The organism is Sporosarcina luteola (assembly GCF_023715585.1).
GTDB classification, from domain to species: Bacteria; Bacillota; Bacilli; order Bacillales_A; family Planococcaceae; genus Sporosarcina; species Sporosarcina luteola_D.
The window spans coordinates 173,014-219,925 of record NZ_JAMBOK010000004.1 but is presented as its reverse complement, the minus strand read 5'-3'; the positions used below and the strand labels follow the sequence as shown (position 1 = coordinate 219,925).

At 44.8% G+C, this 46,912-nt stretch carries 49 protein-coding genes and 1 riboswitch (1 of these 50 cut by a window edge); of the genes, 19 read left to right on the top strand and 30 right to left on the bottom strand.

The window, feature by feature from the left end; translation table 11 throughout:
* Positions 1 to 334 precede the first annotated feature (334 nt).
* Positions 335 to 1,237 carry a DMT family transporter gene (locus M3193_RS15280; RefSeq protein WP_251629429.1) on the bottom strand — a complete coding sequence of 301 codons (903 nt, stop codon included), beginning with the start codon at positions 1,235 to 1,237 and terminating at the stop codon, positions 335 to 337.
* Between the two features lie 117 nt (positions 1,238 to 1,354).
* On the opposite strand from M3193_RS15280, the gene M3193_RS15275 reads away from it, so the two are divergent.
* Both M3193_RS15275 and M3193_RS15270 read left to right on the top strand, forming a co-directional pair.
* A complete protein-coding gene (locus tag M3193_RS15275; protein ID WP_251629426.1) occupies positions 1,355 to 2,077 on the top strand; it encodes an MgtC/SapB family protein in 723 nt (240 codons plus the stop codon).
* Positions 2,078 to 2,093: 16 nt separating this feature from the next.
* A complete protein-coding gene (locus tag M3193_RS15270) occupies positions 2,094 to 3,104 on the top strand; it encodes a cation diffusion facilitator family transporter (protein ID WP_251629424.1) in 1,011 nt (336 codons plus the stop codon).
* Positions 3,105 to 3,141: 37 nt separating this feature from the next.
* Here M3193_RS15270 and M3193_RS15265 read toward each other — a convergent pair whose 3' ends face one another.
* Positions 3,142 to 4,308, bottom strand: a complete 1,167-nt coding sequence (locus tag M3193_RS15265; RefSeq protein ID WP_251629422.1) for an iron-containing alcohol dehydrogenase — start codon at positions 4,306 to 4,308, stop codon at positions 3,142 to 3,144.
* A gap of 103 nt (positions 4,309 to 4,411) precedes the next feature.
* On the opposite strand from M3193_RS15265, the gene M3193_RS15260 reads away from it, so the two are divergent.
* The gene (locus M3193_RS15260; RefSeq protein WP_251629419.1) at positions 4,412 to 4,648 is read left to right on the top strand and encodes a DUF378 domain-containing protein; all 237 of its coding nucleotides are present in this window, start codon (positions 4,412 to 4,414) and stop codon (positions 4,646 to 4,648) included.
* Positions 4,649 to 4,698: 50 nt separating this feature from the next.
* Here the strand turns inward: M3193_RS15260 and M3193_RS15255 are convergent, their stop codons facing one another.
* From M3193_RS15255 to pruA, 3 genes are all read right to left on the bottom strand, one after another.
* Positions 4,699 to 5,943, bottom strand: coding sequence for a Glu/Leu/Phe/Val family dehydrogenase (locus M3193_RS15255; protein ID WP_251629418.1), 1,245 nt, complete (start codon positions 5,941 to 5,943; stop codon positions 4,699 to 4,701).
* Positions 5,944 to 6,030: 87 nt separating this feature from the next.
* Positions 6,031 to 7,224: an ornithine--oxo-acid transaminase gene (locus M3193_RS15250; RefSeq protein ID WP_251629416.1), complete on the bottom strand. Its 1,194-nt coding sequence runs from the start codon at positions 7,222 to 7,224 to the stop codon at positions 6,031 to 6,033.
* A gap of 253 nt (positions 7,225 to 7,477) precedes the next feature.
* The gene (pruA, locus tag M3193_RS15245; protein WP_251629414.1) at positions 7,478 to 9,022 is read right to left on the bottom strand and encodes an L-glutamate gamma-semialdehyde dehydrogenase; all 1,545 of its coding nucleotides are present in this window, start codon (positions 9,020 to 9,022) and stop codon (positions 7,478 to 7,480) included.
* Between the two features lie 142 nt (positions 9,023 to 9,164).
* On the opposite strand from pruA, the gene M3193_RS15240 reads away from it, so the two are divergent.
* Entirely contained in the window at positions 9,165 to 10,478 is a 1,314-nt protein-coding gene (locus M3193_RS15240; protein WP_251629412.1) for a sigma 54-interacting transcriptional regulator, read from the top strand.
* 219 nt (positions 10,479 to 10,697) lie between these two features.
* On the opposite strand, the gene yugI is transcribed toward M3193_RS15240, so the two are convergent.
* The 5 genes from yugI to M3193_RS15215 all read right to left on the bottom strand — a co-directional run bounded on the left by yugI (position 10,698) and on the right by M3193_RS15215 (position 16,126).
* A complete protein-coding gene (gene yugI / locus M3193_RS15235) occupies positions 10,698 to 11,072 on the bottom strand; it encodes a S1 domain-containing post-transcriptional regulator GSP13 (protein WP_251629410.1) in 375 nt (124 codons plus the stop codon).
* A 111-nt stretch (positions 11,073 to 11,183) separates the two neighbouring features.
* On the bottom strand, positions 11,184 to 12,677 hold the full coding sequence (locus M3193_RS15230; RefSeq protein ID WP_251629408.1) for a sigma factor-like helix-turn-helix DNA-binding protein: 1,494 nt from the start codon (positions 12,675 to 12,677) through the stop codon (positions 11,184 to 11,186).
* A gap of 349 nt (positions 12,678 to 13,026) precedes the next feature.
* On the bottom strand, positions 13,027 to 15,216 hold the full coding sequence (locus M3193_RS15225; RefSeq protein ID WP_251629406.1) for a hypothetical protein: 2,190 nt from the start codon (positions 15,214 to 15,216) through the stop codon (positions 13,027 to 13,029).
* Positions 15,206 to 15,760 (bottom strand): RNA polymerase sigma factor, encoded by a 555-nt coding sequence (locus tag M3193_RS15220; RefSeq protein WP_251629404.1) that lies wholly within the window; start codon positions 15,758 to 15,760, stop codon positions 15,206 to 15,208. Before M3193_RS15220 ends, M3193_RS15225 begins: the two co-directional genes overlap by 11 nt.
* A gap of 105 nt (positions 15,761 to 15,865) precedes the next feature.
* Positions 15,866 to 16,126, bottom strand: a complete 261-nt coding sequence (locus tag M3193_RS15215) for a DUF1871 family protein (protein WP_251629402.1) — start codon at positions 16,124 to 16,126, stop codon at positions 15,866 to 15,868.
* Positions 16,127 to 16,209: 83 nt separating this feature from the next.
* On the opposite strand from M3193_RS15215, the gene M3193_RS15210 reads away from it, so the two are divergent.
* The gene (locus tag M3193_RS15210; RefSeq protein ID WP_251629400.1) at positions 16,210 to 17,382 is read left to right on the top strand and encodes a MalY/PatB family protein; all 1,173 of its coding nucleotides are present in this window, start codon (positions 16,210 to 16,212) and stop codon (positions 17,380 to 17,382) included.
* Positions 17,383 to 17,601: 219 nt separating this feature from the next.
* Here the strand turns inward: M3193_RS15210 and M3193_RS15205 are convergent, their stop codons facing one another.
* Positions 17,602 to 17,814, bottom strand: coding sequence for a hypothetical protein (locus tag M3193_RS15205; protein WP_251629398.1), 213 nt, complete (start codon positions 17,812 to 17,814; stop codon positions 17,602 to 17,604).
* A 23-nt stretch (positions 17,815 to 17,837) separates the two neighbouring features.
* Complete coding sequence (locus tag M3193_RS15200; RefSeq protein ID WP_251629396.1) at positions 17,838 to 18,629, bottom strand: peptidylprolyl isomerase; 792 nt, start codon at positions 18,627 to 18,629, stop codon at positions 17,838 to 17,840.
* A 266-nt stretch (positions 18,630 to 18,895) separates the two neighbouring features.
* On the opposite strand from M3193_RS15200, the gene M3193_RS15195 reads away from it, so the two are divergent.
* Both M3193_RS15195 and M3193_RS15190 read left to right on the top strand, forming a co-directional pair.
* Positions 18,896 to 20,128, top strand: a complete 1,233-nt coding sequence (locus tag M3193_RS15195; RefSeq protein WP_251629394.1) for an MFS transporter — start codon at positions 18,896 to 18,898, stop codon at positions 20,126 to 20,128.
* A gap of 60 nt (positions 20,129 to 20,188) precedes the next feature.
* Positions 20,189 to 22,048: a transglycosylase domain-containing protein gene (locus M3193_RS15190; protein WP_251629392.1), complete on the top strand. Its 1,860-nt coding sequence runs from the start codon at positions 20,189 to 20,191 to the stop codon at positions 22,046 to 22,048.
* 63 nt (positions 22,049 to 22,111) lie between these two features.
* On the opposite strand, the gene M3193_RS15185 is transcribed toward M3193_RS15190, so the two are convergent.
* Entirely contained in the window at positions 22,112 to 22,672 is a 561-nt protein-coding gene (locus tag M3193_RS15185) for a DUF5366 family protein (RefSeq protein ID WP_251629390.1), read from the bottom strand.
* 164 nt (positions 22,673 to 22,836) lie between these two features.
* Between M3193_RS15185 and M3193_RS15180 the strand changes: the two genes are divergently transcribed.
* The 7 genes from M3193_RS15180 to mnhG all read left to right on the top strand — a co-directional run bounded on the left by M3193_RS15180 (position 22,837) and on the right by mnhG (position 28,704).
* Positions 22,837 to 25,245, top strand: coding sequence for a Na+/H+ antiporter subunit A (locus tag M3193_RS15180; RefSeq protein WP_285852020.1), 2,409 nt, complete (start codon positions 22,837 to 22,839; stop codon positions 25,243 to 25,245).
* Positions 25,232 to 25,654 carry a Na(+)/H(+) antiporter subunit B gene (locus M3193_RS15175; RefSeq protein WP_251629388.1) on the top strand — a complete coding sequence of 141 codons (423 nt, stop codon included), beginning with the start codon at positions 25,232 to 25,234 and terminating at the stop codon, positions 25,652 to 25,654. The genes M3193_RS15180 and M3193_RS15175 overlap by 14 nt, the downstream gene beginning before the upstream one ends.
* Positions 25,654 to 25,995: a Na(+)/H(+) antiporter subunit C gene (locus tag M3193_RS15170; protein ID WP_251629380.1), complete on the top strand. Its 342-nt coding sequence runs from the start codon at positions 25,654 to 25,656 to the stop codon at positions 25,993 to 25,995. Before M3193_RS15175 ends, M3193_RS15170 begins: the two co-directional genes overlap by 1 nt.
* Entirely contained in the window at positions 25,988 to 27,466 is a 1,479-nt protein-coding gene (locus M3193_RS15165) for a Na+/H+ antiporter subunit D (protein WP_251629378.1), read from the top strand. Before M3193_RS15170 ends, M3193_RS15165 begins: the two co-directional genes overlap by 8 nt.
* A gap of 119 nt (positions 27,467 to 27,585) precedes the next feature.
* Positions 27,586 to 28,065, top strand: a complete 480-nt coding sequence (locus M3193_RS15160) for a Na+/H+ antiporter subunit E (RefSeq protein WP_251629376.1) — start codon at positions 27,586 to 27,588, stop codon at positions 28,063 to 28,065.
* Positions 28,062 to 28,343 carry a Na(+)/H(+) antiporter subunit F1 gene (locus M3193_RS15155; RefSeq protein ID WP_251629373.1) on the top strand — a complete coding sequence of 94 codons (282 nt, stop codon included), beginning with the start codon at positions 28,062 to 28,064 and terminating at the stop codon, positions 28,341 to 28,343. The genes M3193_RS15160 and M3193_RS15155 overlap by 4 nt, the downstream gene beginning before the upstream one ends.
* Positions 28,327 to 28,704 carry a monovalent cation/H(+) antiporter subunit G gene (gene mnhG / locus M3193_RS15150; RefSeq protein WP_251629453.1) on the top strand — a complete coding sequence of 126 codons (378 nt, stop codon included), beginning with the start codon at positions 28,327 to 28,329 and terminating at the stop codon, positions 28,702 to 28,704. Before M3193_RS15155 ends, mnhG begins: the two co-directional genes overlap by 17 nt.
* Before the next feature lie 43 nt (positions 28,705 to 28,747).
* Here mnhG and M3193_RS15145 read toward each other — a convergent pair whose 3' ends face one another.
* Both M3193_RS15145 and M3193_RS15140 read right to left on the bottom strand, forming a co-directional pair.
* Positions 28,748 to 28,984 (bottom strand): hypothetical protein, encoded by a 237-nt coding sequence (locus tag M3193_RS15145; protein WP_251629371.1) that lies wholly within the window; start codon positions 28,982 to 28,984, stop codon positions 28,748 to 28,750.
* A gap of 116 nt (positions 28,985 to 29,100) precedes the next feature.
* The gene (locus M3193_RS15140; RefSeq protein WP_251629369.1) at positions 29,101 to 30,612 is read right to left on the bottom strand and encodes a leucyl aminopeptidase; all 1,512 of its coding nucleotides are present in this window, start codon (positions 30,610 to 30,612) and stop codon (positions 29,101 to 29,103) included.
* A gap of 152 nt (positions 30,613 to 30,764) precedes the next feature.
* Between M3193_RS15140 and M3193_RS15135 the strand changes: the two genes are divergently transcribed.
* On the top strand, positions 30,765 to 31,244 hold the full coding sequence (locus M3193_RS15135) for a divergent PAP2 family protein (RefSeq protein WP_251629367.1): 480 nt from the start codon (positions 30,765 to 30,767) through the stop codon (positions 31,242 to 31,244).
* A 214-nt stretch (positions 31,245 to 31,458) separates the two neighbouring features.
* Here M3193_RS15135 and M3193_RS15130 read toward each other — a convergent pair whose 3' ends face one another.
* From M3193_RS15130 to M3193_RS15115, 4 genes are all read right to left on the bottom strand, one after another.
* Positions 31,459 to 31,785 carry a YuiB family protein gene (locus M3193_RS15130; RefSeq protein WP_285852018.1) on the bottom strand — a complete coding sequence of 109 codons (327 nt, stop codon included), beginning with the start codon at positions 31,783 to 31,785 and terminating at the stop codon, positions 31,459 to 31,461.
* A gap of 106 nt (positions 31,786 to 31,891) precedes the next feature.
* Positions 31,892 to 32,389 carry an NUDIX domain-containing protein gene (locus tag M3193_RS15125; RefSeq protein ID WP_251629365.1) on the bottom strand — a complete coding sequence of 166 codons (498 nt, stop codon included), beginning with the start codon at positions 32,387 to 32,389 and terminating at the stop codon, positions 31,892 to 31,894.
* Between the two features lie 68 nt (positions 32,390 to 32,457).
* On the bottom strand, positions 32,458 to 33,675 hold the full coding sequence (locus M3193_RS15120) for an NAD(P)/FAD-dependent oxidoreductase (RefSeq protein WP_251629449.1): 1,218 nt from the start codon (positions 33,673 to 33,675) through the stop codon (positions 32,458 to 32,460).
* A 269-nt stretch (positions 33,676 to 33,944) separates the two neighbouring features.
* On the bottom strand, positions 33,945 to 34,310 hold the full coding sequence (locus M3193_RS15115) for a HesB/IscA family protein (RefSeq protein WP_251629364.1): 366 nt from the start codon (positions 34,308 to 34,310) through the stop codon (positions 33,945 to 33,947).
* A 124-nt stretch (positions 34,311 to 34,434) separates the two neighbouring features.
* On the opposite strand from M3193_RS15115, the gene M3193_RS15110 reads away from it, so the two are divergent.
* Both M3193_RS15110 and M3193_RS15105 read left to right on the top strand, forming a co-directional pair.
* Positions 34,435 to 35,127 carry a DUF2225 domain-containing protein gene (locus tag M3193_RS15110; protein WP_251629362.1) on the top strand — a complete coding sequence of 231 codons (693 nt, stop codon included), beginning with the start codon at positions 34,435 to 34,437 and terminating at the stop codon, positions 35,125 to 35,127.
* An 18-nt stretch (positions 35,128 to 35,145) separates the two neighbouring features.
* Positions 35,146 to 35,733 carry a hypothetical protein gene (locus M3193_RS15105; protein ID WP_251629360.1) on the top strand — a complete coding sequence of 196 codons (588 nt, stop codon included), beginning with the start codon at positions 35,146 to 35,148 and terminating at the stop codon, positions 35,731 to 35,733.
* Between the two features lie 55 nt (positions 35,734 to 35,788).
* On the opposite strand, the gene M3193_RS15100 is transcribed toward M3193_RS15105, so the two are convergent.
* Positions 35,789 to 36,025, bottom strand: a complete 237-nt coding sequence (locus M3193_RS15100) for a NifU family protein (RefSeq protein ID WP_060210554.1) — start codon at positions 36,023 to 36,025, stop codon at positions 35,789 to 35,791.
* A gap of 84 nt (positions 36,026 to 36,109) precedes the next feature.
* Between M3193_RS15100 and M3193_RS15095 the strand changes: the two genes are divergently transcribed.
* A complete protein-coding gene (locus M3193_RS15095; RefSeq protein ID WP_251629358.1) occupies positions 36,110 to 36,436 on the top strand; it encodes a YuzD family protein in 327 nt (108 codons plus the stop codon).
* A gap of 76 nt (positions 36,437 to 36,512) precedes the next feature.
* On the opposite strand, the gene M3193_RS15090 is transcribed toward M3193_RS15095, so the two are convergent.
* Positions 36,513 to 37,577, bottom strand: a complete 1,065-nt coding sequence (locus M3193_RS15090; RefSeq protein ID WP_251629355.1) for an NAD(P)/FAD-dependent oxidoreductase — start codon at positions 37,575 to 37,577, stop codon at positions 36,513 to 36,515.
* 139 nt (positions 37,578 to 37,716) lie between these two features.
* Here M3193_RS15090 and M3193_RS15085 point away from each other — a divergent pair, with 139 nt between their 5' ends.
* A complete protein-coding gene (locus M3193_RS15085) occupies positions 37,717 to 37,953 on the top strand; it encodes a YuzB family protein (protein ID WP_251629353.1) in 237 nt (78 codons plus the stop codon).
* Between the two features lie 284 nt (positions 37,954 to 38,237).
* Here the strand turns inward: M3193_RS15085 and M3193_RS15080 are convergent, their stop codons facing one another.
* From M3193_RS15080 to M3193_RS15040, 9 genes are all read right to left on the bottom strand, one after another.
* Entirely contained in the window at positions 38,238 to 38,687 is a 450-nt protein-coding gene (locus M3193_RS15080) for a DUF86 domain-containing protein (RefSeq protein ID WP_251629351.1), read from the bottom strand.
* 107 nt (positions 38,688 to 38,794) lie between these two features.
* On the bottom strand, positions 38,795 to 39,115 hold the full coding sequence (locus M3193_RS15075; RefSeq protein WP_251629349.1) for a YutD family protein: 321 nt from the start codon (positions 39,113 to 39,115) through the stop codon (positions 38,795 to 38,797).
* Positions 39,116 to 39,132: 17 nt separating this feature from the next.
* Positions 39,133 to 40,092, bottom strand: coding sequence for a lipoyl synthase (gene lipA / locus M3193_RS15070; protein ID WP_251629347.1), 960 nt, complete (start codon positions 40,090 to 40,092; stop codon positions 39,133 to 39,135).
* Positions 40,093 to 40,247: 155 nt separating this feature from the next.
* Entirely contained in the window at positions 40,248 to 40,355 is a 108-nt protein-coding gene (locus M3193_RS15065) for a methionine/alanine import family NSS transporter small subunit (RefSeq protein WP_251629345.1), read from the bottom strand.
* Between the two features lie 12 nt (positions 40,356 to 40,367).
* On the bottom strand, positions 40,368 to 41,897 hold the full coding sequence (locus tag M3193_RS15060) for a sodium-dependent transporter (protein WP_251629343.1): 1,530 nt from the start codon (positions 41,895 to 41,897) through the stop codon (positions 40,368 to 40,370).
* 272 nt (positions 41,898 to 42,169) lie between these two features.
* Entirely contained in the window at positions 42,170 to 43,747 is a 1,578-nt protein-coding gene (locus tag M3193_RS15055; RefSeq protein WP_251629341.1) for a Na+/H+ antiporter NhaC family protein, read from the bottom strand.
* A 331-nt stretch (positions 43,748 to 44,078) separates the two neighbouring features.
* Positions 44,079 to 44,255: riboswitch (Lysine riboswitch) on the bottom strand.
* A gap of 57 nt (positions 44,256 to 44,312) precedes the next feature.
* Positions 44,313 to 45,122 carry a sporulation protein YunB gene (yunB, locus tag M3193_RS15050; protein ID WP_251629339.1) on the bottom strand — a complete coding sequence of 270 codons (810 nt, stop codon included), beginning with the start codon at positions 45,120 to 45,122 and terminating at the stop codon, positions 44,313 to 44,315.
* Between the two features lie 41 nt (positions 45,123 to 45,163).
* A complete protein-coding gene (locus M3193_RS15045) occupies positions 45,164 to 46,579 on the bottom strand; it encodes a bifunctional metallophosphatase/5'-nucleotidase (protein ID WP_251629337.1) in 1,416 nt (471 codons plus the stop codon).
* 3 nt (positions 46,580 to 46,582) lie between these two features.
* Positions 46,583 to 46,912 carry the 3' end of a sulfite exporter TauE/SafE family protein gene (locus tag M3193_RS15040; RefSeq protein WP_251629335.1) on the bottom strand. 495 nt of this gene lie beyond the right edge of the window, so 330 of the gene's 825 nt are visible here — the last part of the coding sequence; its start codon lies beyond the right edge, outside the window — the gene reads right to left on this strand; the stop codon is at positions 46,583 to 46,585.

Genomic DNA, 46,912 nt, shown 5'->3' with positions numbered 1-46,912 from the left:
GCCAGCGTTCGTCCTGAGCCAGGATCAAACTCTCCATAATAGAGAAATTCGAGTAGCTCGAGTTTCTTGCTGGCATCAATTAAGATGTCAATTTGAATCCGAAGATTCGTTTGTTCTTTTCACCGACGAGGTCGGCTCCAGAACTTTATTTGTTGACGTTTTGCTGTTCAGTTTTCAAGGTTCATTGATTCGCCGTCTTTCACAGCGACTTCTCTATCATAACACGTTGTCACCCTCGAGTCAACAACTTTTTCAAATCTTTTTTTCGAAGATGTTGTTGTCGTTGTTGTCTCTTAAGGACAAGTAATACTATACCTCATAACTTAATATAAAATCAAGCCTTTTTTAAAAAGAATTTATCGCGGATTTTTTTCACATCGATAATAAACAATAGAATGCCAGCTATGACAACGATTCCGCCGGTTATCTGCGCTGCAGAAAGCTTTTCATGCAGTATATAGAAAGCAAGAATCGACGCGCCTACTGGTTCAAAAAGGATAGCGATTGAGATGACGTTTGTGCTCACCCATTTAACCGCCCAATTGAATAACGAGTGCCCAAGCAGATTTGGGATGAGTGCGAGCATGAAGAACCAGAACCAATTTGACGTTGAATACGGACCGAATGACTCCCCCTTTATGAGGACATAAAAAAAGAGTGTTACTGTACTGATTGAGTATAGAAGAAACGTATACGTAATGAGAGACAGCCGTTGACGCACTTCTTGTCCGAAGAGCAAGTATGCGGTGATCAGCGCACAAGCGGCTAAGGCAAGCATATCACCGAAAAAAGCGGTTCCACTCAATTGGAAGTCACTCCAACTGATGATGACACTGCCGGCGATTGCAATTACTGCAGACAAGATCGTTTTAAATGAAAGCTTCTCCTTAAAGAAGAAATATGTGCCGACAAAAGCAAAAATCGGTTGCAATGTGACGAGTACGGTTGAGCTTGCTACAGATGTGTAATTCAACGATTCGAACCATAGAATGAAATGAAAGGCTAGAAAAACTCCTGCGACCGCCGAGAAGATCCAGTCTTTTTTCGTGAGAAGAAAAACTTCCTTCCTATATTTAGCGAGGAATAGCGGAAGCATGAGAACAACCGTGAACAACATACGATAGAATGCAATGACGCCTGCATCAGCTGTTGAGAGTTTAACGAAGATTGCTGAGAGCGCCACGGATATGACGCCTATGATGATAGGAATATACGGATGAATTGTAGGTTTTTCCAAGATGCACACTTCTCTTTCAAAGGGAGTACAGGTTAGTTTGTAACCTTTTTAGGCTAAAGACAATATAAAGAGTATAGCATATCTGTGTCGAGATGATGATAGTGGGGGGAAAAGTCTATGGAATGGATCATAAATAATTCAATGTATCCGGAAGTATTAATTAAAATCGCAATTGCTTTAGGGTTAAGTTTAATTATCGGAGTAGAGAGGGAAATAAAGAAGAAGCCAATCGGTTTAAAAACAAGTGCAGTCATATCTACCTTTAGTTGCCTTTTGACAATCGTCTCAATAGAAGCAGCTTATCTAGTCCCTTCCAGGAATGATATTAATGTAACGATGGATCCCTTGCGACTAGCTGCACAAATCGTCAGTGGAATTGGTTTCCTCGGTGCAGGTGCTATTTTAAGAAGAGATAACGATAACATTACAGGTCTAACAACAGCTGCCATGATCTGGGGAGCTGCCAGCATCGGAATTGCAGTCGGCGCCGGTTTTTACATCGAAGCCGCGTTTGCTGTATTGAGCATCCTCTTTGTCATTGAGGTCATTGCACCCCTTCTCGGGAAATTCGGACCGAAAAGAATCCGTTCGAAGGAGTCAGCGTGCATTGTCATCGTGTCGGATAAAAGTAAAATTGATGATCTCATCAGGATTTTGAATGACGAAAATATGAAAGTGGAAAACTTACGCATTCGCCAATTGCATTTTGACGATAAGCCTTCAGAGCATGAAGTCGATTTTCGTCTTAGCGCGCTCCCCAAAAAGGGAACTACACAATTATATACCGAGCTGACGGAACTCCCTTATATTAAATCAGTCGAATTAGAAATCTTCCCTTAAATGGAGGCTTATGTATATGAGAGATATTTTACGTCTATTGAAGGACGGCAATAAGCCGTCACTGTTGGCAGGCATAGTCAATGCCGGTATTGCCATTCTCAAAGCAATTGCCTATATGCTAACCGGTAACGTTGCGATGTTTGCGGAAATGCTCCACTCTTTGGGAGACGCGGCAAACCAATTCTTTGTATATATTGGTTCCGCCTTGTCCAAGAAGGCGCCAACCCCGAAATTTCCAAATGGTTTCGGAAGGGTTGTCAATCTAGTCTGTTTAGGCGCCGTCATTATCGTGGGCATCATGTCATATGAAGCCGTGAAGGAAGGTTGGCATCATATATTGAATCCAACCGAAACAAAAGGACTTGTTATTAATTTAAGTGTCCTTGGCTTGGCAACCTTACTGGAGTTCTACGTCCTACTGAAGGCATCAAAGGAGATCGCGCATGAGACCGGTAATGATCTATCCGGAATGAAAGCATTCTTCTTCAGCTTAACACATTTGAATAAAGCCAAGCCTGCTACTAAATTGGTCTTCATGGAAGACATGGTGGCAACTGTAGGTGGCTTATTGGCATTCGTCGCGGTATTGGTTGCCCATTTTGCTGGATTCCTTCAAGCGGAAGGGATTGCATCCGTGATGATCGGAATTATGATGTTCTACGTCGTCGGCAGGGTGTTCCTAGAGAATGCCAGAGGAGCGATCGGCGAAACAGATGAAGAAATGTTGAACCATATTGCGAAAATCATCGCTAGGGATCCAGACATCAAGGACATTCAAAAAGTAGAAGTAATTAAAGAAGGTGAATACCTTCATGTCGAAGTGGTTGCGGAGGTGGACCCGACACAGACCGTTGCGTATATCGATGATGTCAGGGACAGGCTAATGGCTATGGTATTAAAGCAAAAAGGGGTTCGCGAAGCCCTAATTTCATTTGATGAAGATGATGGAATTAAAACTTGGCAGGGAGTGAATGAAACGACAATGTCTGAAGAGACACGAAAAAAACTGCCGAAAAATAAAAAGTAGAGGGCGGGATACGCAATCCCCCCTCTACTTTTCTTTGTTATAACGAAGCCACCAATATGGATTTAACCTCTTCCTCGCTCAATTGTGCGTATCTGCCTAGAGGCCCATTAATCGCAGCTTTATTCGCCATGATATCGATTTTCGAGTCATCGATGCCGTAATCTGCTAATCTTTCCGGTGCACCAATAGCCGTCCAATACGCCCGCAATTTATCAATCCCCTCATTTGCTATAACCTCATCCGTTTTACCTTCCGGATCTACTCCAAAGACTTTAACGGCCAATCTTGCATAACGAGCTGGATTAAGCTTTACTGTGTGTCTCATCCAATGCGGGAATAGAATAGCCAACCCTCCTGCATGAGGAATGTCATAAACAGCTGAAACGGCATGTTCAATATCATGCGTCCCCCAGTCCCCTCCATTATTCCCCATGCCTAAAAAGCCATTCAATCCCCAAGTGCCCCCTAAAAGGATTGTTTCCCGCAACTTATAATTCTGCAGATCATCAACGAGTTCTTTCCCCGCTTCCATGATTGCCCGCAAAGCCCCTTCACATAACTCGTCCTGAAGCGGTGTGTTCGCCGCACTATGGAAATACTGCTCAAAGATGTGTGACATCATGTCAACAATGCCGTAAACGGTTTGGTCTTTCGGCAAGGAAAGCGTATAAGTCGGATCGAGTATAGAGAATTTAGGGAAATTGAATGGTCCTCCCCACCCGTACTTCTCTTCTGTTTCTTCATTTGTAATTACGGAGCCTGCATTCATTTCAGAACCAGTTGCCGCCAATGTCAAAATCGTCCCAAATGGAATTGCATCAGTTGGTGAATCTTTCTTAATGACAAAATCCCAAGGGTCGCCATCATATTTTGCAGCTGTCGCAATTAATTTCGTACAATCAATGACAGATCCGCCCCCGACAGCCAATATGAAATCAATATTATGCTCTTTGCAAAGTGCAGCCCCTTTCCTTGCGGTGCTGACACGTGGATTCGGCTCCACGCCTGCAAGTTCAAACACTTCCTTTTGCTCTTCTTTCAGGATTCCCATTACCTCATCATAAAGGCCATTCTTTTTAATGCTCCCTCCACCGTATACAACCAGGATTCTATCGCCATAAGACGATAGTTCCTTTGCGAGCTTTTCAATGGAGTTTTTGCCAAAAATCAATTTAACAGGGTTTCGAAAAACAAATTCCTTCATTTAGATGACCTCCTATTTCTACTGTATATTATCCAAGAATGAATTGAGTGATGCAAGTATGGAACGGGTTGGATTGGGAAACCTATCCTGAGGAGGTGAAATTATGGTTCAAAAACTAGCGTTGGCCATTACAATTATAGGTGCATTGAATTGGGGGGTTGTCGGGCTGTTCAGTTATGATGTAGTCGCCCAATTTGCCGATGGTCATGCTCAACCGTTTGCACGTTTCTTCTATATTATTGTAGGGATTTCCGGACTCATTTCGTTAGGATTGCTTTTTGATACGATTCAAGAGACCAAGATGGAACACGTCAATGTAACGGAGCCGGAAGAAGTGTAAAAAAGCATCTCCCGTTTTACCAGGAGATGCTTTCTCATATCTAGCTTTTGTTATGCCCAGCCACGGAATCTGGATGCTTCCGCAGTTTTGCGGATTCCGATCATATATGCAGCTAGACGCATGTCTATATTTCTAGTTGATGCAACATTATAAACGTTTTCAAACGCATCAACCATTTTCTTCGTCATTTTTTCGCGAACTTCTTCTTCTGTCCAGTAATAACCCATATTGTTCTGAACCCATTCGAAGTAGGAAACTGTTACGCCGCCAGCACTCGCTAGTACGTCAGGCACAAGGAGGATTCCCCGCTCCGTAAGAATTTTCGTAGCTTCAGAAGTTGTCGGACCATTTGCCGCTTCCACAACGATTTTCGCTTTAATGTCATGAGCGTTCTTTTCGGTAATTTGATTTTCAATAGCTGCTGGAACAAGGATATCACAATCCAATTCCAATAGTTCACTATTCGTAATCGTGTTATCGAAAAGTGTTGTAACCGTTCCGAAGCTGTCCCGACGATCCAATAGATAGTCGATGTCCAATCCGTCCGGATCATGAAGTGCGCCGTAAGCATCGGAAATTCCAATAACTTTCGCTCCTGCATCATGAAGGAATTTGGAAAGGAAGCTTCCTGCATTTCCGAATCCTTGGATGACAATCCGTGCACCTTTCATATCGATTCCACGTTTTTTCGCCGCTTCGTTAATAATGATCGTTACCCCTTCAGCTGTTGCACGGTCACGTCCTTGAGAACCGCCAAGAACAATCGGCTTGCCTGTAATGAAACCAGGAGAGTTGAATTCATCAATTCTACTATATTCATCCATCATCCAAGCCATGATTTGAGCATTCGTGAAAACGTCCGGTGCTGGAATATCCTTCGTCGGCCCCATTACCTGGCTCAACGCACGTACATAACCACGGCTCAAACGCTCTAGTTCACCCATGGACATTTCTCTCGGGTCGCAGATGATTCCGCCTTTACCGCCGCCATATGGCAAATCGACAATTCCCGCTTTCAATGTCATCCACATTGACAACGCTCGTACTTCATCAGCAGTAACCGCCGGATGGAAACGGACGCCGCCTTTCGTTGGACCTACCGCATCGTTATGTTGACCGCGGAAACCAGTGAATACTTTCACTTTCCCGTCATCCATGCGGACAGGGATTCTAACTTCCACCATACGGATTGGTTCTTTCAGAAGATCGTACATTCCTTCATCATAGCCTAGTTTATCAAGTGCTTCCTTAATGACAACTTGTGTAGACGTAAACAGATTCAGGTTTTCAGTCATGTAAAAGTTCGCCTCTTTGATTTCATAATGTATTTTTCTACCGCACATATTGTACCATACGCCGGGAGAATTTTGGGTAAAACTTATTTAACTCGCAAAAACTTTATTTATTTTTTCCAATGCCCAATCAAGTTCTTCTTTTGAAATGATTAAAGGCGGTGCGAAACGGATGACAGTATCATGCGTCTCTTTGCACAGCAAACCGAGTTCCTTCAGCTCTTCGCAATATGGACGTGCCGCTTCCGTAAGTTCCACGCCGATGAACAGACCGCGTCCACGCACTTCTTTGATTGATGGATGGTTGATTTCCTTCAATTGTTCAATGAAGTAATTCCCTAGTTCAAGTGATTTATCTGCTAGATTCTCATCCTGCAAAACTTCCAAAGAAGCGATAGAGACAGCACACGCCATTGGATTACCACCGAATGTGGACCCGTGGGAACCCGGATTGAACACGCCAAGAATATCTTTATTGGCTACGACGCAAGAAATCGGGAACACTCCGCCGCCTAATGCTTTCCCTAGAATGTACATATCAGGCTCGAAGCCTTCCCATTCACAAGCGAACATTTTACCTGTACGGCAAAGACCTGCCTGGATTTCATCGGCTATGAATAGGACGTTATGTTTTTTACAAAGTTCGTACGCTGCTTTCATATAGCCTGCAGGCGGAATGAGAATCCCTGCTTCCCCTTGGATCGGCTCAATGATGAATGCTGCAGTATTCGGAGTGATCGCTTCTTCCAATGCTTTCAGATCACCGAAATCCACCAACTTGATGCCTGGAAGCATCGGACCGAAACCGCGCTTATATTCCGCTTCGGAGGAAAGTGAGACCGCCGTCATTGTGCGACCGTGGAAATTCCCGTTGCAACCGATGATCTCTGCTTTGTTCTCCTCAACGCCTTTAACGTCATATGCCCAGCGACGAGCTGCTTTAATAGCTGTTTCAACAGCCTCTGCCCCTGTATTCATCGGCAATGTCATATCTTTCCCGGATAGTTTACATATCAATTCATACCACGGGCCAAGTTGGTCGTTGTGGAATGCGCGTGAAGTCAACGTTACCTTATCCGCCTGATCCTTCAAAGCCTGGATGATTCTCGGGTGGCGGTGTCCTTGGTTCACTGCTGAATACGCGGAAAGCATATCCATGTATTTATTCCCCTCTGGATCCTTGACCCAAACACCTTCCGCTTCAGAAATAACGATTGGCAGTGGATGGTAGTTGTTCGCCCCAAATTTGTTCGTCTGTGAAATGATCTTTTCAGAAACCGACATGTATTTCCCTCCCATTGTATGTAGCTGGAAGCAGCCCGTTTCGGTGGAACTGCTTCCTTCAATTAATTAAAGTGTTATCCAGCTTCAGGCGCCAGATGCTCGGGGTCATAAGGCAAAGCTGCTATGTGGCAAAAAACGCCACTTCATATCTTTGCCTTATGCCTGAGGCCGGCAGGAAGCCGGTCATGCAGTCGTTGCCACAGGAAGTGGCGACCTTAGACTGCGAACCTCTGCTAGGCAGGCGCCCTACGCTTTAAAGAGTTTCAGAAGTTGTTTTACCTTGCATGTGTAATTGCAAGTAGTCTGGTCCGCCCGCTTTGGAATCGGTACCGGACATATTGAATCCGCCGAATGGCTGGTAGCCGACGATAGCGCCTGTGCAGCCGCGGTTGAAGTACAAGTTCCCTACGTGGAAATCTTGACGCGCCTGTTCGATATGCTCACGGTTATTCGTGATGACTGCGCCAGTCAAGCCATAATCTGTATTGTTTGCAATTTCAATTGCCTCATCAAAGCTTTTCGCTTTTGTAATTGCAACAACAGGTCCGAAGATTTCTTCCTGCATGATGCGCGCTTTCGGATCAACATCTGCAAATACAGTCGGCGCGACGAAGAAGCCTTTTGAGCTGTCCCCTTCTCCACCTGCAACAAGACGTCCTTCTTCTTTTCCGATTTCAATGTAGCTCATGATTTTATCAAATGAGCCTTGGTCGATAACCGGCCCAGCAAAATTGGATTGGTCCGTAGGATCTCCGTACGTCAATTCCTTTGTCAATTCCTCAACGCGTGCAACGACTTGATCATACACATCTTCATGGATAACCGCGCGTGAACAAGCAGAACATTTCTGTCCGCTGAAACCGAATGCTGACTTGACGATTGATTGAGCCGCCAATTCAAGATCTGCATTGTTGTCTACAACGATTGTATCTTTACCGCCCATTTCAGCGATGACACGCTTCAACCAGATTTGGCCTTCATTCACTTTTGCAGCACGCTCGTAAATACGCGTTCCGATTTCACGTGAACCTGTGAAGGAAACAAAACGTGTTCTTGGGTGGTCAACGAGGTAGTCGCCGACTTCAGCACCTGAACCTGGGATGTAGTTGACAACTCCAGCAGGCATTCCCGCTTCTTCGAGCACTTCCATGAATTTATATGCAACGACAGTCGTTGTGGATGCAGGCTTCAATAAAACTGTGTTCCCTGTAACCAATGCAGCTACTGTTGTACCTGCCATAATTGCCAATGCAAAATTCCAAGGGGAAATGACGACACCGACTCCTAGTGGGATGTAATCGAATCGGTTGAATTCACCAGGACGGCTTTCAACCGGCATGCCGTTTTTCAATGTAAGCATTTGACGTGCGTAGTATTCCAGGAAGTCGATCGCTTCCGCTGTATCTGCGTCCGCTTCGTTCCATGGCTTACCCGCTTCCTTAGTCAAAAGCGCTGAAAACTCATGTTTACGGCGACGAATAATCGCTGCAGCTTTGAACAATACATCTGCACGGAATTCCGGCTTCACTTTGCTCCACGTTTTGAATGTTTCGTCAGCAACGTTCATCGCTTTCTCAGCAAGATCACGGCTCGCCTTTGAAACGCGTCCGATCACTTCTTCTTTATTTGCAGGGTTCGTCGAAACGAGTTTGTCTTCTGTCATAATACGTTCGCCGCCGATGATCAACGGATAGTCTTGACCAAGATAGCCTTCGACGGTTTTCAAAGCTTCCTCATATGCTTTTTTGTTTTCAGCTTGTGTAAAGTCTGTGAATGGTTCGTGTTTGTATGGGATCATGTTACTCCTCCTCAGATAGTTAGCCGCAAAATATATTTGCATTTAATCGATAGTTCCATATATAATAATGCAAGAGATTGTTGCATAATTCAAGTGTTTTTGTTTATTTTGCAAAAAAAAAGTAAACGGACGGTGTTGATTCGTGAATAAAACTGAAAAGAACCTTTTTCCCTTATATGAATTCGCAGTGAATCGAGCCGGTGTCGGGATCCATGCAGTGGATCATTCCGGCAGAACCGTTATCTATAACGATAAGATGAAAGCGATAGAAGGATTGGAACTCGAAGAAGTCGGCGACCGCTCCATCCTGGAGTTATTCAACTTCGATCAGGAAGAGAGCACTTTATTGAAAGTGCTGCAAAGCGGCATGGAGCAGCTGAATGTGAAGCAGACGTATTGGAATCGGAAAGGGCATGAAATTACGACAATCAATGATACCTATCCTGTATTCCATGAAGGTGAGCTCGTCGGAGCGGTGGAGATTGCTAGGGATGTCACTGCACTTGAAAGGTTCATCCTGCACCCATTGCGGAAAAACAGCGATCCGGTAACATTCAACAAGATTGTCGCTGCTTCGGATGAAATGAAGACAGTCATATCGACAGCCCGCAAAGCATCTAGTGCAAAATTGCCTGTCCTCCTTATCGGCGAGTCAGGTACAGGAAAAGATTTATTGGCTGAGAGCATTCATTATGAAACGTCACCTGCAAACGGCCGCTTTCTTACGCTACATTGTCACCAATCGGATGCAGAACTTATCGATCGGCTTGACGATGACTTGAAGATTTCGGAACCGTTCACGTTATTCTGTGAACGTATCGATTTATTATCCATTTCCCTTCAGCAGAAACTCTTTACTTACTTAAAAAGATCCACTACTGCCGACCGCCAATTCATTGCAAGCATCGGTGAGGACCCTGTCGAATTGATTGCCAAAGGAATTCTTTTGAAGGATCTCTATTATTTCTTCGCTTCTTTCACAATACGGATATCCCCGTTAAGGAAACGAAAAGAAGATATTGTACCGTTTGTAACGACCTATTTTGCCAGACGGCAGGAAAGGTTCGGAACTTCCCTCTCCGGAATCACAAAGGAAGTGGAAGACTTATTCCTTCGCTATAATTGGCCAGGGAATATGCGGGAGCTTGAATTTCTTCTTGATGAAATCTCTTCCCTCGCCACTACCGAGACGGAAATCACGTATGAAATGCTGCCTCTTCATTTCCGGTTGAAATGCGACGGAATGGGCGATACACCTACACAGGCAGTCGATTTCATCGTGAATCCCGAAAAGGGGCTTCTTCCGCTCGATCGCTATTTAAAGGAAGCGGAAGAGTATTATTTACAGAAGGCGATGAAGCTTCACGACGACAATATAACGAAAACGGCAAATGCACTTGGCATGAGCAGGCAGAACCTTCAATATCGATTGAAGAAATTAAAAAACGGGAGATAGGCTCAAAATGCCTTCTCCCGTTTTTTTGTGTTTTTCACGTCTAGCTCCGAGTGGCAGACTCTCGGGTCATAAGCCAAAGCCGCTGTGTGGCAAAAACCGCCACTTCGCATCTTCGTCTTATGCCTGAGGCCGGCATGATGCCGGTCATGGAGTCGTTGCCGCAGGACGCGGCGAACTTAGACTCCGAACTTCTACTAACCGCCACTCTCCGCTTTTCTTTTAGTACCCCGATCGATCGATCCAGTCTTTCAATTTGTCTTTTAATGAATTGAAGCCTTCCGCATCCTGCTCTTTTACTTTATCTTGCAGCGATTTACGGGGACGGCCTGGTTTTTGGTGGTTGTTTGGCGCTTCTTGAAGTGAACGGATGGAAAGGCTGATCTTTCCTGCATTACGATCGACCTCCAACACTTTCACTTTTACTTCATCGCCTACAGCTAGATAGTCATTGATATCTCTGACAAACCCATATGTGATTTCTGAAATATGGACGAGACCTTGCGTTTCTTCATCAAGTGCGACAAATGCTCCATATGGCTGGATGCCTGTCACCTTGCCAGTCAACTCTTCCCCCACTTCGTATTTTTTACCCATGTGAAACAGCTCCCAATCTTTTTGGTATCGAATCTGCCTATACGGCCATCCGCAATTATACCATAGTGAGCCCTTTCCAATCAAAAGATTTGACGGATAAATTGTAAAGATTCACTCATTTCTATTTCTTGCTTCCTTTAGCTTGCTACCAACTCGATTAGGAAATTCTGAATAAATTTCATTTTCGTGCGAAGATTTCCAATTGGAAGCTTCCATTTCACCTATAATTTCTTGCATGACGTTTGCAGCAGGAGATTTCTCCCCTATAGAAGCAATCTGTCTCCATTTCTCTCTTATTTCTTTCTTGACTACATAATCGCTTTCATAAATTCCATTTGCATCAGCGAGACCCGCCATGAAATAAAGTAACCAAATGTAGCGATCGTCAAAGTCATTTACAATTGGATCGCTTTCCAGCATCTTAGGCAATTGTTTTTCAAGTTCAAGAAGCTTTTCCAATTGTTCAGCATACGAATCAAAATAAATAATTGAGCTATCCATTAACAAGGATATATAAACTTCCATATCAGGATGAAGGTTTTCTTTCAATGTCTCTCTCACTTGCGGATCTTCATATTTCAAGGTAAGAGGCTCAAAATCTTTAATGGCTGTTAACGAAAAAAACTGCGTTTCCATTCCATCAATTGCTTTTTGCAGTTCAATTGGAAATTCGGGTTTTTTCGCAATAAATTCTTCGATATCCACCATACCCCCGCTGAACAATTCAGATCCCCAAATAAGTTCAGCATGATCTATAAAAACTCTCATATAGGCACCCCTAAAGTAATTATGTTTATCGTAAAATTCTTTTATAAATTCCATGCTTTCTTTACGATCATCCGCCAATGAATCTTTTTTTAGCTGCTCCAACATCTCAGACGGCAATCTCAATTCACGAATCAAACTATTGTAGCGTTTGCTCGCTTCCTTTTTATCAATCTTTCCTTTCACTTTCACCTGATCCTCCAAATCACGAATAAGGCTGTAGAACTCCCACTTTGCATTTTTGCTGTATATTTCCTGTTTCATCTGAGTTCCATTGCTATAATGAACATAATTTTCTGCTTCGTACTCATCTGGCTCTGGCAACCCGATCAAATCAAAACGTTCGTCCAGTTCTTGCTGGAATGAAATCCTCTTTTTTTCAATAAATTTTTCCGCAGAGGATTGCTGATATGCATCACTTCTGAGTACAGTGACTGATAAAAGGAGCACAAGCATAGCAACTCCAACGAACCAGAGTAGAAAAGGCTTTCTTTGCCGGCTGACTATTTTGACCGGTTCATTGATGTTCAAATCTTCTTTAGGTGTAGAATAATATATATTCCTTTCATTATAAGAAGGCCGCAGACGATGGAATGAGCTATTAAGAAACTCCAACCTTTTTTCGATATCAGTTCTGTCCATCTTTGCTCGTGAGCTGCTGAGCAATACTTGCACATTTTCCAGATGCGTTTCCATGATCCAAGCAATATCCTCATTGGATTTTCCATGGAAGCTGGATAGAATAAAGGCGATTCTCTCTTCAATCGGCAAATCGATTAGATGTGCATGCAATTCATTGTCTTCTTCGAATGGAAACAATCCCGTTTCAGAAGTTTGCACTTTAAGTTCCTTCATGCTTTGTATGGAAGTTCTGAATAGCGCCTTCTCTTCAAGTTGCTCTTCAGTAAGTTGACCAAGTTCATTATATAAATTCCCGAATATCGATTCCGCCAATTTCCCAGCGTCCTGCGGCCTCATTCCATATTGCACTGCTAGCCGTTCGATAGCTCGTATGTGCAATTCCATCCATTCTTTAAATGCTTCTCGATCCCCTTGAAGGATACTTTTCTCTAGATATTCCAACCTCATCCCCCACTTTCCGTTGCAAAACTGAATCTACTTCAACTATACCAAATAGACAGAAAAAAGACTGCCGAATTTCGGCAGTCTTTCCTCTTTTAAACTTTCCTTATTGCTCGAACGGATTAAATTTCACCCTCCAACCGTCTTCCGTCCAATACATGTGGAATTTCCTTTCGGACGGTAGGTCTGGATATAAATCCGTGTCGACTGTAAGTGTTGCCATGCCAGGCCAGTTTCCGTCTTTGTCTTGCTCTTGGCCTTGAAAGGAGGCTTTCTTATACATTTTGTCATCATAGGGTAAAAAGTATTTTTCGGGCTTTTTTAAATAGGTTTCCTTATCGACAGCTTCCGATCCTTCGCCTTGATAGAATAACTCATATTGTATTTCATAGAAATCTTTGCTGCCTGCATAGAAGTACAAGCCCAGCACCTCCAAAGGCTGACTATATCTCAAGTAGCTGTCAACACGGTCTTGGCCAATTAATCCTTCGTAGTGAAAAGCACTCATACTCATTAGTTCATCTTGGAAATCCATTTCGGGGCTCATATGGTACTTAGGCAATCTATCCATCCACAGCGTCCCCAATTCCCAAATTCCTTTTTCACTATAAACCATTGGCACAGCACGTTCGACCCCTGTAAATTCAAGAGTTGTGTAGAACGACAATTCATGGCGATAAGCCTTCTCTTTGTAGAATTCAACCTTCGTTGCATTGCGGAGGAACGGGAGTCCTTTACGCCAATTATCAACGTAATAATCTACCGTATAATCAATTCCGGATTCGTTGTGCTTCAATGTATTTTCATTGAACAAATAATACATTGTTCGAGGATCATCCATTTCGTTGGCGTAATCGAATACTCCGAGAACGTGAACAGGCGAGACGCCTTTCAAAATGGACTTGGAGTATGTCTTTTTGAAATCGGTATATAATGCTTGAACTTCCTTTTCGAATGAATCATTCGGCAGTTGAATGGTAACATCCTGAAAATCCGGTCGTTCTCCATACATATATTCCTCAAGTACTCCTTCCCGGTACAGGACAAGCGCTTCCTCTAAATCATAATAGCTTAGCGCCTCCCAACTCGCCGATTTTTGCCAGCCGGAAGCCTCCATCTCTTTGATAATCGGATTCAGAATGTACCGCAATGGAGTTGCCTCTCCCCCTCCCGCCATATTCCTCCATGCCTCTTGGTATTCGGGGAGTAGTACACCGTCCGCATCAAATATTTTCGTGTATTCGCTGCCTTTCATAATTTCATTGAACAATGTAATGTAATAAGATTTTAACACCGGATATAAACTTGAATTCTGTTCCCCTTCCAGGAGAGTATATTCCATACCGGTAACGGCCGAGCTCGACTGGAGCACAGGGTATTCAAGAATGGGTCCGTACATGTAGGGTTCTTGTATAATCATCGTGGTATAAGCATTCGTATTTGGGTGCAACTGTGAATCTAAGTCTTTATAAATAAAGTGGTTAAAATATCTTGTCTTTATTTCCCCTGAATATTTCTCGGTATACAGTCGGATTGACTGTTCACGCATTGTACCGATAATATTCTGTAGCGGCTCCGGAAAACCTTTGGTACTCAGCATCATAATTTCGGCCTTATCGACAGAATGATCAACTTCATATGCGGTTACAGCCTCTTTGTTCTCTTTTATTATTTGATTGTAAATTTCAATGAGCATCTGGATCTTTTCGCGGTAATCTGCTAAAAATTGAATACTGCCTTTTTCATCTTCAGCTAGATTATTGTACTTTAAGTCCACAAGCATTTCGGAAGGAAGCTTCAATTCTTCTATTGCTTGAGTATAAATCTCCTGGAGGTCAGTCCGGTGTTTTCCATCCCTTACCATTTCCAAGAAGCTTTCATTTTTCAATAAATTCATCGTTGAATCTGCACGACCCGCATAATGTTTATAATAGACTTCATCTAACTTTAGCAGTTCACGGCGATTTTCACGTTCTTCCTGATATTGCTTAAATAGATCCTGAATTAATTGATCAGTCACTGTAGATTCGATATTTTCCTCTTCGGATTTCTGCTTCTGTTCAAGAATAAATCCGGTTCCAATAAGCCCGATAATAAAAATGCTCGCAAGGCTCATCGCCCAAACTGTGATTTGCTGCCTCACTCCATGGTTGGTCGGCTTTTTCTGTTCATTCTTACGGGAGCTGGCTTCCTCATCAATCTTCCGAAATACTTCTTCCTGGTCAAATGAGGTGGGAACACGTTCATACGACTTTTTCAAAAACTCCATCCGTTTCTCAAAATTGTCATTGGCCATGTGTTACCCCTCCCTTCACATCCATCACTTTTTTCAAGCCTTCCTTCGCTCTGAAAATACGGGTTTTCACTGCCGCCAATGTAATGTTCAATACATCTGCAATTTGCTGATACGTCAAGTCTTGAAAATAAAACAAGATAAGGGGAAGCCTATACTTTTCATCCAGTTGCAAGATCGCTTCATGTAATGCACGGTCTTCTTCAAAAAGGAGTACTTGGGATTCGGTAGATTGTTGGGATAATGCTTGACCGGCTTTGTTCATCCGCTCTTTTTTCGCAGTCTCCCTACCCTCTTTCCGGTAATAATCTCGAGCTGTATTTAACGTAATCTTATATAACCAAGTCGTGAACCTCTGTTGGTTGAATTGCGGCAGGAATCGATAAAGTTTTATGAACACTTCCTGTGTCACATCCGAAACATCATCGAGGCGTACGCCGCATTGGTACGCGAACTTCTCGACAGTCCTATAGTGCAGATACATCAATTGCGCAAATGCCTCTCTTTCCCCGTTTTGCGCACGTGTGATCAAATCAGCCTCTTCCATAATGCCCCCTCACTTCCTATCCCCTCTGTAGATGATACGAGAGATAAACGGTTTTTGTTTCAGATGAAAAAACCGCATCTACATTTTCGTAGATGCGGAATTATATTAGACTATACATTTTGCTTCGTATTTTATCGCTACTAACTTATAAGCTATTTGCATGCATTTCTCTATCGGAATCCAGAGTTCATAAGAATGTTCATAGATCTCACGGATCCGTTTTGCAAGATCGGTCGGATGATCAAGAACTTGCAGCTCTGCAACAACATCTGCAATTTCAAGTTCATATGCCTTTCTGCCGACATTAAAAGGATCCCATTCTTCGAGCAGCAAGATTGCTTTTTTATTCATTTCGATTGTTTGCACGATAAGTCACCTTATTTTTTTCTTTTATTGCATTTATGATAGCATAGTAAAGGAAAAGAAAAAAGGAAATGAGGGATATTCGCATGAAAGAATTCGAACTAGTTATTGATCGAAAAAATACCCGTTCCGTGAAATGGGGCAATATGGAAGCCATTTATGGCTTGGAAGACGCTTCAGAAGTCTTGCCGATGTGGATTGCTGATATGGATTTTAAGGCACCTCAGCCTATTATTGCAGCCATGCAGGAACGTCTGGATCACGGTGTTTTCGGCTATTCATATATATGTGCAAAGTGTAAAGACTCTGTCAGGACTTGGCTTTCATCACGCCACGGATGGGAAACTGAAAACGATTGGATGCTCTTCCATCATGGCGTCGTTCCTGCAATCGCTACAGTTGTGGAGACGTTCACAAGTGCCGGCGATAATATTTTAATCACATCGCCAGTGTATCCCCCATTCTTCAATGTGCCAGGGCATCAAAAGCGGAATATTGTTGAGTGCAGACTACGCGAAGAAAACGGCAACTACTCGATCGACTTCGATGCTTTTGAAAAAAGCCTGCAGCAAGATGTAAAGCTATTCATCTTATGCCATCCGCACAACCCAGGGGGCGTTGTTTGGACAGAAGAGGAATTGCGTACGATCCTTCGCCTATGTAAACAATATAATGTTTTGATCCTATCCGATGAAATCCATGCAGACCTTGTCCTTCCCGGATTTAAGCATATTCCGTTAGCGGTGTTAGCAGAAGAGGAAGGCGGACGCGTCATTACTTGTGTCGCACCGACAAAGACATTTAACTTGGCGGGTGTACAGGCTGCAGTCATGATCACAAAAGAGGAAGACCTTCGAGAAGCATTGCATCAAAGCGCATTGGCTCACGGTCAAATGGAATTGAATGCATTTGCCGCTTCGGCCCTTATTTCCGCATTCACGGAGTGTGAGGAATGGCTGGAAAACTTGCTCGAGACTGTTTCATCCAATATGGATTACGTCATCAGTACATTAACGGAGGCCGTTCCTGGAATCCAGATTCAAAAACCGCAAGCGACGTACTTATTGTGGATTGATTACCGAGGAACAGGGCTTTCTGAAGATGAGATGATGGATCGTCTCTTGAATAAAGGGAAGCTTGCGCTCGAGCCTGGGTCGAAGTACGGCGAAGCTGGCCAAGGATTCCTTCGCATGAACGTTGCGACTCCACGGTTGATTGTTGAAGATGGAGTTAAGAGATTTATTAGAGCTATGGAGTAAGATTGACGGAAAACGGGATCCTAAGAGGATTCCGTTTTTTATTGGAGTGCACGTTTGTTTTAAGCGCGATGCTACTCTCTTGAGCGCGGTTCCACTCTTCTTGAGCGCGATTCACTTTTCTTGAGCGCGGTTCCACTCTTCTTGAGCGCGACTCTATTCTTCTTGAGCTCCCACCATAAAAAAATGCATGATCCATAAAATCGGATCATGCATTTTTTATTAGATATTTTGTTTTTCTCTTGCTTCGCGGCGTTCGCGCAAGATTCGTTCTTCCAGTTCACGTGTTTCCTCTTCCTGCTTTTTCGAAGTCCGCTTGATCCACATAAACGTGAGCACAAGCAGAATCATGAAAAAGAAAAAGGAGATTGCTGCTGGAATATATTCTGACTTATCTTCTGGAAAGTAAAGGAACGGCATTAGCAAAACGTTCATTTACGTACACTTCCTAACCTGTCTTATTTCTGGATGATTTCAATCGACTCGATTGAAATTTCTTCAACCGGCTTGTCTGCTCTTCCTGTCTTAGCAGATGCAATCTTATCCACAATATCCATTCCTTCGATCACTTGACCGAAAACGGTATGCTTCTGATCAAGGTGAGGAGTTCCACCCTTCTCTTCATATGCTTTGGCGATTTCTTCAGGCCAGCCGCCTTTTGTAAGTTGGGCTGCTGTTCCTGGAGCAGTTGAAGCTTGTACGATGAAAAATTGGCTGCCGTTTGTGTTCGGACCAGCGTTTGCCATCGACAGTGCCCCTCTAAGATTGAAGAGATCCATCGTGAATTCATCCTCGAACGAATCACCGTAGATGCTTTCCCCGCCCATTCCTGTTCCGGTCGGGTCGCCGCCTTGGATCATAAAGTCTTTAATGACACGGTGGAAGATGATTCCGTCATAATAACCGTTCTCTGCATGTGTCAAGAAGTTCTCAACTGTTTTCGGCGCTTTTTCTTTAAATAGTTTAATTTTAATCGGACCCATTGTCGTATTCATGACGACAAGAGCTTCGTTTGCTGCAACTTCATTCGATAATTGTGGATACATTGTCGTGGCCTCCTCATTGGTCGCTTCATCTGATGATTTGTCTGATGATTTGTCATCAGAGTGCTGGTCTTGCTCTTTGTCTCCGCTTTGTGTAGTCGACGTTCCATTTGTTGCTTTTTCTTGCTCTTTATGATCACCTTGACCACAAGCGGCAAGCAGCAATACTAGAACGATCGACAGCAAAGATAGCGACATCTTTTTCATAATCTTTCACCCTGAAACAGTTTACCACACCCATTTCTATTTTTCGATTGATAAGCATGTAATTTCCTTCGGGTACCGAATTGTCATATAATAATTAAAAGCGTAGGATGGCAGTTAACCGCCATCCGGTGTCTAGATGTGGATGAATTATAGAAACGTTTACTTGCGGTGAGCAAAGGGAACCCCTATTCTGATAAGCGTTTTCCAATCAAAGCGTCGCCGAGTTGAAAGAATATCGGCGTCTCGTATGAAAGCGGGTCACTGACATGAATGTACAAAAACGGAATTTCATAATCATCTGGTTTGCAAACTTCCTCGTAGCAGGAACGATGACGATGATCATGCCGTTCCTATCTTTATACATAGAAACCTTCGGAAATCATTCAGAGGCGTATGTCCAAAAATGGGCGGGATTGATTTTCGGGGCGACGTTCATAACGGCATTGATCATGTCGCCGATTTGGGGACGGATTGCAGATAAGTACGGATTTAAACCTATATTGCTTATTAATGGCTTCGGCATCGCGACATCTGTCTTTCTGATGGGATTTGTCAATTCTGTCGAAGCATTCTTCATCCTTCGGTTATTCAATGGGGTCGTCACCGGATTCATACCGACTTCCCTCGCTTTCGTTTCATCCCAGACAGCAAGGGAAGAAGCAGGCAAAAAGCTCGGAACGCTGCAAATGGGAAGTGTGACCGGAACGCTATTTGGCCCTGTATTAGGCGGTCTGATGGCTGATGCATTCGGCTTCCAATATACATTCATCATCACTGCGCTTTCAGTCGTTGTTGCAGCCCTGATCGTGTTATTCGGGATTAAGGAACAAAAGAAAGTGAAAAATGAAAAGGCGATCCACTATTCACGAAAAACGATACTCGGGGGCTTGCTTCATCACCGATTAATGTTGAATGTCATGATCGTTACTGCATTGATACAAATCGGGAACTTCAGCATTCAGCCACTTCTTTCACTTTACGTGGCAAGTCTAACGGAATCGCAAAATGTTGCATTTCTGGCGGGTTTGACGTTCAGTGCCGCCGGGGTCGGAAATCTCCTGTTTGCCCGGAAATGGGGCAAAATGGGGGATGATATCGGATATGAGAAAGTGCTCGGTGCTCTGCTTCTTCTGTCCTTCATCTTCATCATTCCTCAGGCGTTTGTCACTTCCATCTGGCAGTTGATGATTTGCAGACTTCTGTTCGGGATTGCAATCGGCGGGATGATTCCGATTACGACTGCTCTCGTTAGAAGGGAAGCTCCGGTGCATATCCAAGGGGAAGTGATGGGTTATAATACAAGCTTCCGTTTCCTCGGAAATATTATCGGTCCGATGTTCGGCGGAATCGTCAGCGGCTTCATCGGCATTTCGTCCGTTTTCATTTTGACAGGCATCCTATTCCTACTAGGATTTGGTTTTCTATATTATGCAAAAAGAAAGCCCGTACAGGACTTTGAAGATTTCCTGGCAGAGGAGAACAGACAAACGAAAATTTAAATTCAGCACATTTCCAGACCGGAAATGTGCTATTATTTTTTCATAGGAAGGGGGGGCATTTTGAAAAAAATAATGAGTTATTTACTAATCCTGATGATGATACCACTGCTCTTTATTATTCAGCAAGGCGTTGCCAAAGAGTGGTCTGAATCGCAGGTCCTGAAAAATACAATCGGTGAAACGATTGAACTTACCGAGCCTTCCAACAGCATCCCAATATCTATGACTGATCGGAACGGAAAGATATTTGCCGAGGAGTATGTGGAATGGAGACAACCGCTCCCATTGGAATCCATTCCCGATCTCATCCAGCAACTATTCCTGATCAGTGAGGACCAAGGATTTTTCGAACATAAAGGGTATGATGTCGCTGCAATCGTTCGTGCCTTCGCCGTGAATGCGAGAAGTGAAGATCGGAGTCAGGGCGCCTCGACCATTACGCAGCAAGTTGTCAGGATGCGGTTCCTGACGACAGAAAAGACGTATGAACGTAAATTCAAGGAATTGCTTTACGCAGCTGAACTTGAAAAACAGTCGTCAAAAGATGAGATCCTCGAAATGTATTTGAATGAAATGTTTTTCGGCAATCAAGTATATGGAATCGGATCCGCCGCCACTTATTATTTCAATCGTCCGCTTGATCAACTGAATCCTGCGGAGATGGCATTCATTGCCGCAATCCCGAACAATCCTTCCAAATACGATCCTTTGCGTCATTTCGACCTAACAAAAAAGCGTCAAGAGCTTCTCCTATCCGTTCTGTCAACGAACGGCGTCATTACGGAACAGGAATCCGAAACGTGGAAGAAGGAAAAGATCCTCTTGAATGTGAAGGCAAAGGCAAATGATTTCAACATGTATAGCTCATACGTATTAGCCGAGCTGGAGGAATTGATCGGTCATTCGGAAGGGTTCACGGCATCAATCGCAGCTTCAACAACACAAAGTGAAAGACAATTGCATATCGCAGCTCTGAAAAAACGGACTGCGGATGTGATTGCGGACGGAATTCAAATTGATACGGCGCTTGATCCCAATAAGCAAAAACATAATGAAACCTACCTGTCTTCCCTATTGAAAATGAAAAATCTCCAAGCAGGGGCAGCCGTTATTGAGAATAACAAAAGAGAAATCGTGAGCATCTATGGAGGAAAAGGGTTTCGCAAAGGGGACTTCAACAGGTCCTACCAGGCTGTAAGGCAGCCCGGCTCTGCAATAAAGCCATTGCTTGTCTATGCACCTTATCTTGAAAGCGGACCATTCAATGAGAATACACCAATTGACAGCAGTAATATTTGCATTGGTTCATACTGCCCTACGAATATTGGCGGCTATACCTTCGGAATGACGACCGTGAAGGAAGCTTTCCAGCATAGTCATAATACAGCGGCAGTGCGTTTGTTTCGTAAAGTGGGGATTGAAGAGGCTTTTAATCACTTGAAAATCTTCCGTTTCAAAAATATAACCGAAGAGGATTTCACCTACCCCGCCGCCCTCGGAGGATTCCATAGAGGAGTGACACCTCTCGAACTCGCTTCCGCATATTCCAGTTTCATCGATGGCATGTATTCTCCTCCCCATGCAATCAGAGCTGTGAAGGACAATGAAGGGAATGCGCTATACGAATGGAATAACGAACCGGTGAGAACCTGGTCTCCTTCGACCGTAGCAACAGTCCGCAAGTTAATGGAAGACGTCGTATTGAACGGGACAGGAAAAGGAATCCGCTATACGACAACATATACTGGCGCAAAAACAGGAACGACAGACCATTACAAAGACTTGTGGGTTGCAGGAATGAACGAAAAGTACACAACAGCAGTTTGGATCGGATACGACAAACCCGCCTCCATCCAACACCTAAGCAACCAGAAAATCCATCTGCGGGCTTTTAATGAATTATTATATATTCCAAAATGAGAAAGTCGTTGAAACGCCATGCCTAATGGTCATTTCAACGACTTTTTAAATACGAACATTAAATTATACTACCGGAAGACTGGCAAGAACACCGTTATAAAGCTTCAATACTATGTAAATAATACCAGTCAAAAAGACGCCCCAAACAAGGATTTCAAAAACCAACAAACCAACCATACTTGGCACCGTCATGAACTTGCTCAACTTGAACATCGTAAAGATAAAATAGACAAATGTCGTCAACAGGAAAACCGCTACAAGAATCTTCACCGACTGGATCCCGCCTACCGAAGCGAGAGCACCGATAAAATAGATGAGATTGCCGCTCTTCGCTTCACTATACGACTCCCCTACTGCATCAATCGAAAAGAACAACATCGCCGTTTCATGAATTGTTTCCGCAATAAGCTTCAACGCCGAAAAAATCATAAAAAAAGCAAGCGAATAGATGACTAGTAGAAAAAGGCGCAGCTGTGTATCCGTCAAAAACTCCCGCATGCCTGCATATAGCCCGATCTGGCTGAAGAAAACGATCGATGCCCCGACCATATAAACACCGAACGTTAAACTGAAAAGAATAATCGTCAAAAACGGCATATAGCCATAAAGATAAGGATTTCTCAATTTGACACCCCGAACGAAAATATTTTACCTTTCCCTATAATATAGGAAGGGAAACCGATTTCGCAACGATTGTCTAATTGTTCCCTATGCAAGCCCTTGCAATTTACGTTATACTTTAAAACAATGTAAAGAATAATGATTCACTCATTGGAAGGAGGATTACTTTGGAATTCGTATTACTGATTTTCCTGCCGATTGTGGCGGCCTTGTTCATACCGTTCCTTTTCAGGAAAATAAAAGGTATACATACTGGTTGGTTCGTACTTCTCGTCCCCGTTGTTTTATTCATTTATTATACAACGTTCATCAAAACGACGATGGAAGGTGGACATGCCATATCTGAACTGCAATGGATTCCAACGCTTGGCATCTCATTCGTATCTTATTTGGATGGGCTGAGTATTTTATTCTCCCTGCTTATTACAGGGATCGGAGCGCTCGTTGTATTGTATTCAATCTTTTACTTGAATAGGAACAAGGAGAAGCTAGGCAACTTCTACGTCTATCTTCTTCTTTTTATGAGCGCAATGCTCGGGGTCGTCCAATCGGATAATGTCATTTCGCTTTATCTGTTTTGGGAGCTGACATCCATTTCTTCATTTTTACTAATCGGCTATTGGTTCACCCGTGACGGTTCCAGATTCGGCGCATTAAAATCAATGATGGTAACTGTATTCGGTGGACTGATGATGCTCGGGGGATTCATCCTACTTGGCATTATGGGAGGTACGTTCTCCATTCGTGAATTGATTGCCGGATCCTCCTCATTTGCGGGACATGAATTTTTCACTTTGGCTCTTGTACTCATTTTGCTTGGAGCATTCACGAAATCCGCACAGTTTCCATTTTACATTTGGTTGCCCGATGCAATGGAAGCGCCTACACCGGTCAGTGCATACTTGCACTCAGCGACAATGGTTAAGGCGGGATTATATCTTGTTGCCCGATTCACTCCAATTTTCGCAGTGTCGGAAGTATGGATCTGGCTCGTGACCGGTATTGGATTGCTCACGTTGTTCTGGGGATCACTCTTCGCAGTGAAACAAACGGATCTGAAGGCAATTCTCGCGTTTTCAACGGTCAGTCAGCTCGGTTTAATCATGTCGCTTCTAGGCGCCGGTGCAATTACGTTCCATGTCGATGAAGCATTGTTCTCTTTCGCAATGTTCGCAGCCATTTTCCACCTGATCAACCATGCGACATTTAAAGGCAGCTTGTTCATGATTGCAGGAATTGTCGACCATGAAACAGGGACCCGAGATATCCGGAAACTTGGCGGTTTGATGAGCATCATGCCGGTCAGTTTCACAGTGGCCTTCATCGGTTCGATGTCGATGGCTGGCTTGCCGCCATTCAATGGATTCCTGAGCAAAGAAATGTTTTTACAGTCGATGCTTGCTATCCGCCACTTTGAATTATTCAATTTTGCCACATGGGGAATTATCTTCCCGGTCGTCGCATGGGTGGCAAGTGTATTCACATTCATTTACAGCTTTTACTTTGTGTTCAGGACATTCACTGGAAAACGGAAAGTTGGAAAGCTGCCGCTCGAACCTCATGAAGCACCTGTCGGGATGCTCATATCCCCAGTGATTCTAGCAATGCTTGTCGTTGGGATCTTCTTCATTCCGAATGTTGTCGGGAAGTGGCTCGTTAAGCCTGCTGTCATGGCAATCCAGCCTTACCAATACTCCCATCCTTCGGAAGTAGATGTTCATGTTTCAGCTTGGCACGGCTTCGCATCTGTGGAACTGTGGATGACTGCCGGAATCATTCTTATCGGCGGTCTGCTATACTTATCGCTGTCGAAATGGCAGAAGTTTTACAGAATTCAACCTGAATCACTATCCTTGAATGGATTATATGACGCAACAATGACGTTCAGTGAAAAAGGAATGAACAGGATATCCCGCTTATACATGACGGGGCTTATCCGTACGTACCTCCTGTACATCTTCGCTTTCTTTTCCATTACGACGATAGCGATGCTCTTCCTACAAGATGCATTTGTTGTGGACATGTCCAGTTTTTCCAAAATAAATGCGTACGGTTTAATTAACGCTGTCATCCTTCTGCTTGCGGTCGCTTTCGTTTTGCTTTCCAAAACAAGGCTTGGGGCGATTATTTCGCTCGGCGCAGTAGGCTACTCGGTCGCACTGTTTTTCGTCATTTTCAAAGCACCGGATTTAGCACTTACACAATTGGTCATTGAAACGGTATCTGTTGCGCTGTTTCTATTGGCATTCCAACGATTGCCAAAGCTATCCGATCATGGAGAAACAAAGAGCAATAAGCTTGTAAACGCCATCATTGCACTTGGAGTCGGCTTGACTGTGACGTTGGTTGCATTGTCCTCCCATTCACAGAAACTTGTCGCATCCATTTCACAATACTACAAAGACACTGTCGAAACAGAAGCCGGCGGAGGAAATATCGTTAACGTCATCCTCGTGGACTACCGTGGCTTCGATACATTATTCGAAATCGCCGTCTTGGCGATTGCCGGAATCGGTGTTCTCGGAATGATTAAACTTCGACTGGCGAGAAAGGAGAGTTCAGATGAAAACAAATGACGTCATTTTGCAGACGACGACAAAAGTTGTATTTTTCATCATTTTCCTTTTTTCCATCCATATTTTCTTTGCAGGGCACTATACACCTGGGGGAGGCTTCGTCGGCGGCTTGCTGACGACAGGGGCGATTGTCCTCTTACTGCTTGCCTTCGATTTGAAAACGGTGCAGAAAGCTTTGCCATTTAACTTTACGATCATGACTGCAATCGGGTTGCTATTGGCGCTCGGGACGGCTGCCGGCTCAATCTTTTTCAATGTCCCGTTCTTCACACATGCTTTCGATGACTTTACCTTGCCGTTATTCGGGGTGACTTCCCTTCATACGGCGATGGTGTTTGACGCGGGTGTATTCCTCGTTGTCGTCGGGGCGGCTATTACAATCATCCAGTCAATTGGAGGGGATTCGTAATGGAATTGGTAATGGCTATTTTAATCGGTGTGTTGTTCACCGCTGCAGTCTATTTGATCCTCTCAAGAAGTCTTTTGAAAATTATTATCGGCACGGGATTATTGAGCCATGGCGCCCATTTGCTCATCCTTACGATGGGTGGGCTTGGAGGCCTGGCCCCCCCCGTCATTTCAAAGAGTGTGACGGACTTTGCAGATCCCCTGCCGCAAGCGCTAATCTTAACAGCTATCGTCATCAGCTTCGGTGTCACAGCCTTCATGCTAGTAATGGCTTACCGTGCTTACGCTGTCCATAAAACCGATGACATGAATCAACTGAAAGGAAATGACGAACATGATTAACTTACCTTTATTGCCGATCATCCTCCCTTTCCTTTTTGCGATTCTGTTGCTGTTCTTCAAAGAGAATGTCCGGATTCAACGAGCGCTGACATTGGTCGGTGTCATCATCAGCCTGATCGCTTCGTTCTACTTGCTCGTAACTGTCAAGACGGAAGGGGTACTGGCTGTCACGCTTGGAAGTTGGCCTGCCCCGTTCGGAATAGCGATGGTGTCAGACATGTTCTCCGCACTTCTTGTCACAACGACTCTTTTGATAACATTGTTCGTCGTTGTCTACAGCTTCACCGCAATCGGAGAAGAGCGAGAAAGATTTTTCTACTACCCTGCCATTCTTTTCATGGTGACGGGCGTGAACGGGGCCTTTACGACAGGTGATATTTTCAATATGTTTGTCTTTTTTGAAGTGCTGCTAATTGCATCTTACTTATTAATCGTCCTAGGCGGCGAAAAGAAGCAGTTGCGTGAATCGATCAAGTACATACTTGTCAATGTCGTTTCTTCAGCGTTATTTGTTATCACAATTGCTTATCTTTATTCAGTCGTCGGTACGTTGAACATGGCTGATATTTCGGTAAAAATTGCAGAAGTCGGCCAGCCGGGAATCATAACGGTGATTGCAGTCCTCATGCTGATCGTGTTTGGTGTGAAAGGGGCGATATTCCCGCTTTACTTCTGGTTGCCGGGGTCTTACGCAGCACCACCCGTCCCAGTGCTTGCCCTATTTGGTGCGTTGCTGACAAAAGTCGGTGTGTATGCAATTATGAGAACATATACATTGTTCTTCATCCACAATGTCGGAGTCACCCATGAAATTCTGATGGTTGTATCCGTCTTGACGGTTATCGTCGGCTGTATCGGAGCATTGGCGTACTTCGATTTGAAGCAGATCATCATTTATAACATCGTCATTGCGGTTGGAGTCATCCTTTTCGGAGCGGCGCAAATGAATGAAGCGGGCATTTCAGGCGCCATTTTCTACTTGGTGCACGACATGCTCATTAAAGGGGCATTATTCCTTTTAATCGGCATCATCATTTATGTGACCGGAACATCGAATTTGCGGAAAATGGGCGGATTAATGAAAACCCATGCCCCGCTTGGATGGTTCTACTTGATTGCCGCCTTCGGATTGGCAGGCATCCCACCGTTAAGTGGTTTCATCGGCAAATTGCTCATTGCACAAGGTGCATTTGAAGCGGGCAATATTTGGGGAAGCATCATTATCCTCGCGTCCAGCTTGATCGTGCTGCTCTCTGTGATCCGTATTTTCATCTACGCTTTCTGGGGAGAGCCAATGGAACTGCCTAAGACGAAAAGGAAGCCTTACGCTCGTATGATGCTTCCGACAATCGTGCTAGTTGTCCTATCGGTCCTTTACGGGGTCGGCACAGAATGGCTCATTCCATACGTGACAGACGCCACGGACGTATTACTACAACCATCCATCTATATTGATGCGGTGCTAAAGTGAAACTCAATCTGTGGCGAACTACCACAGATTGTTAGTTGAACCAATCGGGCATTTACTGGATGTTGCCCCACCACGTGGGGCTTATAGCCAGTTAAAGCAGGATAAAGGAGTAGATGTCGATGGCATTTCAAATACTATTGAACTTTTTTATCGCCGTCATTTGGATGTTCATGACTTCCTCATTGACTGCGTCAACTTTCATTATCGGATTCTTGATCGGATTGCTATTGATTTTCATTACAAGACGTTTTTTCAAATCTAGGCTTTATATTTGGCGTCTCTGGGCGGCCATTAAATTGGCGCTCCTGTTCTTCAAAGAATTGACGCTTTCAAATATTTCTGTTCTGATGCTTGTCATTCGTCCCAAACTAAAGCTTCAGCCAATGATCTTCGCGATGCCGACTGAGCTTGAGCAAGATTGGGAGATCACACTTTTATCGAGCTTGATCACATTGACGCCTGGTACAATTGTACTTCATGTATCCGACGATCAACGGATTTTATACATCCACGCAATCGACGTTGATGATGTGGATGAGGCAATCGATTCGATAAAAAATTCATTTGAAAAAGCGATTATGGAGGTGAGCCGGCCATGATGACGTTTATATGGGTTTCACTGATCCTCGTCGTGTTGTCGATGATCGGTGTCATGATACGTGTTTTTCGAGGACCTTCTGTGCCAGACAGGCTCATCGCACTTGACGGAATAGGCGTCATGCTTATTTCGGCAATCGCGCTTATTTCGATTCTTTTCGACACCCCCTTTTTCATTGATGTCATTTTACTGATAGCGATTATGTCGTTCATCGGTACCGTGTCATTCTCCAAATTCATTGAGAGAGGAGAGATCATTGAACGTGACCGTAATCGCTAATATCTTAATTGTAACGACGATTGTCGTCGGTCTCATTTTCACGATCGTGACAATGATCGGTATTTTACGATTGCCCGATGTTTATACGCGGGCACACGCAGCATCGAAAAGTGCCACACTTGGCGTTCTGAGCATTTTGCTTGGCGTGTTCTTTCATTTCTGGTTGAAAGAAGACCATTTCAGCATCTCCCTGCTTCTCGGAATCGTCTTCCTTTTCATCACTTCACCGATCGGTGGTCATTTGATGGGTCGCGCCGCCTATATGTCAGGGGTGAAACCGACGGAATTGACTGTCGGAGATGACTTGAAGGAAGCCGTCAAAGAAGCAAAAGAGCAAAATATGAAGAGGCTGAAAGATTAAAAAACACACTCGGCATTCCATTGAGGAATCCGAGTGTGTTTTTTTAATAAGGGTAGCCGTATGGCGGGAAATTGTAATATGGAGGGTACCCGTATCCATAAGGGTAGTAATTGTATGGATACCCAAATTGTGGACCATAAAAAGGTGGAAACAACGCATTGCCAAGGAGGCCGCCTACCAAGCCCCCTAAAAATGGCCCACCTATCCCAAAACCGAATCCAGGGCCAAACCCTGGCCCAAAACGTCTAAAACCGCCGTGCCTATGATGAAAGCGTACCATCGATATCCCCCTTTCTCACTTATCCTATTCGTGACGGGCTAAGTGAGGAGGGACGGACGCCTATGAACCGGATCAATAACGGCTGATCATTGCGTCTATGTTGAAAGTAATGATTTTTATTGCGTCTGCTCTTCATCCGCCATACGTTCAACGAGCGTGGCGAGTGTACGGACCATAACGCCAGTCGCCCCTTTTGGACCAAGGTCATGGGCTGCCGATGCGTCTGACGTGCCTGCGATGTCGAGATGGATCCATGGAGTGCCTTCCGCGAATTCACCGACAAAACCGCCTCCGAAGATCATATGTCCGTCACGGCCCGGAGAGTTATTCAAATCGGCAATGTCACTCTTCCGAATACGTCTCTTATCGCTTTCCGTGAGCGGCAATCTCCATACAAACTCACCCGTTTCTAACGAAGCTTGCATGAACTCTTCAAAGAACGCTTCATCATTTGTCAAAGCTCCGGTTTTATCATTTCCTAGCGCGACGATGACGCCGCCTGTGAGCGTTGCCACATCAATCAGGTAGTTTGCGCCTGATTGCTTGGCGTAGGTGACAGCGTCAGCAAGAACGAGTCTTCCTTCCGCATCGGTGTTCAATACTTCAATCGTCTTCCCGCTGAGTGATGTAATGACGTCATCCGGCTTGAATGCTTCGCCGGAAACCATATTGTCCGTCGCACCGATGACCGCGATGACGTTTTTTGCCGGGCGCAGTTCGCCGATGATGTTCATGGCACCAAGGACTGCCGCCGCCCCGCCCATGTCGCCTTTCATGCCGACCATCCCTTCGCGGGGTTTTAAGGAATAGCCGCCTGTATCGTACGTCACACCCTTGCCTACGAGACCGATGACATCTTCCCATTGCTCCGTCCCGGCATATTTCAATACGATGAGTCGCGGTTCTTCGACGGATCCTTTGTTGACCGCCAAGATTGCACCCATGCCGAGTTCTTCCATCTCCTTCTTGCCGAGTATTTCGATTTCAAAATCATATTTCTCTGCTAGCTCCTTGGCATAGTCTGCCAGTTTCGTGGCGGTCAGGATATTCGGCGGTGTATTGACAAGCGTCCGCGCCTCATTCACCGCGTTAGCATATGTACATCCCACTTCAAATGCCGCCTTTACTTCATCCTCTTCCGCGGACGTTAAGAATGTCACTGTTTCCAACGCCACATCCTTTTCATTCGAATCGGTCTTATACCCTTCAAATTTATAAGAACCCATGCCGATCCCTTCTGCAGCGGCAAAGACAACATCTTCACAAGTCAGATCCCCATTTGTAAACGGAGCTGTCCAAATTGCAGCTGATGAAGATTTGGATGATTTCAATTCTTTCCCTAAAGCCGCGAATACTTGTCTCAGACGGTCTTCAGTCAGTTTTTTTGATGCCCCGAGCCCGATGAAAACAATGCGCTCATATCCGCGCGACTCCAACGCAGGCATTTTACTAATTTTCTTAAAGTCAGTCTTAATGTCACCGGCTTTAATCCAATCCATTAGACGAGGGCTGAATGAATCGGCAAATGTTTTCCACCCTTCGATATTTTCCGGATGCTCAGGAACCCCTACGACTAACACTTCTGAGTTTACATGACCGAATTCAGGTTCAATAAATGATGTTTTCATTTGACTACCTCCCACTTTTCCTACATCCTCTATTATATACCAACACACAGTCGAACCAAAATAATCATTCAAAAAAATCGGACTTCCGATTTTCACTGACTGGCGATATGGTATACTATGTGTATATTTTTCATTAGTAAAGGAGTGGAATCATGTCCATATTGCAAAACACTCCGCTCCTCGCGGCATTATTTGCGATTTTTTTCGCTCAATTCGTCAAGATTCCGATCCATTTTCTATTGACGAAGAAATTGGACTGGAAATTAATGACATCAACAGGCGGCATGCCAAGCTCCCATTCAGCCGCGGTATCTGCGCTGACGACTGCGATCGGTTACGAAGTCGGCCCTGGATCACCATTATTCGCGGTGTCTGCGATCTTCGCGGTCATCGTCATGTTCGATGCAACAGGAATCCGATACCAGGCGGGGCAACAGGCTTTGATCATCAACCAAATGAGAGTGGACTTTCAAACGTTCGTGACAGAGGTGAAAGGCTGGCCACAGAAAGATGGACCACAAAAGATCCTGGAACTGAAAACACTTCTTGGCCATAAGCCTAGCGAAGTCTTTGCAGGCTCAATGACGGGCATTTTCATATCCGCCATCATCTATTCATTTATCTTGGTGTAAATAAAGAAGAAGGTGCTCCTCGAGGAGACACCTTCTTCTTTGTTAATTAGTTAGATCAATTACGCCTCGGCGTAATTGCGTATCGAACAGCGTAGGGTTCGATTTGCCGTATTTCTGCGTTCTTTGCAGAAATTAAGGCACTATCAGGGCGTGGCGATCTTAGGTTGTCTTCCGCTTCTTGATTTGCTTCAGTCGTGCTTTTCGGCTGAAGCGATTAGAACATTTGATACCCTTGTTTCCTCAGGAGCTTAATGACAAAGCCGGAAATGATGGCGCCTACGAGCCCACTTGCAAGAATGATAATATCGGCAGCATGAAGAGAGACGATTTTATCACCAAGCAGCCTGAATGAATGGCTGGGGTTTGTAAAATACTCAAAGAATCCCACTTCATCAATTATCAAAATGACGACGATCGGATAGACAATCGCCATCAGCCACGTCATACGAAGCAGCATGTTCAGCAAAAAGCCTATTCCGAAAAACATGACCATGAAAATAATTATGGATAAAACGACATGTGTCAATGAAATTGTTCCCAAATTGTCTACCTCCGCTTTCCATTCACCATTTTACAGGAACGGATGTATGCTTTCAATAAAATGAAGTCTATTCAATGATTTGTCGAAATTTGAACACTATTTTTATTCATTTTTTATAAAACAGCTTATAGGACGTGTAACCAAACCACTCTCCCGGTTCCATCTGCTCCATTTGCAATAGCCCCGATTCAATAGCCCTTTCCGCAATTTCATGAATCATGGCCGATACATTCCGATCATCCTTCAGTTCAAAAGGGGTTTTCCAAGCGACTTCCGAAATTTCATTCTCCTGAGGCATTAACAGCTGATCTTCCTGTTCAGGGCGCAACAGGAATAACGCCAGGTTATCGCTAACTTCCCCTTTCAGGATACCAGTACGGAATCCAACCATCCCTTCCAGTTTACAATCAAGCCCAGTTTCTTCTTTCACTTCCCGGATCGCCGCCTGATCGGCTGTTTCATTCCCTTCCACGAAACCCGCTGGCAACGACCACATCCCTTTCAATCCGCTATATGTTTTTTTGACGACGAGCCATTCGCCCTTGCTGTTCATGACTATGCCCGCCGCACCAAGCCATACATTTCCGCGTTTTTTATTCGACATAGCTGTCCCCTCCTAAAAAAACACCCGCCACTTATAGGCGGGTGTTACTAATCGTATGATAGCAGCTCTTATTTAAGTAAGTTGAACTTACCTTTTTTAATCGTAAGGCCTAATCCACCGATCATATAAAGGGAACGGTTATCAACCATCTTTTTCATGAAGGATGCTTTTTTACCCATCAATTTCTTGCCGAATGCGACACCGATTGCATCGTCATCGCCAAGAGAAGCGATCGCACCTTTAATATCCGGAACGAATTCGGAAGTAGGGTTTCCTTTGATCAATGCGATCAAGTTGTTTGCACACATATCACCTTGTTGCATCGCGATTTGTGCTGTCGGAGGATATGGACGGTTTGTTTCTTCATTGATCATCAAAGCGCAGTCGCCGACGATGAAGACATCATTGTGTCCAGGAGCGCGAAGGTCCTTTTCGACTTTGACACGTGCACGCATGTTTTCAATGCCAGTCTGTTCGATCAGACGGTTTCCTCGAACACCTGCAGCCCATACGACAGTACCGGCTTTGATGAATTCAAATTCATCATCGCCTTTTTTAATATTAACGCCCTCAGGAGTCGCTTCTACGACCGGAGTACCGATTGAGAATTCAATTCCTTTAGACTTCAATTGTCTTACCGCATAGTCAACCAACTCAGGATCGAATCCTGGTAACACCATAGGCGCCGCTTCTACACAGATGACACGGACCTTCTCTTGCGGTACATCGAACTCCTTGCAAAGTTCAGGAACGCGGTTTCCAAGTTCACCTAGGAATTCGATTCCTGTGAAGCCAGCCCCGCCGACAATGATTGTCAAACGGCTGTCATCTTTTTCCTCTTCAAGAGACCATGTTGCAAATTGATATTCAATATGTTCACGGATTTGACGAGCTGCATTGACGTTGGCGATGGACAATGCATACTTGTCCAGGCCAGGAATGCCGAACGTTTCTCCTTCGAAGCCGAGAGCAATGACTAAATAGTCGTAAGTATGCGTACCGACATTAGTAGTAACGACTTTACCTTGAATATCGATTCCTTGAACTTCAGCTTGAACAAATTTAACTTTTCCTTCGTTAATGACATCTTTGATATCGTAACGAACTTGTTCAGGCGATAATGTCCCTGCAGCCGCTTCATGGAGCCAAGTCGACTCGTAATGATATTCATTTTTGTTAATCAGCACAATATCTGCCTCATCAGTGCCAATTGATTTTTGCAAGTTGACGACTGTGGATAAACCGCCGTAACCCGCACCTAATACTAAGATTGTCGGTCTTTTCACGAAAATCGAAACCACCTTTATTTTATTATGTGCCGGGTCCGTTTTAAATCGGTATATGAGACGATTTGCCCAGTCCTGGCATTTGCCTTTATTCGACAAACTTCTACTATTCAATAGTAGCCTTTTTACTATGCCTTTTCAACATCATAATGATAAAAATCATTAATTCGAATATAACAATAAAACCCTTCCCAACCAATTGAATCCGAAAGGAGCCTCTGGTTGGGTAAGGGATCATTTGTAATCCGTCCTCATATAATCATGAGATCTTATTCGCAAACTTCCGGAGTGCCGACCTTCTTGGCCGTCCTGAATGAAGTTCCGCAGCCACATGAAGCGATGGCATTCGGGTTTTCAATTGTAAAGCCTCCGCCCATCAAGGACTCCTTATAATCGACCTTGGTCCCTTCAAGGATGCCGGCATCTTCTTTTGAAACGACGATTTGGATGCCATGCTGGGATAAAAGATAATCTTCCTCAGACGCCGCTTCTTCAAATCCTAAGCCATATGTCAATCCGCTGCAGCCTCCGCCGTTCACTGCAACACGAAGGAACGAACCTTCTTCACCATTATGAGTCATCATTTCTTTCACATGAAATGCTGCAGCTTCAGTAATTTCAACGTATTGTTTCATTTACATCCACCTTCCCGCTTTTCCTCTATTATATCAATGATTTCACCATTTGCACAATCATCTTCACTCCAATTGAATGCAGATGATGTATAATGAAAGATATAGTGCGAAAGGATGATGATGAATGGAAATAAGTGCAACTTATGCCAAGAAAACGGATTGTAAAAACTGTCTGGAGAAATTCACTACAACAAAGATCCGTTCACGCTTCGTCCGTGTCACCAAGCATGAAAGCGATTTTAAACCTGTATATGCGGATTCTAACATCAATCCAATTTTATATAATGTGGCTGTTTGCCCCAACTGTGGTTTTGCCTTCACCGATGAGTTTTCCAGTTATTTTGCACCCGGCGTGAAAGAGGACATCGCTCAAAAGATCACTTCCCTTTGGAGCGGCAGATCCTTCGGTGATGAACGGACGATCGAAGAAGCAATCGAGACGTATAAACTGGCTTACGTAAGTGCGAAAGTAAAGAAGGAGAAGGCATTGACGATGGCGGGCATCATGCTGCGGATTGCATGGCTGTATGATGATATGGATGACATCGATTCGGGGATGCGATTCAGGAAGGTGTCCCGTAATCTTTATACAGAGGCATATTCAGCGGGAGACCATGCAGGGACACAGATGTCCGAAACAAGGGTGCTGTATTTGATGGCAGAGCTATCCCATCAGATCGGTGATGAAGAAGAGGCGATCCGGAATTTTTCAAAGGTCATCGAAAGCCAACGGACATCGACCGACCCTCAAATCATCGAGATGGCTAAAGAAAGATGGCAGGAAATCAGAGATCAGCGTGAGAAGAGCTCTCGATAAGAACTGCGGTGGCTTGCTTTGGGCGCAGAACAGTCGGCTTTGGGCGCGGAGCGGGCGACTTTGAGCGCGAAGCAGTCGGCTTTGGGCGCGGAGCGGGCGACTTTGGGCGCGGAACGGGCGACTTTGGGCGCGAAGCAGGCGGCTTTAGGCGCGGAACAGGCGACTTTAGGCGCGGAACGGGCGGCTTTGGGCGCGGAACAGTCAGCTTTGGGCGCGGAACAGGCGGCTTTGGGCGCGGAACAGGCGGCTTTGGGCGCGGAACAGTCAGCTTTGGGCGCGGAACGGGCGACTTTGGGCGCGGAACAGGCGGCTTTGGGCGCGGAACAGTCAGCTTTGGGCGCGGAATGGGCGACTTTGGGCGTGGAACGGGCCGCTTTGGGCGCAAAACAGTCAGCTTTGGGCGCAAAACAGTCAGCTTTGGGCGCGGAACAGGCGGCTTTGGGCGCGGAACGGGCTGCTTTGGGCGTGGAACGGGCCGCTTTGGGCGCGGAACGGGCGACTTTGGGCGCGGAACGGGCGGCTTTGGGCGCGGAGCGGGCGGCTTTGGGCGCGGAACGGGCGACTTTGGGTGTGGAACGACTTACTTTGAGCGCTTGCCCTACTTAACGAATAAAAAAAGGGACTGGCGCAGAATATTCATTCTGGACAGTCCCTTTTTCAATTAGAATACTTGTTCAACTTCCACGACTCCAGGCACTTCTTCAAGCAAGGCTCTTTCGATACCTGCTTTCAACGTGATTGTCGAGCTCGGGCATGTACCGCATGCACCTAATAGACGGAGCTTAACGACTCCCTCTTCGATATCGACTAACTCACAGTCTCCTCCGTCGCGCAGGAGGAATGGGCGCAATTTATTTAAAACTTCTTGTACGGGTTCCATCATAGCTGTATCTGTCATTGTATTATTTCTCTCCTTTCATTATACTTATTATAAACTGGATTGAAGAAAAAATCCAATAGAGAATCGGGAGGGGTTGTAAGTATGGAGCAGAACAATGTAAAAATAGAAATCTATGGTGCGGATATTATTTGCGCAAGCTGTGTAAACGCACCTTCTTCAAAGGATACATACGAGTGGCTGCAGGCAGCGATTGGCAGGAAATATCCGGGGCAGCCATTTGACATTGAATACATCGATATTGAAGCCGAAATTACTGATCCGAGACAGAATGGCATTGCCGAACAAGTGAAGAATGATGAATATTTCTATCCGCTTGTCATTATCGAGGATGAAGTGATCGGCGAAGGTTACATCCAATTAAAACCGGTATTCAATGAGTTGGAGAAGCACGGATTTATCCCTGCGTAATGGTATTATTGATAATGAAACCAGGTAACTGAGAACCAAAAACCTTTTCCGCTTATCGTGGAAAAGGTTTTTACGATTACCCATTATGCCATTTGTACATCCAAAGCACACCCGACTTCAGCAATCTTGCAATACGTCCTGTAACAGTGCGGTCTGCAAGGTAGGCGAAGCCTTGTTTCTTTCCTAAGGAGCCCATGAAACCTTTGAGCTTGATTTCAGGCATCTCTTGCGGCAATGGTTCATTATTCCATACATGGCGGAGCACTTTGACGATTTGTTCCGCCTGTTCCTCTGCAAGCTGGGCGCTCGGTGCGTGAGGAAGATCTGCGATGTCACCAACCACATATGCATTCTCATGGCCAGGAATTTGGTGGTATTGGTTTAGCACAATTCGGCCTCTGTTCATTTCCACGTCCAATTCACGTGCGATAGCGACCGGCTGGATTCCAGCAGTCCATACGACAGCGTCGACATGAATTTCATCCTCGTGGTTGTAAAGGACATTCTCTTCAACTTTCGTAATGTTCGAGTTGGAGACGACTTCCACTTCATGCTTGTCGAACCAATCTTTGACGTAGTTGCTTAGCCGTTCAGGGAAATCCTTCAGGATGCGTGGTCCCCTATCGAATAATTTAATTTTCAGATCCGGCCGGCTTTCCCGTAATTCACTCGCGAGTTCAATTCCGCTCAATCCTGCGCCTACGATGCCGACTGTCGCTCCCCCGCCAAGCCCTTGCAGCAGCTTGTATGTGGCTCTCGACTGGCCGATTGTCTGGATGCTGCTCGTGTATTCGGCCGCTCCCGGAACATCGTGGTAGTTATCCTCGCAACCGAGTCCGATGACAAGCTCGTCATACGGGACCTCTTCACCATTGCGGAGCAGAATCGCCTTCTCTTCCAACTTGATTTTCGCGATTTCCCCTTCAACGACCTTTAGTTTTTCATGTGCCGGCAGCGCGACACGAATATCCGAATCAGGGGCTGTTCCTGCTGCTAATGCATAAAATTCTGTTTTAAGACTATGGAAAGGTGTCCTGTCAATCAATGTGATTTCCAGATCGGTGGGCAATTCTTTATTGAGTAGACGAAGCAGAATGCGCATATTACCGTAGCCTGCACCTAATAATACTAGTTTTCTCATAGTTTTCTCCTTTGTCAATCGATTTTCCGATTTATTCCCACAATGATTATATCAGTTTGTGAGAAGTTTCACAATAAGACATCCTATTTGACGACAGATGAAAATAAGAGTAGCATGCCAAGTAGGTGAGGTGATCGTTGTGAATCCGATCGTAGAATTCTGTATGAGCAATCTTGCTAACGGTTCACAGAAGACATTGGAAGCATTGGAAAGGGATCCAAACATAGATGTGTTGGAATATGGCTGTCTCAGTTATTGCACTAAATGTGCTGAAGGATTATATGCCCTCGTTAATGGTGAGGTGGTCGAAGCTGATACGCCTGATGAATTGACGGAACGAATTTATCAATTCATTGAAGAAAACCCACTTTTCTAAGATCAAAAGTGTAGGGTGGCGTTTAGCCAATCAAACAGCGAAGGGTTTGATTTGCCGTATTTCTGCGCTCTTTGCAGAAATTAATGCATCCACCCTGTGCTCGTAACGCTTTGCTTTTACTCGCAAAAGCCGTTCTGCGTGACGGCTTTCACTGGAGGGCTTGAAAAAAAGGCGCTTTTTGCCTTTTCTTTCAAGACCGAAGTGACCCGAGAGGCTGCTAACCGGAGCTGGACGATGACAGCGAAGAACCGCAATTCATTGCGGTTCTTTTTTATTTCAATATACTATTGATCCATCGGGCTGAAGGCGGAAACAGGACCCAGTTCATTCTCCAAATAATGCCTGACCTTCTCTGGGAATGCTTTGATCTCCTCTTTTGTTTCTTTCAAAACTGATTCAATCTCCTCATTGTCCACGTCGACAAATTCACGGACGATCATCTTGCGAAGTCCGATCACTTTTTTCAACGGGTCAGCCATTTCCGGGGAAATCACTTTTTCATCTTCCATAATGTCGATAATATCGTCATAGCTTCCCGGATCACGCATGATGAAGCCATCAATCATAGAATTGCCGACATCAATGATGGACTCGACGATTGTATGAGCAATCCTCTCAAGTGCCAAGGCGTTGATTTTACTTTCATTCCATTTTTGATGTCCTTCAATTAAAGCCAGAAGACTTTCCATATAAGCAAGTGTTTCATTAATTTTTTGACGATCGATAAAGTACAAAACTGTTCCCTCCCGGTTGTCTAAACTCCATTCCATCATATCATAACGGGCATACGAATGAACCGCCTTGCACACAGCATCCTGCGCACTAGGCGGTTCTATCCTTCCTATTCCTGTTCCTGCTCGTGTTCCAGTTCAACTGGCTGGATCTTCACCTTGCCGACTTTCCGAAGGACAAAATAGGCGCACCCAAAATTGCAGTATTCATACAGGTAATCCTGCAAAGTGCTGATCTTCGTTTCATACGTCGCCTTGGAATTGCGATCCTCATAAAAACCTTTCAGACGTAGCTGACCGTAACCCCAATCTCCTAAAATATAATCGTACTTGGATAGGACGTCACTGAACCTGGCAACCAATGCTTCCTCGTTGAATCCATCCCGATAGTCTATCTGAATTTCGTATTCGAAATTATTTATCGTCACCAAACTAATCACTTCCATTTTCAGCTTTGTACCGTTGTTTCTAACATTGCGTCACCAATCCGCTGTTTTTCTCTTGCAGCGGCATTGACCTGTTCATCAGCATGATAGCTTGATCGGACCAACGGACCCGCTTCGCAATGGGAAAATCCTTTTGACATTGCGATTTCGCGCAGCTCTCCAAATTCTTGGGGCGTGTAGTATTTTTGGACTTTCAGATGTTTTTTTGTTGGTTGTAGATATTGGCCAATTGTCATGATATCCACTTTATGTGCACGTAGATCATCCATCGTTTCGATGATTTCCTCTACTGTCTCGCCAAGCCCAAGCATCAAGGAGGACTTCGTCGGTATTTCCGGATACATTTCCTTTGCCCGTAGAAGAAGTTCCAAGGAACGATCGTATGTCGCACGTGCCCTGACCCGCGGTGTCAATCTGCGGACCGTTTCGATATTATGATTCAGAATATCAGGTTTTGCATCCATCAAGCGCTCGAGGTTCTCATATTCGCCTCCCATGTCGGACGGCAATACTTCGACTGTCGTAAACGGGTTCTTACGGCGGATGGCACGGATCGTTTCAGCAAACACTGTGGATCCTCCATCCTTCAAGTCATCTCTTGCAACAGCTGTAACAACGACATGTTTCAAGTTCATGAGTGCCACGGAATCCGCAACGCGTTCAGGCTCTGCTAAGTCAAGCTCGTTAGGCAGCCCGGTTTTCACTGCACAGAAACGGCAAGCACGTGTACAAACGGCACCAAGGATCATGAATGTAGCAGTACGGCGTTCCCCCCAGCATTCATGAATGTTCGGGCAGCGGGCTTCCTCACAAACGGTATGTAAGTTCTTTTCACGCATTAATTTTTTAAGGTCTGTATAGTTTTCATTCGTGTTCAATTTTATTTTCAGCCAATCGGGCTTTCGAACATGTTCTGTCTTTTTCCCTACTTCTGGTCTACATGACACGATAACCGACTCCATTCCTATTTGCTTGTTTTGCAGTATATCACTTCTGCCAATGTATCATATATTCTGACATCCAACAACTATTGATGGCAAAGAGTTTGCTACAGAAATAAGAAAAGAAAGCGCCTTGATACATGCGCTTTCTTCCTTTGTCATTTCATTCAAACAGGTTAGGCTCTGCTTTTCGATTTAGATACTGCCCAAAATATACTTCCCGCAAGTCCACCCCAAATGACGAGGATTCCGAGAATCATCATAAAAATAGCTCCAGCGCTCATAGCGAATCCTCCTTATCGATTATCGAAGTCTGTTGAGTCCGTAGTTTTCTTGTTCCATTTCATAACTGTAAAGATGATGGCCATGACGATGGCGAACAAGGCGACCATCCAACCAATCGACATGATGAACGCGTCAGAATACCCTTCGTAATTACCATTGTCCGTCTCATGCAATTTGAAGATATTGATGCGCAATAAATCGAACATCATATAGCCAAGGACGGCCGGTGTAATGAATCTCAAACAAATTCTCCAAAGTGGGCCGACTTGGATATCAGAGATTTCATTTGCATGGTCTTCGAATACACGAAGTTTCTTGAAGACCCAAACAATAAGGATAACTTCCACCAAGCCGATTGCAGCTACACCGAACTGATTAATGAAGTAGTCGGCCACGTCTAGGAAATACAAGCCGCCGCGTGTAGCAAACAGCAAGGAAATGATCGCTGCAAGGCCTACACCGAAAAGAACGGACTTTGTACGTGAAATGTTGAATTTTTCCGAAATCCCTGCGATATACGTCTCACAGATCGAGATGAGCGATGTGAGGCCCGCCAAGACGAGCGACAAGAAGAACAACACTCCGAATAGTCCATTCATCCCCGGCATTTCGTTGATAATTTTCGGGAATACGACAAATGCGAGTCCTACTCCTGCTGAAGCAACTTCTGCAACCGATGTGTTTGCTTGTGTCGCCATGAAGCCAAGCGCAGCAAACACTCCGATACCCGCAAGCAATTCGAATCCTGAGTTCGCAAATCCAGTGATGAATGCATTATTTGTAATATCCGACTTCTTCGGCAAATAACTTGAATAGGTGATCATGATGGCAAAGGCAATTGATAGACTGAAGAAAATATGTCCATATGCCGCTACCCATACTTGTGAGTTTGCCAACTTGCTCAAATCCGGTTTGAAGAATGCATCTAGACCGAGCAGCGCCCCGTCGAGCGTGACTGCTCGAATGACGACGAGAAGGAACACAACGACAAGCGTCGGAATGAAAATCCTGTTCGCCAATTCAATTCCTCGTTTAACTCCAGCCAGGAGAATGATGAAGGCGATTGCCCAGACAAGGATAAGCGGAATGAGTACGCCCGGTACCAGACCACCGACCTCCCCTGGAGTATCCGCCAAGTTGAGTACGCTTCCGAACAGGAATCCTCCTGTATCATCCCCCCATGCCATATTCAAGGAATAGATCGTGTACTTCATTGCCCAAGCGATGATGACTGCATAATACGTCGAAATAACGAATGAGACGAATATACCCCACCATCCCAACCATTCTGCCCCTTTCCCTTTCATACGAAAGAAAGATAGCGGCGCAGAACCACGATACTTATGACCTATCGTGAATTCCATGATGAGAATTGGAATCCCTGCTGTCAGAAGTGCAAATAAGTATGGAATAAAAAATGCCCCTCCGCCGTTTTCATACGCAACGTATGGAAAACGCCAGATGTTTCCTAAGCCGACAGCAGATCCGACAGCCGCTAATATAAAGCCGGCGCGTGTCCCCCATTGCGAACGCTGTTCCATTAAAATTCCCCTTTCCCTTAACTCTGTTAATAATTTACCATTTTCAGATTATTATATAATCTTAGAACTAGTATATCCGTCTTAGTATCTATTGTCAAAATGTTTTTTATTGAAAAAATATCCATCTCAGTGATCAGGTTTACTTTTTCATTACAGGAATCTGGAAGTGTGTCGGTATTGAAAATTATGATTGGAGAACCCGTTTTATGCTTCATCACAATAAAAAAAGCCACATCTGCCGGGAGCCCGGCGGATGTGGCAGTTCATATGTGTCAGTAGGAAGTTGCCCTCGCTTCTGCTTTATTCCGTTTTGAAGTCCATATTGTAAATAAGCCAGCAATTAGAACGATAACTACTGCAAGTCCGATCCAAACCGATCCTGTGAGTCCGAGTACGATATAACCGATTGATGCAATGCCTGCTGAAATCAATGCATAAGGGAGCTGAGTCGATACGTGATCCATATGATTGGATCCCGCACCGGTCGAAGATAGAATCGTCGTATCGGAAATCGGTGAGCAGTGGTCCCCGAAAACAGCCCCTGCTAATACTGCGGACAACGCAGGAAGCAGCAGTTCAGGCTCTGCATTAATCATAATCGTTCCTGCAATCGGAAGAAGGATTCCGAAAGAGCCCCAAGATGTCCCAGTAGAAAATGCCATCAACCCTGCAAGGACAAACATGATGACCGGCAGGAAGTTGACAGGCACATTTGACTGTTCAACGACACTTGACAGGAAAGGCCCTGTTTCCAACACGCCAATTAAATGCGTCAACCCCCATGCAAAAATCAAGATGAGAATTGCCGGCATCATTGCTTTGATACCGCTGATGAATGCTTTGCCTACAAGATTGTACGAAGCGGTCTCGTTTTTGCCCATCTGTGAAATATAAAGGACTGCTGCCAATACGGTACCTGATAGACCGCCTACCATCAATGACATTGGAACATCCGTGTTTTCGAAAATGGTCCAAATACTCGCCGAGCCGCCAATTCGATATCCCGTCCACATCATCATCCCCAGTGTAACGATGACAAGTGTAATGATCGGTGCAATCAAATCGATGACTCGTCCGTAGGAGTGAACTGGGAAATCCTCTTTCAATTGACCCGGAATGTCTTTATTCGGATCGAAAAGCTCCCCAGTTTCTTGAGCACGCGTCTCATGTCTATTCATTTCAAAATAATCGATATTAGTCCAAGCAAAGAAAAACACCATTGCTAACGTTGCGATTACATAAAAATTCATCGGCGCCATCATGAGAAATGCGGATAATGGCGAATAGTCGATTGCAGCAGACGTACCCAAAATAAGAGCCAACTGCCCGATTAAAAATGCCCCCCAACTTGAAATCGGGGACACAACGCAAATCGGCGCGGATGTGGAATCGATGAAATATGCCAATTTCGCTCTGGAAATACGATGCTGATCCGTAATCGGCCGCGCAATTTGCCCGACTGCCAATGAATTGAAGTAATCGTCCACAAAAATGAGGATCCCGAGCAATACGGTCAACAGCTTCGCACCGCGTCTCGTTTTAATGCGTTTAACAGCCCAATCCGCAAAAGCCCTGCTTCCCCCGGACAAACTGACAAAAGCCGTAATGACACCCAATAATAAAATGAAGATCATGATGAAAATATTATACGTATTCAATTCCCCTTCAGACCAGAAGGAGACAATCATGCCTGTCCAAAGATTTTTCAACGTGTCGACCGGTGAAAAACTGGCCACCAATAATGCAGCTGTTACAATTCCCGATCCAAGTGATACCAGTACCCTCTTTGTCGCTAACACCATAACAATTGCCACGATCGGCGGCAAAATTGAAACCCAAGTGCCTATCATAAAAACATTCCTCCAATATTTGATTGAAGAACTATAGGTGAAAACAAAAGCGAAGGGCGCCTGTTTAGAGGCGACAGGCATAAGGCGAAGATGCGGCGTGGCGCTTTTTGCCACAGAGCAGCTTTGACTTATGACCCCGAGCCAATCGAACGGCGAAGTGTTCGATTTGCCGTATTTCTGCGATTTTTGCAGAAATTAAGGCATCCTCTTTCAGCGACCGGAGCTAGATGTAGAAAGGAAAAAAACCGACACCTATTGCACTAGGATGTGCATCAGGTGTCGGCTTATTCTACGGTCGTTTGTAAGATAATCTAAGATGTTTTATCTACGTACGATCTGTAGCTCATCATGCGCTAATTGCATGACAGTGTCATTCCTATTCGAAATGACCCCAGCTATGGATGGTTGGCGTTCCATTCCATGCTTCGGCAAAACTTCCTTTCACGGGCGGTCTTCGATGCCAATCTCGCGTCCATTACTAATAAGCCTTGCAGCCTCTACCTAATCGGTGTTCCTCTTTGTTATCCTAGCATAACACAGTTTCTCTATTTTTCAAGCGCTATTATTATTGACCGCCAGGCGTGAATGGGACTTCAATTTGCGGAGGATTGTTTCCGCCTCCGTTATAGATTTGAGGAATTGGGCTCTGAATCAAACCAATGGCTACAGGTATCCGCTGTTCAACGACGCTTCTCTGTGTCGCAAGCGGGACAATGATCTGGACATTAACCGTCACCAATATATTCACTTCAACCATCGCGTTATTTAGCCCGAACTCAGTGATGCCTGTCTCGACTGTCGTCTGTGCTTCCCCGATAACGTGGAACCGAATCGGAATCTTAGGTCCGAAGTTTCCGATTAACGGTAGGCCCGTCGCTTGCCCCATCGGCACGAAGAAGACGACGCCTCCTCCTGCTTCCATCGCTTCGGGATCATATTCGATGTCTTCGCTGAGCGGAAGCATTTCCAAGTTCCCGCTTTCAGCCATTTTAAGATAAGCTTCTATGAGACTATGGATTTCTGCTCTAGTTTTATTGATAATTTCAGCATTCATTGTATTTGTCACCATTCCAGGTGAGCCACTCGGCACATTCTCGATGATGTCGCTCACATCATAAATATCGGTAGATCTTGATTTAATCGCCTGTGTAATAACATGCGCTGCAATCCTCTCCGTTTCAACTTCCGCATAGGAGAGGTAAATCGGAGTGAGTTTCGAGTTTACAAAATATAGAAAAAGAGCGATTGTCACTATAATCGCCGGGAAGATAAACGGCAATAAACGACGCTTTCGGCGAGGTCTGCCAGTATGATTGGAACCGCGGTGCCGATTCCTTCTTATATAATTTCGAGACGGTTGCCCATAAAATCTCAAAACGACCCCTCCTGCCTAATAGTATGCAGGAACAGGGCCGTTCATTCTCGTTTATAACGTGCAGTTCTTACATCCAGATCAGTTTGTCTGTCTCGTTTCACTCCGTACCAGATGAAAACATCACGTATCAGTTCGGGCATATGGTATTCTTTCTCCGCCTGTTTCAGAATCGGGAAAAAGAAGCCGAATGTGAACATATCCAGAGTTGCCAACTTATACGTTTTTCCAACTTCCACTTTTCGATTCCCGGCGAACAATTCACCATCGTCTGTCCGGAAGAGTCTCTCGAAAATCATTTTCCCCATGTATGTGCCGCGAAAGCCCAGCCCTTTGATTTCCGTTTCCGGCCATGATTCATTGCTGGACAGCCTATGAACCTCCAACAGTTCCGCCCCATCCAACGTAATCGTACAAGGGTTTATCGGGTGCGGCAGCAAGGCATGCACCATGCGCTTCGTCACCCACCCCTTATCGAGGCTCCCTAGGAATATACCGGCATTGAACATCGCACAGTCTGCGCCTGTGTACTCAATCATTGCCCTTCCGAAAAACGAGGACATTGGGCTATCCATGAAGAGCTGTTGCTTTAAGGGCATCTTCGTAAAGAAGACGTTTTCCTCCAACGCTTGATTCCCTGCTTGAATCAGGTCATTCACTTCCTGTACGTCCTCTTCCCGGCTTTCCAGTCCGCTCACATGGACAACTTCCGCTACTTTTCCGATGACCTTTTTCTTGCTTGTATCGATATGGATTTCAACATGTCCGACATACTCCCCAAACTTTCCTGTGGCAGCCAATAGAGCGTCATTCACCATCTCGCCTTCCGGGAATAAATGATGGGTATGTGCCCCTAAAATGACGTCAATCAGGCCGCATTCTTCAGCAAGAAGCCTGTCTTCATTCACACCTAAATGCGATAGGCAAACAATGATGTCCGTGCTATGCCGGATTTGTTCAGCCACACTTTCCACTAACCGCCTCGGCTCTTCGATATGCCAACCCAATTTCTCATAAAAGTCCGTGTACATCGCCGTAGCTCCTATGACCCCGATGGAAAGCCCCTTAGCCGTTTTATAAATCCGGTAAGGCTTCAGCCATTGCGGGAGTGAACCGTCCGTCTCCGATAAATTGCAAAGAACGACATCGAAATCGGCGCTTTCGTAAAGGGTGCTTAATGCTCGTTTTGACATTGTGATTCCTTCATTATTGCCGATTGTCACAGCGTCGTATCCCGCTCTGTTCAACAATGCGACATTGCCCTTGCCGGATGTCCCTTCTGTGAAAGGATGGGAGCGGTCGACATGATCGCCAATGTCGAAAACGAAGCAGGCTTCCTGTACTGAATTATGCAGCTTTCTCTGCGAGTGGAGATATCTGCTAATCTTTGGCCAACTGTCGAAATGGCTATGAATATCATTCGTATGATAAATATGGATTGTTTCTACATTGCGTTGCATGGCTCAACCCCAAATCCCCTCAATGATTGACCTTATACCGAATAACAACAACATAATCCGCAGTACGAGAACTAATGTATCCGAGCTCATCTTCTTATTGAGCGTCGTCCCGATCATGCCGCCGATGTAGGCGCCCGGAATGACGGAAAGTGCATAAAGCCAAGGGACATGCCCTAAAGAGATATGCGTAATCGAATTGACGATGGCAGATAGGAATACGATGAACATCGATGTTCCGACAGCGACATGCGGCGGAAATAGGAACAGCAGAATCAACGCCGGAACAATCATGGTTCCCCCTCCGATTCCGAATAGGCCGGAAGTGAATCCGAT

What these genes read in the sequence shown, in the direction of transcription:
- M3193_RS15275 (WP_251629426.1), top strand. Translation starts at nt 1,355, where the DNA reads ATGGAATGGATCATAAATAATTCAATGTATCCGGAAGTATTAATTAAA.
- M3193_RS15270 (WP_251629424.1), top strand. Translation starts at nt 2,094, where the DNA reads ATGAGAGATATTTTACGTCTATTGAAGGACGGCAATAAGCCGTCACTG.
- M3193_RS15265 (WP_251629422.1), bottom strand. Translation starts at nt 4,308, where the DNA reads ATGAAGGAATTTGTTTTTCGAAACCCTGTTAAATTGATTTTTGGCAAA.
- M3193_RS15260 (WP_251629419.1), top strand. Translation starts at nt 4,412, where the DNA reads ATGGTTCAAAAACTAGCGTTGGCCATTACAATTATAGGTGCATTGAAT.
- M3193_RS15255 (WP_251629418.1), bottom strand. Translation starts at nt 5,943, where the DNA reads ATGACTGAAAACCTGAATCTGTTTACGTCTACACAAGTTGTCATTAAG.
- M3193_RS15250 (WP_251629416.1), bottom strand. Translation starts at nt 7,224, where the DNA reads ATGTCGGTTTCTGAAAAGATCATTTCACAGACGAACAAATTTGGGGCG.
- pruA (WP_251629414.1), bottom strand. Translation starts at nt 9,022, where the DNA reads ATGATCCCATACAAACACGAACCATTCACAGACTTTACACAAGCTGAA.
- yugI (WP_251629410.1), bottom strand. Translation starts at nt 11,072, where the DNA reads ATGGGTAAAAAATACGAAGTGGGGGAAGAGTTGACTGGCAAGGTGACA.
- M3193_RS15225 (WP_251629406.1), bottom strand. Translation starts at nt 15,216, where the DNA reads ATGGCCAATGACAATTTTGAGAAACGGATGGAGTTTTTGAAAAAGTCG.
- M3193_RS15220 (WP_251629404.1), bottom strand. Translation starts at nt 15,760, where the DNA reads ATGGAAGAGGCTGATTTGATCACACGTGCGCAAAACGGGGAAAGAGAG.
- M3193_RS15210 (WP_251629400.1), top strand. Translation starts at nt 16,210, where the DNA reads ATGAAAGAATTCGAACTAGTTATTGATCGAAAAAATACCCGTTCCGTG.
- M3193_RS15205 (WP_251629398.1), bottom strand. Translation starts at nt 17,814, where the DNA reads ATGAACGTTTTGCTAATGCCGTTCCTTTACTTTCCAGAAGATAAGTCA.
- M3193_RS15200 (WP_251629396.1), bottom strand. Translation starts at nt 18,629, where the DNA reads ATGAAAAAGATGTCGCTATCTTTGCTGTCGATCGTTCTAGTATTGCTG.
- M3193_RS15195 (WP_251629394.1), top strand. Translation starts at nt 18,896, where the DNA reads ATGAATGTACAAAAACGGAATTTCATAATCATCTGGTTTGCAAACTTC.
- M3193_RS15175 (WP_251629388.1), top strand. Translation starts at nt 25,232, where the DNA reads ATGAAAACAAATGACGTCATTTTGCAGACGACGACAAAAGTTGTATTT.
- M3193_RS15170 (WP_251629380.1), top strand. Translation starts at nt 25,654, where the DNA reads ATGGAATTGGTAATGGCTATTTTAATCGGTGTGTTGTTCACCGCTGCA.
- M3193_RS15165 (WP_251629378.1), top strand. Translation starts at nt 25,988, where the DNA reads ATGATTAACTTACCTTTATTGCCGATCATCCTCCCTTTCCTTTTTGCG.
- M3193_RS15160 (WP_251629376.1), top strand. Translation starts at nt 27,586, where the DNA reads ATGGCATTTCAAATACTATTGAACTTTTTTATCGCCGTCATTTGGATG.
- M3193_RS15155 (WP_251629373.1), top strand. Translation starts at nt 28,062, where the DNA reads ATGATGACGTTTATATGGGTTTCACTGATCCTCGTCGTGTTGTCGATG.
- M3193_RS15145 (WP_251629371.1), bottom strand. Translation starts at nt 28,984, where the DNA reads ATGGTACGCTTTCATCATAGGCACGGCGGTTTTAGACGTTTTGGGCCA.
- M3193_RS15140 (WP_251629369.1), bottom strand. Translation starts at nt 30,612, where the DNA reads ATGAAAACATCATTTATTGAACCTGAATTCGGTCATGTAAACTCAGAA.
- M3193_RS15135 (WP_251629367.1), top strand. Translation starts at nt 30,765, where the DNA reads ATGTCCATATTGCAAAACACTCCGCTCCTCGCGGCATTATTTGCGATT.
- M3193_RS15125 (WP_251629365.1), bottom strand. Translation starts at nt 32,389, where the DNA reads ATGTCGAATAAAAAACGCGGAAATGTATGGCTTGGTGCGGCGGGCATA.
- M3193_RS15115 (WP_251629364.1), bottom strand. Translation starts at nt 34,310, where the DNA reads ATGAAACAATACGTTGAAATTACTGAAGCTGCAGCATTTCATGTGAAA.
- M3193_RS15110 (WP_251629362.1), top strand. Translation starts at nt 34,435, where the DNA reads ATGGAAATAAGTGCAACTTATGCCAAGAAAACGGATTGTAAAAACTGT.
- M3193_RS15100 (WP_060210554.1), bottom strand. Translation starts at nt 36,025, where the DNA reads ATGACAGATACAGCTATGATGGAACCCGTACAAGAAGTTTTAAATAAA.
- M3193_RS15095 (WP_251629358.1), top strand. Translation starts at nt 36,110, where the DNA reads ATGGAGCAGAACAATGTAAAAATAGAAATCTATGGTGCGGATATTATT.
- M3193_RS15090 (WP_251629355.1), bottom strand. Translation starts at nt 37,577, where the DNA reads ATGAGAAAACTAGTATTATTAGGTGCAGGCTACGGTAATATGCGCATT.
- lipA (WP_251629347.1), bottom strand. Translation starts at nt 40,092, where the DNA reads ATGGAGTCGGTTATCGTGTCATGTAGACCAGAAGTAGGGAAAAAGACA.
- M3193_RS15065 (WP_251629345.1), bottom strand. Translation starts at nt 40,355, where the DNA reads ATGAGCGCTGGAGCTATTTTTATGATGATTCTCGGAATCCTCGTCATT.
- M3193_RS15060 (WP_251629343.1), bottom strand. Translation starts at nt 41,897, where the DNA reads ATGGAACAGCGTTCGCAATGGGGGACACGCGCCGGCTTTATATTAGCG.
- M3193_RS15055 (WP_251629341.1), bottom strand. Translation starts at nt 43,747, where the DNA reads ATGATAGGCACTTGGGTTTCAATTTTGCCGCCGATCGTGGCAATTGTT.
- M3193_RS15045 (WP_251629337.1), bottom strand. Translation starts at nt 46,579, where the DNA reads ATGCAACGCAATGTAGAAACAATCCATATTTATCATACGAATGATATT.